The following is a 54,828-nucleotide window of genomic DNA, read 5'->3' on the forward strand; positions in this document are numbered from 1 at the left end:
GAAGCCGTGGCCGATCATGACGAAGAACTGGCCGATGCCTGGCTGGAAGGTCGGGTGATCGATGCCGGGGCGCTGCGCGCGGCGATCCGCCGGGCGACGCTGGCGGGTGCGGGCGTGCCCGTGCTGGCCGGTGCTGCGTTCAAGGACAAGGGCATCGAGACGCTGCTGGATGCCGTGGTCGATTACCTGCCGTCGCCGCTGGATCGCCCTGCCGTCAGCGCCGAAAGCGATGAGGGCGAGGTGGTCTTGCCGCCCGATCCTGATGGCCCGCTGGCGGGGCTGCTGTTCAAGATTACCCACCAGCAGCACGGTGCACTGAGCTTCGTGCGGCTGTACTCGGGCACCTTGAAGGTGGGCGACGCGGTGGCCAGTTCGCAGCATCCGCAGGGACGGCGGGTCAGCCGGCTGGTGCGGGTGCAGGCCGACCAGACCCACGACATTGAACAGGCCGTGGCCGGTGACATCGTCGCGGTGCTGGGCTGGAAGGATGCGGTCAGCGGTGAAACGCTGAGCGGCCGTGCGCTGCCGTTGCGCCTGGAGAACATCCAGGCACAGGCGCCGGTGCTGGCCTGGCGGTTGGAACCGGCGCGTGCGGCCGACCTGATCCGGATGGCGCAGGGACTGGCGAGCCTGGCCCAGGAAGATCCGTCGTTCCGCGTTGAAACCGATCGCGATACGGCGGAGACCCTGGTCTGGGGTATGGGCGAACTGCACCTGGAAGTGATGGTCGAGCGCCTGCGCAGCGAGTGGAACGTCGACGTGGGCGTAGGTGCGCCGCGCGTGGCCTACCAGGAGACGCCGATGCGCGCGATGACGGGTGTCGTCGGGCGGCTGGTCAAGCAGACCGGTGGCCAGGGCCAGTTCGCGCACGTGGTGCTGGACGTGGCGCCGCGTGAGGACGACCAGGTGGTGTTCAACGACCGCATCGTCGGTGGCGTGGTGCCGCGCAGCTTCATCGCGGCGGTGGAGAAGGGCGTGCGTGCCGCACTGTCGGAAGGGCCGCAGGGTCATCCGGTGGTCGGTATCGAGGTCAGTCTTGTCGATGGCCAGACCCATGCCAAGGACTCGTCGGAGATGGCGTTCCATCGCGCAGGCGCCGAGGCGATCAAGGCAGCGCTGGCCGAGGGTGGCACGCAGCTGCTGGAGCCGGTGATGGCGGTGACGGTGCATTCGCCGTCGACATCGGTGGGTGACGTGGTGGGCGACCTCAACCGGCGCCATGGCCGCATCGCCCGCATCGACGACCAGGACGGTCGGGCCGAGGTCAGTGGCTTTGCGCCGCTGGCGCAGCTGGTGGGGTACACCACTGCGCTGCGGTCGCTCAGCCAGGGACGGGCCAGCAGCGAAGCGCACCTGCACGGCTATGAACCGGTACGCGCTGCATGAGGAAGGCGAGGGGAGCCCGTTCGCGGGCTCCCACTTTTTTGTTCGGGTTTCCGCATCCACGCATGGCGTGGATCTAGCGGGTGACCGGGTCGCGAGCTCTGCAGTAGATCCACGCCATGCGTGGATGGATCTGCACCGACACGGCAACATTGGCGCTGCATCGCAACAAAACTGCAGAAAAAGCTGGATTAAAGTGATGCCTCACGATAAATTGCGCCCCCCGTTGCTCGCCGCCGCCCGCACCCCTCTCATGCGTGATGACAAAGACCCCGGAACCCTGGAGCTGACCCTGCCGCGCAAGCGCGGCCGTCCGCCCAAGTTCGGGTACGCGATGAGCGATGCGCAGCGCGCCGCGCGTTATCGCGCGCGCCGGTCAGGGCAGGCCAACCATGCCGACGTGCGTTCCTGCAGCGATATGGTGCTGCTGGACAAGATCCGTGCCGCGGTGAGCGCGCGCGACACCGAGCTGGCCGGGTTCCTGGTGCACGTGCTCTGGCAGCGCTACCCCTTGCAGCTGAAATAGGCCGTCGGTGGGGTGGCCGTTGTCATCGAGCTTGTTGATAATGCGGGATTCAGGTTGTTCCCGCTGGCGTGCCCGGGATGGCAGGCGCGCATGATTGAACGGTTCCCAAGATGACCACCACCAGCGACACCACCACCGAAGCGGCGCCGAGCGGCGCTCCCCTGTTCTATACCCGTCCGGTGCCGCTGCAGGCCGATGTGCACGCCGATCTGCGCATCCTGCCGGGCAGGCTCGAGTTTGCGGCCGGCAACAACGCCATTCCGCTGGTGCTGGGCGAGTTCTCGCTGGCCCTGCACCACTTCCCGATTCTGTTCGCTGGCCCGACCGCCGTGCCGATGGCGGCCGTCGGTGTGTCCGACCAGAACCTGTTCATCAAGGACGGCCTGTGGGAAGACGAGGCCTACATTCCGGCCTACCTGCGTCGCCACCCCTTCATTTTCATCGACACCGGTGCGGACAACGACTTCCTGCTGGGCATCGACGAAGAGAGCTCGCGCGTGGTCAAGGGGGGTGACGAAGGCCAGCCGCTGTTCGTGGACGGCAAGGCCACCGACATGGTGCAGCAGGCGCTGGAGTTCTGCGGCCAGTACACCCGTGAGCACGAACAGACCCAGGCCTTCTCCAAGGCCCTGATCGACAACGGCCTGCTGGTCGAGCGCAACGCCACCGTGCGCACTCCGGATGGCCGCGAGTTCAACCTCAATGGCTTCCTGGTGGTGGACGTTGAGAAGTTCGTGGCGTTGCCGGAAGCGACCGTGGTCGAGTGGCACCGCAGCGGCTGGTTGGCGCTGATCCATCAGCACCTGATGTCGCTGGGGCGATTCAACGACCTGACCCGTCGCCAGGTCGAGCGCCTGGCGGCCTGATCAGCTTGAAGGCACGGCTTCCGCCTTGCGGGAGCCGTGCCACTGCTGCAATCCCTGCAGCAGTCGCCATGCCTCGACCCAGTCGGGCGTGGCCTGCTGCCCCAACTCCCACAGGGCGGCCGCGGTGCCGGCCTGGTCGATTGCCCGGCACATCTGCAACGTGCCCTGCAGGCGGTGCGCATGATGGCGCAATGTCGCGGCATCGGCGTCCTGCAGGGACTGTTCGATCCCGGCCAGCTCATGGGCGATATCCGCAGCGAAATCCGGGTCGGCGCCCGGCGCGTTACAAGGCGCGGCAGCGTGCGCCGAAGGCGGAAGGCCCAGCGCCTGCAGCAAGTCTGCCACCTGCAGCGGCTTGACCAGGACGGCGTCGAATCCGGCCCGGCGACAGCGCGCCACGTGCCGGCGCCCCATGCGGGCGGACAGGGCAATCACTCGCAGGGGCGCCTTTGCCCGCGCGCGCAGCTGCTGTGCCAAGCCGTAGCCGTCCCGGCCGTGGAGCCCGATATCCAGCACCACCGTGCCGCGCGGTCGCAGCGCCTGTTCGGCCAACGCGGTTTCCGCATCGGCAACCGCGCACACATCGGCACCCAGCCGACGCAGTTGCTCTGCCACGACGCGCCGGCTGAGTGCATGGTCCTCGACCAGGAGCAGCTCTGTGCCCGTCAACGGCGCCTGCTGCGGGCGCTCGATGGGGGGCGGATCGCGAGGGACAGCGCGGACCGGCAGTCGCAGGGTGAAGCGACTGCCGCGCCCATGTACGCTGTACGCGGCCAGGTTGCCGCCCATGGCAATGGCCAGCTCGCGCGCAATCGTCAGGCCCAGGCCAGTGCCGCCGTGCTTCTGGCCATCCTCCCCCTGCTGGAACGGGCGGAACAGTAGCGGCAGTTGCGCGGGGGCGATACCGATGCCGCTGTCGATCACATCCAGCAACAGCTCCCTGGCAGACGGGATGGGTGACAGCTGCAGGCGCACTTCGATGCCACCGGCATCAGTGAACTTCAACGCGTTGCCCAGCAGGTTGTCGACAATCTGGCGCAGCCCGTCAGCATCGAGTGCGACCGTCGGCGCGGGGTCGGGCGTGCAATCAAGCTTGAGGGACAATCCCCTGCGCAGCGCCTCCGGCCGGATCGCGTCCAGTGCATGGGCACAGAGCTGGCCGACGTCGCAAGGTACGACGTAGGGCCTGAAGCTGCCGCTGGCCAGACGCGAGAACGCGAGCGAGCGGTCGAGCAGCCTGCGCAGCGCGTGGCCGGCGGCACGCGCGGCCGCGAGCAGGTCGTGCTCTCTCCTGGACAGGCGCGACTGGCTCAGCAGGTCGATCGAAGCCAGTATCGTCTGCGCGGAATTGCGCACTTCGTGGCTGATCATTCCTGCCGCGCGCCCAAGGCGTTGTTCCGTGCGACCGATTCGCCAACGTAGTGCCTGCCAGAACATGGTCAGGCCGATGAGTATTGCGGCCACATACAGCAGCCAGGGCAGGTGCAGGGCGCGCACCCGGTCAAGCGCGTTCTCGACGGGGGCGGGCAGCATCTGCTGCGCCCACAATGCCAGCAGGCCCGCGTGCTCTTCGAGCGTGATGTCGTGCAGTGCCTGGTCGATGCGCGTCAGCAGCTGCTGGTCCTCGCGGCGCACGAGCAGGTGCAGATCGGTGGAGAAGTCGCTCTCGAACGGATGAAGCTGCAGTTTGCCCGCGAAGTGCCGCCGGATCATCGCGTGCAGTGTAGCTTCCAGGCCGATCGCAGCATCGGCGATGCCGTTGTCCACGGCGGCCAGGGCTGCATGCCGATCGGGCAAGTGCAGCAGGCGGACCTGCGGATGGTGGGTTGCCAGCCAGCTGGCATAAGGGCCGCCGCGAATCACGGCCAGCACCTGCGCCTTCACGCTGCCGACGTCACGTGGCGCGTGCTCGCCTTTACGCACGGCCAGGACCGTCTTGCCGCCATCGAAGGCGCCGGATGCCATCAGGCCGGGGCAGGGCCGTGGGCGATGCGCCGGGCCGCCCATCACCAGCACCAGATCGGCCTCGTGCCGGCAGACGGCAGTGACCGCTGCCCTCGTGCTGGTGTAGGCGATGTCACGGAAGCGCAGTCCGGAATGGTCAGCCACGAGCTGCGCATAGCCGTGGGCGAGGGTCGGGAGCGGGATCGAGTCCGCCAGTGGTGCAGGCAGCGGGCGCAATGATGGCGCGGTGGCGACCCGCACTTCGCGACCCGCCGGCCACGCCTGCAGATGTGCATCCTCGGCCGAGGCTGCTGGCAGCAGGATCAGGACCATCAACGAGGTGACAAAGGTATGCAACCGGAGGCGAAGACGGCGCCTCATCGGAGGTTCCGCTGCTCTCGCAGTGCATAGATCTCCACGTCATTGCGCAGCCCGAGCTTGCGCAGGGCGGCCACCTTCTGGGTGCTGACCGTCTTGACGCTGCGGTGGCGGCGCAATGCGATCTCCGACACGGTCAGGCCGGACAGGAGCAGGTCCAGCACTTCGCGTTCATTGCGACTGAGTTCGTCGCGGCAGGCCGGGACCAGGCAATCGGCCGGCAGGCGGCACAATCCCTGCGATACACGCACGATGGCCTCGGACAGCATCTCCAGCGGCTCGGATTTGCTGACAATGCCGCTGATGCCGGCTGCCAGAAGGTGGTCCACGCGGGTTGTTGGCGTCAGCGTGGCGAAGGCCAGCAGGGGCACATGAGGAAAGCGCTCCCGCAGCAAGGGAACCAGCTCATCACTGCTGCGGTCGCCAGGCGCCAGGGTGAGATCGATGATGGCGACATCCACTCCCAGCTTGCGCAGGCAGCCGATGAACGCGTCGCTGTGGGTGTGGCTGGCGACAATGTTGAAGCGGACATCGCGGCCCAGGTGCAAGGCGGTGCCGCGGCGGACGACTTCGTGATCGTCTAGCAGTGCGAGCCGCAGACGGCGCGGTGCAGGGTATCCATTCATGCGCTGGGAGGTGATCGGCGCCCGGGAGGGCGTGGCGACCATTCTGGCGCTGCTGCCGCGCCGGGCACCGAATTTGCTGGATTTTTGCGATTATTCCTAAGAGTCAATGTGCGCGAACCATCAATCCAGGGGTGTTAATTGATGTAATGGATCGCCACGCCCGAATCCAGGCCCTTCAGAAGTTGGCGGGCGATGCCGCCCAGCGCAAAGGGTCGTGGCGTGTCATCGGACCGACTGCGGCACGCGTCTGAGCTTGCGGGTGTCATAACCCATGGCCGCAATCCGTGCGACCGCCTGCTCATAGTCATGCTCGGACACCTGTGGTGTGCGGGCCATGTACCAGACGTAGTCGCGCTTGCTGCGCGCCACGATGGTCTGGCGGTAGCTCTCGTCGAGCCAGGCAATCACGTATTCGGCCTGGATTGGCCAGATGAACTGCATGCCCCAGATCGCGCCATTGCCTTCCTTCTCCACACGACCGATGGGATGCATCGACTTCTGCGGCGCATCGAAGCTGCCCTTGCGGTAGGTGAAGGTGGTCTGGATGCGCCCGTCGGGACGAAGTGCGTAACTCTCCACCGCGTCGAAGGCCTCGCGTTCGGGGCGCGACGGGATATGCGCGATCACATACCAATCGCCCATGAAGCGCGGCACATCCACGGATGGCGGGCGCGGCAGCGGGCGGGTGTCGCTGGAACTGCAGCCGGAACCGAACAGGCCGACCGCGATCAGGGGAAGCAGCGAGAACATGCGCATGTTGCACCTCAGCGGGGTCGGAACAGATAGTGGGCCACCAGCCACTGCTGGCCGTCGTCATAGCCAAACAACTCGGCACAGGCCATCCAGAACATCCGCCAGCGCTGCCACCAGACCTTCGCTGCAGCCTGGCCATAGGTTGCGATCAACACCGGCATCACCTGGTGGCGGGCCGCATCCTGGTTGGCCAGCCAGTGGTCGGCGGTGCGCTGGTAGTGGGTGCCGTCCAGCAGCCAGCGCTGGTCGAGCCGCAGGTCGCGCTGGAAATGCAGCAGGGTGTCAGCTGCCGGCATCAGCCCGCCGGTGAAGAAGTGCCGCCCCATCCAGTTGTCGCCGCCGTCTGTCTCGAACGGATACATCAATGTGCGATGGGCGAAGATGTGCACGAACAGCGCGCCGTCCGGCTTCAGCCACCGAGCGATGCCCGCCAGCAGGCGCTCGTAGTTGCGCACGTGTTCGAACATCTCCACCGACACGCAGCGGTCGAAGCGTGCCGCAGGCAGCTCAAGCTGGTTGACATCGCGGGTGATCACCTCGACGTTGTGCAGCCCCCTGGCTTCACACTGCGCCATGATGTGCTGGCGTTGGCTGTGCGAATTGGAAACGGCGGTGATGCTGGCCTGCGGGTAGCGTTCTGCCATCCACAGGGTCAGTGAGCCCCAGCCGCATCCCAGTTCGAGAATCTGCTGGCCATCGGCCAGGCCTGCGCGCTGGCCGTACAGTTCCAGCATCGCGTCCTCGGCTTGGTCCAGCGTTTCGCGCCCGGTGGGGTAGTAGCAGCTGCTGTACTTCAGTCGCTTGCCCAGGCAGGCCTGGAAAAAGGCAGCTGGCACTTCATAGTGCTGTCGGTTGGCTGCGTCGGTGTGCAATGCGAGTGGGCTGTCGGCCAGCTCGGCGATGCGCCGGCTGAAGCGCGCCGACTGGCCTTCGATGCCACCCTCGCTTTCCTCATGCAGGCGTTGCGCGCACAAGCGGCGGATGCCCGCACGTAGCGCCGCATCGGGGACCAGCCCGCGTTCGGCCCAGGCGATCAGCCCGGTTTCCGCATCTTCGGCTGGGTTCAGTGACGGGATCGCGCTCATGCGGAATGCTCCTTGGAAGAACGGGGAAACCAGGGAAAGAACATCGGTGTACTGCGCTGGTAGGCGCGATAGTCGTCGCCGCGGCTGCGCAGCGCCTGTTTCTCGGTGAATGGGATGCCGCTGAGGTAGCGCAGGAACACGTACATCAGCAATGGGCCGGCCCACGCCAGCCACCACAGTGGCGAACCGACGGCGAGCAGCACATAAGTGAACCAGTGCAGCCACTCGAAGAAGTAGTTGGGGTGGCGGGAATAGCGCCAGAGCCCTTCGCGGCAGGTGCGGCCCTTGTTTGCCCGGTCGGCGCGGAACCGGGCCAGCTGCCGGTCGGCCAGTGCTTCGCCGCCGACGCTCAGCAGCCACACCAGCGCGGCGGCCACGGCCCACCACGTCATGCGGCTGCTCGGGTTGGCAGCCACTGCGACAAAGGGCAGGGCAAACAGCAGCACCAGCAATGCCTGCGCCATGAAGAAGCCAAAGATCTTGCCCTGGTGGCCCTGCCAGTGTTCGCGCAGATAGCGGTAGCGCCCGTCTTCCGGTTCGCTACGGACCCGGTGCCAGAGGTGCAGGGCCAAACGGCTGCCCCAGAGGCCGCCGAGCACGCCCAGCGCGATCCGCGGCACCGTCGCGCCGTCGCCAAGCAGCGCCAGCAACAGGGCCGATGCACCGACGCCCTTGGCCCAGAGCACATCGACCACGCCGATGTTCTGGTGGCGGCGCTGCCAGGCCCAGCCCCAACTCATCATCAGCAAGGTGTACAGCAGGACCCACAGGAGATGATTCATGAAGGAACTCCAGCCAGGGGCGGCGAGCTGGCTCGTGAGCCGCGACGGGCGCAGTGGCACAGCAGTGAAAGCGCGATGCACCAGCCCGCACCCAGTACCAGCAGGCCCTGCCATGCCGGCACAGCGAACCGCACTGCATCAAAGCCACGTGCCGCGGACAGATAGGCCAGCGGTGCCAGCAGCAGCCCGAACAGCGCCGGCAGGGCACGGTGGCGCAGCAGGAAGCGCATCGAGGTGGTCAGCGTCATCGCGAACGCGGCCCACAGCGCCATGATCCACGGCGGAGGCGCCCAGGCGAGCGGGGCGGCGGCGTAACGAACGGTGCCGGTCGCAGCGGCGCTGGCATCGACCAGCCAGGCGCAGGCCAGCGCCAGCACCATCAACCGAAGGTCCAGCCGTGGTTGCGGCGACGTCAGCAGCTGGCTGCCGATGTAGAGAGAGGCTGCCAGCAACGCCGGCCACTGCCAACCGCGCCCAGCGCCGGCCACGGCGCACAGCCAGACCAGCTGGTTGCCAAGCAGATTGGCCCAGAACCGGCGCATCTCAACTGCCCTGGCCCGATGAGGCGCCCGGGCGATGCCCCGGGCGCGCCATCAGCAGATGGGAGACCCCGATCGAGCGCTCCAGGAAGCCGCCCTCGCAATAGGCCAGGTAGAAATCCCACAGGCGGCAGAAGCGCGTATCGAAGCCCTGCGCCTGCACGTCGGGCAACCGGACGAGGAAGCGCTGGCGCCAGGCGCGCAGGGTCAGCGCGTAGGAGTGGCCGAAGTCCTGCTGGGCGATCAGCTGCAGGTCGCTGGACCGCGTTTTGGCGGCCATGATCGCGTTGATCGACGGAATGAAGCTGCCGGGGAACACGTAGCGCTTGATGTAGTCGACGCTGCGCCGGGCCTGCTCGTAGCGATGGTCCTCGATGGTGATGGCCTGCAGCAGGGCAACGCCATCAGGCTTCAACAGGCGCTGCAACGTCGCCATGTAGGTGTCCAGGTATTCGGCGCCGATGGCCTCGATCATCTCGATCGACACCAGCTTGTCGAACTGGCCCTGCAGGTCGCGGTAGTCCTGCATCAGCAGCGTGACCTGGCCTTGCAGGCCTGCGGCGCGCACGCGCTCTGCCGCCAGCGCATGCTGTTCTGCGGAGATGGTGGTGGTGGTGACGTGGCAGCCGTAGTGCTGCGCGGCGTGCAGCGCAAAACCACCCCAGCCGGTGCCGATCTCCACCACGCGGTCGCCCGGTTTGAGCTTCAGCTGCTGGCAGATGCGGTCCAGCTTGCGCCGGGAGGCGGATTCCAGCGACTCGTCTTCTTTGTCGAACAGGGCTGAGGAATACATCAGGTCCGGCGACAGGAACAGGGCAAAGAAGTCGTTGCCCAGGTCATAGTGCGCGGCTATGTTGCGGCGGCTGCCCTCGCGGCTGTTGCGGCGCAGGCGGTTCCAGCCCCGCAACAGCCAGCCGCCCAGGCGGGCCGGGCCACGCTCCATGCCGTCGAGCAGGTCGCGATTGCGTACCAGCAGCCGAATCAGCGCCACCAGGTCATCGCAGTGCCATTCGCCCTGTATGTAGCTTTCACCTGCACCCACACTGCCTTGCGCTGCAACCTTGCGGTAGAACGCCGGGTCATCGATGGTGACGGTGACATGCAGTTCGCCATTCGCATCGCCCAGCCAGACTTCGCCGAGTGCATCACGCACGCACAGGCGGCCGTCGCGCATGGGGGCAAGCTGGGCCAGCAGGCGGCGGCGCAGGAATGCATCCAGGGCGCCGGGACGTGGCAAGGCGACCAGGGGAGTCATCGAATTCATCGTGGTTTCTCGGCAAGAGCAGGGTGGTCGTGCACGGGGTTGCGCTTCAGCCACAGCCGCAGCGCGTGCCAGTGGATGGCGGCCACCACCTGCGTGGTCATCAGGGGGTAGCAGGCCAGTACCCGGGCCAGCCCAGGGCCGTCCAGCACCCTTCGCTGCATGGACTGGGTGGCGTCGAACTGCCGAACGCCGTCGCGCCAGACCTGCATGTGCACGCGAAGATCATCACCAGGTGCGTTGAACCGCCAGTCGTAGCGGCAGTCCATCGGCATGAAGGGTGAGACGTGAAAGGATTTGTCGAATGTCCAGCGCAGTGATGCCCCGTCGCCGGTGGCCGCAGCTACCGGCAGCACATAGGCGTGCCGCTCCTTCCACGGGGTATTGGTGATCTCGGCGACGATGCAGTCCAAGGTGTTGCCATCGGCCCGGTAGCAGTAGTAGAAGCTGACCGGATTGAATACGTGCCCGGCGAAGCGAAGATGGGTGAGCAGGCGCACCGGGCCGGTGGGCCGATAACCCAGGGTAGCCGCGGCATGGTCGCGCACCGCATCGGCCAGTGGTTGCGCAGGGTTGCCGAAGTAGTCACTGCGGCGGAACTCGGCCAGGTTGCGGCGATTGACCGACCACAGCCAGCGCCCGGCGAACACGGTCTCCAGCTCGTCCAGATCGAGCAGCAGCTGCGCGACCGGATAGCGGAACGCGTGGGGCTGCGGATGATGCCGTCGGTGCATCACCTGCCCGAAGTAGAGTGCGCTGGCACTCACGCTGCCACCTCGCCGGGTGCGATGGTGTCGCGGTGCGGGGTGCACTCGCGCATCGCGTCCACCACGCGGCGGGCGCTGCGGATGCCGTCTTCGTGGAAACCCCAGCCCCAGTACGCGCCCGCGAACCAGGTGCGGCGGCGGCCCTGCAGCTCAGCCCAGCGCTGTTGCGCGCGTACCGCTGCGTGGTCGTGGACCGGATGGGCATAGTGCAGCCTGCGCAGCACCTTGGCCGGATCGATCGCCTCGCTGCGGTTGAGGGTCGCGACCAGCGGGGTGTCACCGGGCAGGCCCTGCAGAAGGTTCATGCAATAGCTTACCGTACAGGGCGCGCCTGGCTCCTTGGGAACGTGTGCATTCCATGCGGCCCATGCCTTGCGGTTGCGCGGCAGCAGCGATGCGTCGGTATGCAGTACTGCTTCGTTGGCCTGGTAGCGGATGGCGCCGAGCACGTCGCGTTCGACCGGATCGGCGTCACGCAGCAGGGCCAGCGCCTGGTCGCTGTGGCACGCCAGGATGACCTCGTCAAAGCCCTCCACGCCGGCCGCGCTGTGCACGCGCGCGCCCCACGGCATGCGCTCGACCGAATGGACCGGACATTCCAGCCGCTCGCGTACCCGCCAGCGGGCACGCAGGGCATCGACATAGCGTGCCGAGCCACCGCTGACTACCCGCCAAGGTGCGCGCCCGGTCATCTGCAGCATCTGGTGGTTGGCCATGAACTGGGCCAGGTAGCGGGCCGGGAACTGCATGACCGTGTCGGTCGGTGACGACCACAGCGCTGAAGCCATCGGCAGCAGGTGCTCGTCGATGAACGCCGCACCGTAGCGCTGGCTGTGCAGGTACTGGCCCAGTGTCGGGCCTTCGCCTTCGGCAAGCAGCAGCGGTGCATCCCGGTAGAACCGGCGCAGGTCGGCCAGCATTCCCCAGAAGCGTGGCGAAACCAGGTTGCGACGCTGGCAGAACAGGCCATCCAGCGACGTGGCGTTGTACTCGACGCCACTGCGCTCGCTGTGCATTGAGAAGCTCATGGTGGTCGGCTGCGAGGCCACGCCCAGTTCTTCAAATAGTGCCGTCAGCAGCGGGTAGTGCAGGGGGTTGAAGACGATGAAACCGGTATCCACCGCCATGCGCGTGCCGTCCACCTGCACTTCATGGGTGTGGGTATGCCCGCCCAGGTAATCGTTGGCCTCGAACAGCGTCACTTCGTGTTCGCCGTCCAGCCACCAGGCGCTGGCCAGGCCAGCGATGCCGGAGCCGATGATCGCGATGCGCATGTCAGTACCTCGCCTTGGCCAGTACCCACTCGGGGATGGGCTTGAGCCCCCTCACCAGGCCGAAGGCCGCCATTGCGCGCAGCCCGTACCAGGTCAGGTCGATCTCCCACCAGCGGAACCCCTGGCGGACGGTGCCAGGAAAGAAATGGTGGTTGTTGTGCCAGCCTTCGCCGAAGGTAAGCAGCGCCAGCCAGAGGTTGTTGCGGCTGTCGTCACGGGTCTCGAAGCGCCGCCGGCCAAAACGATGGGCCAGTGAGTTGATGGTGACGGTGGCGTGGAACAACACCACGGTGGAAATGAAGAAGCCCCACACCAGCAACTGCGGGCCAGAGGTGTGCAGTCCGGGCGCCCAGCGCTCCAGGCCGGCGCCGAGTGCGTACAGCGCAGCAGCCAGCAGTACCGGTACCGCCGTATCAAAGCGGTCCAGCCAGCGCAGCTCGGGGAAGCGCGCCAAGTCAGGCACGCGCGATAGATCCGTGGCGAATGCCTCACGGGTCAGGAACCAGCCCATGTGGCTGCGCCAGAAGCCGCCTTCGCGCGGCGAGTGCGGGTCCAGCGGTTGGTCGGCGTGCCGATGGTGATGGCGATGGTGGGCGGCCCACCACAGCGGCCCACGTTGCACGCTGGACGCGCCGATCACCGCGAACACGAACTGCACCGTTCGCGATGCCTGGAACGTCCGGTGCGAGAAGTAGCGGTGGTAAAAGGCGGTGATCGCAAACATGCGCACTGCGTAGAGGGCTGCGGCGACGATCACTGCGGTCCACGAGATACCTACCCAGATCACCGCGATGCAGGCCAGGTGCATCAACGCGAACGGTACGGCGCGCAGCCAGTCGATGCGTCCGGGCTCGCCAGCGGCGTGGTCTGCAGCGCTGCCGGTGTCGACCCAGCGCTTCAGGGTGCGCAGCAGGCGCCAAGGTCGGCGGGGGAGGGGCGCTACAGAGGCCATGGCGGATCTCGGCGGGTGTCGTGTCTTCCTCTACGCAGCAGTGCGCGCAATGGATGCGGCCGGCTGTGGAGAATTTCGGCTTCACTTGGGCATCACGCTGCAGCGCCCCACCAGGGGTTGCGTCCAGGCCTGTTGCCATTCGCTGGCGGACCGCTCGGCAACCGGCGAGCTGAAGCGCACCGTGACCTGTGGGTAGGTGCCGCGGGCATCGCGCAGGTTGCTGGTGCCGCGGAACTCCAGCAGGCGGCGGTCGGCGCTGGCATAGACCAGCGACAGGCGCGGTGCGATGCCGCCGTACCAGGTGTCCAGACTGGCCTCGATGGCCTGGGCGTCGATGCCCTGCCACCGAACGGGTTCGGTGCGCCGCACCTGCACCGGGAAGAAGCGCTGCCGCCCCGGCACCAGGAAGGGCAGGCTGATGCGTTCACCTCGCATCAGCGCTGGCCAATGCTGACGCACCGCGGCGTCGAAGCCCGTGTCGATCACCGCATCCGGCGCCAGCTCAAGCCGACGCTGACGCAGCTCGCTGGCGGCATCTTCTTTCCAGGCGATGGACACCGATTCGCCACTGGCGTCGACTTCAGCGGTTTGCCCGCTACGGCTGTCCTGCAGCGAATAACCCCGGGCCTGCGGGCGCGCGCTGGCCGGCAGATGCTTGCGGGCGAAGGGGCGGCCATCAGGGCACTGATAGAGCACCCAGCGTTCGGCACCCTCCGATGGGCCGCGCCGCCAGTGCACTTCACGATAGAGCAGGTCGCCCTGCGCCGAGGTGGCCACGCCCTCGTTGCGCAGCCAGGGCGCCGCCAGCGCGGCATGGGGCAGGCATAGCAGCAGCCAGGCAGTGCGCATGGTATTCGTCCGGTAGGGAGGCTCAGGTCATACGGTGGCCGTGGCTGCTTGGATGCGCAGTGCCTGCTGCATCCAATGGCCACCCCTGCGCGTAGAGAGGACAGACCTTCACCTGCCCGCCGCTCACGCAGATGTACCCTGACGCCGCCAGCACCCTCCTCAACTTCGATACCGCACGCACCGTGTCCAGTTCCCAGCAGCCGAGCAGCGAGCCGACGAACTGGGCCGATGACATGGACAGTGTGGCGCGGCTGCGCGACCGCGACTGCTTCATGCGGATCTATGACTACTTCATGCCGAGGCTGTGCGTGTATCTGCGTGGCCTGGGGGCACCCGACGCCGTGGCCGAGGAAATGGCGCAGGAGTGCCTGCTGCGCCTGTGGTTGCGGGCGGCCGAGTATGATGCGGCCCAGGGCGCGCTGAGTACCTGGCTGTACCGGATCGCGCGAAACCTGCAGATCGACCGCATCCGTCGCGAGCGCAGCTGGATGCAGGTGCAGGCAGCGGTGGAAGACGCCGCGGCCGTGGACGTGATCGAGCGCAGCAGTGCCGAGCAGTTCGCCGACCAGGCGCGCCTTCGCCAGCGCGTCAACGAGCTGCCCGCCGTGCAGGCGAGGCTGGTGCGGATGTCCTATTTCGAGGCGAAGAGCCACAGTGAGATTGCCCAGGCGCTGGGCATGCCGCTGGGGACGGTAAAGTCACACCTGCGACGTGCGTTCCTGCAACTGCAGGCCAAAGTGGGAGGTGCGCTGTGAATCCGCACCACCACCTGCACGAATCCACGCTGATGAGCTATGCCGCCGGCGCGCTGCCGGCGCCGTTGAGCATCGTGGCCGGTGCCCACCTCGAGCAGTGCCCCCACTGCCGCCAGCGCCTGCGCGATGCCGAGGCAATCGGCTCGGTGTTGCTGGAGCAGACCCAACCGCCCGCTGCCGACGGGCGTCGCGAGCAGTTGCGCGAGGCCATGCAGATGCAGCTGGCCTCGGAGGCGCCGAGCGCCATCGCCGGAACCAGGCGCCCTGTGCCGAGGGAGCGGCCAGAGGCCGACCCCGACCACCTTCCTGCATCACTGCACCCGTACTTCGGCGCATCGCTCAGCGAGCTGCGTTGGCGCTGGATGGCGCCCGGCGTGCATTGCATCCGTGCCGAGCAGATGCCCTCGCTGATCATGCTGAAGATTGCCCCGGGCAAGTGCCTGCCCATGCACAGCCATGGCCGCAGCGAACTGACCCAGATCCTGCGGGGTTCGTACAATGACGCGCTGGGGTTGTTCGCACCGGGTGACGTGGCAGATCTGGACGAAGACGTGGAGCATCAACCGGTGACCGCGCCGGGTGTCCCCTGCATCTGCGTGTCAGCGCTGGATGCGCCGCTGGTGTTCAGTGGCTGGCTGGCGCGGAAGATCCAGCGTTTCGTGAAACTCTAGCGGGGATGACGATGGCCGGGACGGGCGCATTACGGATTCTGTTGACCGGTGCCGCAGGCCTGGTCGGGCAAGGTGTGGCGCTGGCCTGCCAACGCTCACCACAGGTGTCCGGCCTGACAGCGCTGGTCCGCCATCCGGGAAGTCTGAGCGGCGCCGGCAGCGAACTGATCGTTCCGGACTTCCTGCGTATCCAGGACCGGTCGGATGAACTGGCCGGGTTCGATGCCTGCTTCTACTGTGCCGGGGCGCCACCGGTTGGAACGGCAGAGGCCGAGTACCGACGCGTGACCCTGGACACCACTCTGGCGGTGGCCCTTGCCTGGGCGGCTGCGAATCCCGAAGGGTGCTTTCTGTATGTATCCGGTGCCGGCGCGGACCCTCGGAGCCGGCTGATGCCGTTGAGGATCAAGGGCGAGACCGAAGTCGCATTGCAGAGCCTGCCGGTGCGCACCGTGATGCTGCGCCCGGGCGGTGTCAGGCCGGTCCCGGGCACCGGCACCCGTCATGCCCTGTTGAAGCCCCTTTACTGGGGCGGTGCGCCATTGATGAAACTGGCCGGTGCGGTTGCACCTTCGTTGGTGACGAGCAACTTGGCACTGGGCCAAGCGATGATTGCCTTGGCCGTCAGGGAGCATCCACCGGCGACGGTGGAGTGCGCGGACATCAACCGGATCGCGGCCGGCGGGCGCGATCCGGCGTCCTGACCTCAGTGTGGCGCTGCCTCCAGCGCGGTGCGCACGGCCGCCGCCAGATCGCTTCGGGTGAACGGCTTTGGCAGCAGCGCAACGGCCCGCCCTTGGCTGCCCACCTGGTCGTGGTCACGGGGATAGCCCGACGTGAACAGCACGGCGACCTCCGGCCAGCGTTCACGGACTTCCCGCACCAGCTCCCATCCCGACATGCCGGGCATCACCACGTCCGAGAACAGCAGGTCCACCCTGGTATCCGGGCGTTCCAGCAGCCGCAGTGCGGAAGGGCCGTCGTGGGCTTCCAATACCCGGTAGCCCAGCAGCCGCAGTGCATCCACCGTGTGGGCGCGGACATCGTCGTTGTCCTCGGTCACCAGGATGGTTTCCTCGCGCGGCGAATAGCCTGCCAGGCCGGTCTGCGGAGTGCGCGCCTCGCTGGGCAACGGCAGCAGTGAACGCGGGAACATCATGGTGATGCTGGTGCCGCCGCCTTCCACCGAATCGATCAGCACGTGGCCGCCTGACTGCTTGACGAACCCGTGCACCATCGACAGGCCCAGGCCGGTGCCACGGCCAACCTGCTTGGTGGTGAAGAAGGGTTCGAAGACCCGGGCGAGCGTCGCCGCATCCATGCCGTGGCCGTTGTCGCGCACCCGCAGCATCACGTACTCGCCCGGCGTTGCATCCGGGAACAGCGCGGCATAGTCGTGGTCCAGATGGCTGTTGTCGACTTCAATCACCAGCCGCCCGCCATGCGGCATCGCATCGCGGGCGTTGACCGCCAGGTTCAGTACGGAGGCCTCCAGTTGGCTGATGTCGATCTCCACGCACCAGATGTCCTCCGCGCTGCGGATCTCCAGCTGCACCAGTTCACCCAGTGCACGCTGCAGCATGTCGTGCATGTCCAGCAGGCGGACATTGAGGTCAGCGGCCTGGCTGCGCAGCGGCTGGCGGCGGGCAAACGCCAGCAGGCGCTGGGTCAGGCTGGCGGCACGGCCCACCCCCTTCAGCGCATTGTCCAGCGCACGGCCCACCAGCGCACCGGCCTCGCCAGCCCTTTCACTGAGCAGCATGGCGTGCTCGACATTGCCGGAAATGACGGTCAGGATGTTGTTGAAATCATGCGCGATGCCGCCGGTGAGCTGACCGACCGCCTCGATCTTCTGTGACTGGCGCAGCGCGTGCTCGGCCTGCAGGCGTGCGGTGGTTTCGACGGCCTCGGAGACAACGGCGGTGACCGCCCCTTCGGCGTCGAGCAGCGGACGGAACGAGAAGTCGAAGCTGCGGCGGCCGGTCGGAAGCTCCAGCTCCAGCGCATGCAGTGAACTGCGGCCCTGCGCTGCGTCTCCGACGGCGCGGTCGATCGCTGCGCCCATGCCCTCGGTGGTGGCGAACCAGACCGATTCGGCGAAGTGCTGGCCAACAATGTCCTTCTTGTCTGCAAGTACAGCGGCCAAGGAAGCGTCATTGGCATCGACCACGCATCCGCGCAGATCCAGCAGCACCTGATGCTGGAAGCTGGACTCGAAGATCGCCTGCAGGCGGCGCTTGCTGGCGCGCAGCTCGGCCGTGCGCGCCTGCACCTGCTGCTCGAGCAGCTGGTTGTCCTCACGCAGGGCCAGCTCGGCCTGCTTCAGCAGCGAGATGTCGCTGCCCAGGCAGATGTAGCCGGCCACGCTGCCATCGGCGGCATGCTCCGGCACGCAGTCCATCTGTACGAAACGCGACTCGCCACTGCGATGGACGAGCTCGACCTGGAAGCTCGTGCGTTCGCCCTGCAGTACCCGTTCAAGGCTGGGCAAGGCGTGTTCGAAAGCGGAGATGCCGCTGACATCGCGCGCGGTCCGGCCCAGCAGCTCGGCCAGGCTGAATCCATGCCAGTCCAGGAACGCCTTGTTGGCGAACCGGTAGCGATGCGCGTTGTCGAGCTGGGCGATCAGCGCGGGTACGGCATCGGTGACCTGCTGCAGCTGCGCCTGGCTCTCGTTCAGCGCCGCCTGGGCATGCATCAGCTGGGCGCGTTCATGGGCTTCCTGGCGAGCGCGGCGGATCGCATCCGGCAGGCGTTGCAGGCGCTGCTTGACGACGTAATCGCGCGCGCCACGGGTCAGCGCCTGTACGGCCAGCTCTTCGGTCAGCGTGCCGGAGACGAAGATGAAAGGGGTCTGTGGAATCCGCTCGCGCGCCAGCGCGAGGGCCGCATCGCCATCGAATCCGGGCAGCACATGGTCGGCCAGGATCACGTCGAACGCACGGTTGTCGATGGCCTCGATGAACGCATTGCGCGTCCACAGGCGCTCGACCTCGAACTCCAGGCCGGCACGCCGCAGCTGTGCGGTGATCAGCTCCGCATCAAGCGCGCTGTCCTCCAGCATGAGGATGCGCAGGCGCTCGCTGCGGCGCGATCCATCACGCATTGTGCTGCCCCGAGCCGCTGGGCCGGTGCGGTGGTGGCTGGTTGGTGATGCCCCAGAACATGCCCAGTCCTTGGATGGCGTCAAAGAACTCCTTGAAGTCGACCGGCTTGACCACGAATGCGTTGACGCCCAGTTCGTAACTGCGCACCAGATCCTGCTCCTCGCGCGAAGAGGTCAGCATCACAACCGGGGTGCTGCTCAGGTACGGGTCGCCACGGACCTGCTCCAGTACCTCCAAGCCATTGACTTTGGGCAGCTTCAGGTCCAGCAGCACGACCACCGGGCCGCCGTGCATGGCACCGGCGAACTTGCCTTCGCAGCGCAGGTAATCCAGCGCTTCGGCGCCGTCGCGTACATGGATGACATCGTTCAACAGCTGGCAGCGCTCAAGCGCGGCCATCGTCAGCTCTGCATCCTTGGGGCTGTCCTCTACCAGGAGGATCGGCCGCAGGTCCCTCATGGGTGTTCTCCTGTGGAGCGGGGTAGGGTGAAGTGAATGGTCGCGCCCTTGCCGGGCTCGCCCTCGGCCCAGGTACGGCCGCCATGGCGGCCGATGATGCGGCGGACATTGGCCAGGCCGATGCCGGTGCCTTCGAACTCTTCGACGTGGTGCAGGCGCTGGAACACGCCGAACAGCTTGTCCACGTAGCGCATGTCGAAGCCGCAGCCGTTGTCGCGCACGAAGAAGTGGTCTTCCTCGTCGTTTCGCTCGTGACCAACCTCGATCACTGCATGTTCGCGCTCGCGGGTGAACTTGATCGCGTTGGCCAGCAGGTTCTGCCAGACCAGGCGCAGCATCGTCGGATCGGCTTCAACCTCCGGCAGCGGTGCGAGCGTCCACTGCACGTCGCGGCCGGTGTAGTCCAGGGCCAGGCTCCGGCGCACATCCTCGGCCAGCGCGGTCATGTCCAGCCGCACACGCCCCAGCGTGGAGCGTCCCATCTGCGAGAAGCTGAGCAGGTCATCCACCAGCGTGCCGGCGGACTTGGCCGATTCCACGATCGTGTCCAGGAAGCGGCGCTCGGTATCGTTCAGGCGTTCGCCCGCCGAGCTGCCCAGCAGCTCGGAATAGCCGACAATGTGACGGAAGGGAGCGCGCAAGTCGTGGCTGACCGAATAGGAGAAGGCTTCCAGTTCCTTGTTGCTGCGGAGCAGCTGCTCGTTCAGTTCGGCCATTTCCTCGGCCTTGCGCAACACGATATCGACGATGGCCGTGCGCATTTCGTGTGCCGCTTCGCAGTCAGCGTCGCTCCACGGCAGGCTGCGCTGCTGCACGGTCTCCTTCCAGGCCTCGAACGAGTTGCGCGGGGACAGCGCAACGCCCGGTGCGGCTTCCTTGCGGGGATCGCCACCCCAGCGCACGGTACGCACCACTTCCGGCCGGAACCACATCAAATAACTGTCATGCAACTGCGAAATGGACACCGCCAGCAGGCCGCTGGCCACATCGGCCAGGTGCGCGGCAGGCGACCAGTCGGCTGCCAGGTGATCGGTGCAGTAGGTTTCCTGACCGGCCTGCTGCGCGGCCAACCAGTTCGCCAGGGCCAGCACGTCGCTGGCGGAAGGGCACTGGCCAACACGCAGGCAATCGCCTTTGTGAACGATCGCCGCGCCGGCCGCGCCGGTCAGCGACAGCAGGCTGGCCTCGTCCTGGCGCAGGGCCGCCATGAAGTCCTCGTCGCCGGCCATGCGACCCAGCAGCTTGACCAGTATCGAGCGCCGCGCGACGCGCTCTTCGATCGCACGCGCCCGCTCCTTCAACGCGATCTGCAGCGACAGGATCTGGCCCATGAGCTCGCAGGCGGTACGCACGTGGTAGGGCAGGCGCCGTGGCTGCACGGTGTGGCAAGACACCAGCCCCCACAAGCGGCCTTCATGCACCAGCGATACCGACATCGATGCGCCGGTCCCCATGTTGCGCATGTACTGCAGGTGGACCGGCGAGACGCTGCGCAGCACGGCCAGGCTCAGGTCGGTGGCTGGTGCGTCGCGATGGTCGTCGGCCCGCATCAACGGCGCGGGGGTGTAGTTGTTGTCCGCGATCAGGCGCACCCGGTTGCGGCGGTAGAGTTCGCGGGCCTGCGCAGGAATGTCCGATTCGGGGAAGCGCAGGTCAAGGTAGGACGGCAACAGGCCGTTGCCATCCTCGGCCACCACGATGCCATTCCAGCCGGCATCGAACTGATAGACCAGGGTGCGGTCAAAGCCGGTCAGCCGGCGCATGTGCGCGGCAGCCAGCTGGCAGAGGTCTTCCACGGTGCCGGCCGACTCGATCCCGGCCATCAGCTCGCGGATGGCCGGATACAGTTCTTCCAGCGAGCCGGGCTGGCCGGGAACCGGCGCTTCCAGCTCGACCAGCAGATCGGTGGCGGAGCGGTGCACCAGCAGTTGATGGCGGCCATGGCCATCCAGATGCACGGCACCGACATGCGCGCTGCTGCCGACCGTCGCCTGCTGGAACAACGCCTGGAACGGCGCCAGCGCACCGCCAAGCACCTTGCTGACATGCTGCGCCAACGGCTCGCCGAACTGCTGCAGCAGCCCCGGATGGCTGATGGCGCGCTCGAGCACCTGCAGGGACTGCGGCTCAACGACCAGAAGCACACCGTACGGCTGGATCGCGCCGGGGGTATGGATCGGTTCGCGCGCGCAGCTGGACGAGGCGGTGTCGTGCGCGGATTCAGCAGAAGGCATCAAGGGCAGGGCTCATGGTTCGTGGATGGCTGGATAGCCCAGTGATTCATCCGTATCCATCAATGGTGAAGCAAAATCGTGCATCCGCCTACCAGTGTGTGCGTGTGAAGCGTGTTTCTGTCCAAGCTGAATTCTTCATGTAACGACCAGGTCGAACACTTGCAGTTTTCGCGAAGAGTACATCTGCGCTGCACATCAGCTCGACAGGTCATTGCCTAGGGTGGGTCCACTTCCCTGAGCGACCGCCCCGTGAATCTGCAGACCGTGCCCTTGCCCCCGTATCGCATGCTGCCTGACAGCTGCCAGTTCGAACTGCTGGATGTGGATGCGCTGCAGGACCCTGCCAGTGGCCGGTTGCTGCATCTGTACTCGCTGGTGGCCCGTTGCCTGTCCTGCGAGACGATCTTCAAGGCAGAGGAAGGGCAGGGCCTGGTCAGCCATACTGCGGCGCGGGTGGTGCGATGCCCCACTGGCTGCGCACAGCAGGCCTTCAAGCCGGCCCTGCTGCGGAGCTGGCACCGGCAGGCCGCGGCCCAGGCGTGACCGGCAGAGGTCACAGCAGCCCGGGATTGGCTCGCCATACCGCGAAGTTGAGCGCTGAAGCGAACGAGATCCAGGCCAGATAGGGAAGCAGTAGCGCCGCCGCAATCGGACGGACGCGCGCAAACGCGACGGTTGTTGCGCATACCAGCGCAATCAATACAAGAATGTCGGCGAAGGCCAAGGCGCCCAGCTTCCAGCCGAAGAACAGCCAGCTCCACAGCGCATTGACGGCAAGCTGCACCAGGTAGAGCATCAGCGCCGGTCGTGCTCCACGCCAGCCGCGTTCGCGCCAGACCAGCCAGGCGGCAATGGCCATCATGGCGTAGAGCAAGGTCCACACCGGACCGAAGACACTGGCCGGTGGTGCCCACGGGGGAAGGGCGAGGGTGGTGTAGAAGCTTGCCGCGGATGCCGACGCCCACGCCCCCAGAGTGGCCGCGATGAAGGTGATCGCCATCCATCCCAGAAGCCCGAAAACCTGTGAACTCCGCTTCATACCGTGCAGCTCCATGATGCGCTTGATTGCGTCTACGCACTGAGGCCGCAAATGGATGCAGGCCGCCAGCCTTCAGTCCGATGAACCTGCGGCGCCCGTCCCCTGGCTCGCTGGCAGCAGGGAAGGCCGCTGATCAAACCACTCGCGTGCCTTGGCCAGGTGCCACTGGCGCTGGTCACCGTCCAGCTCGATGCCCGCACCCAGCAGCCCCCAGCGCAGATACAGGTCCCCGCGCTTGCGCTGGTCGAGCAGATCCAGCCGCGCGCGTACCGACAGGCGATCGTTCTCGGCCTGCAGTCCATCGATGACCAGATGGCCTGGGCGCCAGCGCAGCGTTGCCTGTGCCTGTACCTGTCCGGAATCCAGCAGCGACAAGGTCCAGCGCGGGTAGTCGGTGCGCTCTGCGAACAGTGCAAGCAACGGACGGGCGTCGCTGAGATCCAGATCCGTGGTGGCGTCGACCTGGAAGGGCGACTGCGCATCGATGCGGCCACGCTTGAAGGCCACGCGGCCCTTCCATGCACTTGGGCGCTCTGTACCGGCCACCTGCACATTGCGCAGCTCCACGGTGGTGCCGGAGAGATCGAAATGACGTTCATCGAAGTCACCGCGGCGCAGGGTCGCGTTCACGCCGATATCGCCGCCCATTTCCAGTCCCGCCACCTTGGCACTGGCGTTGCGCGCAAACAGCCGGGCCGTGCCATGACCGACGCGTCCATCGGTGTCGAGCGTGGCATCGCCGCTCAGGCTGCCGGTGCCTTGAAGCAGCCGCACCTGCGGCGAGCCGAGGTAGCGGTTGTAGGCCGTCAGATCAGGGATGGTGGCTTCACTGAAGCGCAGCTGCGCGCGTACCCCTTTGCGCAACTCCTGCAGGCGGCCATCGCCGGCCAGGTCCAGGGCCAGGTCACGGCCGTCGAACAGGCGCACGCCCTTGGCATCGGTTGGCTGCGCAGTGAATCGTGGCAGTCGGACAGCCAGCTGTGCCTGGCTGGGGCTGCCGGCCTTCAATACGCCATGGGCACTGGCCGTGCCCGCCAAGCGGACGCCGGCGACCTCGGCCACGGCCGCGGCCGCCGGGATGTCCACGGTGCTGCCTTCGATCAGTTCGCCGTTGCGCAGGCGCAGATCGGCTTTCAGCGTGCCGCCTCCGTCCAGCTGCAGCCACGGCTTGCGGACGAACAGGGCAGGGATCCAGTTGAGCGAAGTGAACGTCCATTCGCCGCGCACGGTACCAGAGCTGCGCTCCAGCAGCTGGGCAGGCTGCTGGAAGGGGATGTCCCGGCCACGGACGTGCAGTTCGGCATCCACTTCGCTGCCTGAGCCGGGTTTGGGCGGCAGGCGGGCCTGCAGGCGCAGGTCGTTGGCCACATTGAGCTGCAGGGCCAGCACGCCGCGGTCGGGGGCGCCGTCACCCAGGTAGAGCGGCACCTGCCAGATTGCGCGGTCCCCGGGCTGCAGCTGGCCGTCGATCAGGTGCAGCGCCAGTTGCAGGCGTCCGGGTATGGGCGCGCTGGAGATCTTCGGCGTTGTGGCATCCGTGTCCATGCGCACGCCCTGGCTGCGGGCGTCGACCTCGAGCTGGGCATGCAGCAGCTTCAGCTTGGCCAGACCAGGCGCCTGGTCCCGATAGTGGCGCGGATAGCTGAAGCGTGCGCTGAGATTCATGTCACCCAGCAACTGCACACCGTCATAGCTGGTGTCCGCGTCGGCGAACGCAACTTCGGACTCGAAGAGCTCCGAAGGCCCGCCGCGTAGCTGCTTGAGGAAGCCCACCGTGCCGTGGCCCTTGCCGATGATCAGCAGCTTGCCAAAGCGTGCGCTGCGGATGCTGTCGCTGTGGATGGCGTCGAAACGCAGGGTCCAGCCGCGGTCACTGCGCGGCGGTGGCGGGATGGCTTCTTCGACGCGGCTGATCTCGGCGGAAACCCCCGTCGCCTGCAAGCGCGGAACCCGCACCTCGCGCTGGAACAGGGGCAGCACCGCCAACCGGGCGCTGGCGCGCTCGGCATGCAGCGCGTAGACCGTGTGGTTCACGTGGCCGCGCATGTGCACGTTCCAGGCGATGACATGGCCGGGCAGCAGCGTGATGGCCGGGCCGGTGGTCATCACGAACTTGTGCGGCTTGCGGTTGGTGACCTGATCGAACAACGGGGTATTGAGGAAGATGTTGCCGGCCAGCAGGTACAGCAGGTAGACGCCCAGCAGGACGTAGGCAGGAACGCGCCACCGTCGAAGCCGGTGCGGGATGTGCACGGAAACAGGAGGCATCTACTGCTCTGAGGGCCGGAATTCCCACAACTATTGCGGAACCGATGGCGGTGGCGCGTGAAGCGGCTACGGGGCGGAGGCTTGATTCTGGTAGTGTCCGGCCTGGTCACCAGCTCGGATACGTGGAGTCGCATGGAAATTCGACCGGCCAGGGAAAGTGAGTTCAACGCCATGTGGGGCATGTTCAAGGCAGCGGTTGCGACGTGGGATGCGCTGCCTTTTGGCGGTTCTTTCAAGGTCGAAACGTTTCGCGCGCATTGGCTCCTGCCGCAGACACCTTATGTGGCCGTTCTGCGGAGCCGTGTGGTGGGCATGTACAAGATGGGCCCGAACTACCCCGATCTGGGGGCGCATGTGGCCAGCGCCACGTATGTGGTGGATGCACCGGCACAAGGGCAAGGTGTGGGCCGGGCGCTGGTGGAGCACAGCCTGGAGCGGGCGAGGGCGGAAGGGTTCCTGGCCATGCAGTTCAATTACGTGGTCAGTACCAATGGCCCGGCCGTGGCGTTGTATCGGAAGCTGGGGTTTGCGGTAGTGGGGACGCTGCCACAGGCGTTCCGGCACCGGGAATTGGGGCTGGTGGACGTCTTTGTGATGCACCGGTTCCTGTAGCGGGAACAGGGCGGCGTCACAAAAAAGTGCGGTTGGCGTGGCCAACGTGGCGCGCTGAGATTCAAGGCTCCCGCTGACGCCGGCATCACGCCAGCTGCATCAATAATTCGGCCCTTCGCGACACTCGCTGGCAGCGCCAGCGACTTCCGATGTAGGTCGCTCCCTTCATCGAAAGCTCATCACTCGGCCAACGTCAATCGAAGGAACGCAAAGATGAACAACGGCGCGCGCATGCCTCGTGGATGTGTCCTGGGCATCCTGATGGCTTCCACGCTGCTCGACTCCGGCACTGCACTGGGTTCCAGTACCGGCACTTCGCAGCGCCCCCCGCCTGCAAGCGCGAGCAGGGCTACCGAAGACATCAACCGTCGTGTGCTCTCCCAGCTCGATTTCAGTGATCGTGCAGACTTCGATTCGGCCAATCGCGGATTGATCGCGCCGTTTGACGGGATCATCCGTGGCGACAAGGGGCAAGTCATATGGGACATGCACTCCTACGCATTCCTGCAGGATGAAACATCACCGGCTACCGTGAACCCCAGCCTGTGGCGGCAGGAGCGCCTGAACCGCATAGCAGGACTCTTCAAGGTGACCGACCACGTGTACCAGGTGCGCGGACTGGACCTGTCGAACATGACCATTATTGAGACAGCCAAAGGCCTGGTCATCATCGACCCCCTTGTCTCGACGGAGACGGCCAAGGCGGCGCTGGATCTCTATCGGGCCCATGTAGGGAAACTGCCCGTCAAGGCAGTGATCTACTCGCACTCCCATGTTGATCACTACGGGGGCGTGAAGGGAGTCGTCGACGAGCGTGACGTCCAGCGGGGAAGCGTGCGGATCTATGCGCCGGCAGGTTTCATGGAACATGCAGTTTCCGAGAACGTCTATGCCGGCAATGCCATGACCCGTCGCGCGCAGTACATGTACGGCGCGCTGCTGCCCAAGGGGGCTCAAGGCCAGGTGGGTGCAGGCTTGGGCAAAACGACCTCGCGCGGTACTGTAAGCCTGATCGCGCCAACCGATATCATCGGCTCCACCGGGCAGGCGGTGGAAAGCGTGACGATTGATGGCCTGCAGCTCGAGTTCCAGCTGACGCCAGGCACGGAGGCGCCAGCGGAGATGAATATCTATGTGCCGCAGTATCGCGCCCTCGGCATCGCGGAAAACGCAACGAGAACCCAGCACAACGTGCTGACCATTCGTGGCGCCCAGGTTCGGGATCCGAAAGTCTGGTCGGAGTATCTGGACCAGACCATCAGCCGCTATGCCGCCCGTTCGGATGTGGTGTTCGCGCAGCACCATTGGCCCACATGGGGCGGGGCGGAGATCACCACGTTCCTGTCCGACCAGCGGGACATGTACCGGTATATTCACGACCAGACATTGCGGCTGGCCAACCGCGGCATGACGCCACTGGAAATTGCCGACACCCTGAAAGAACTGCCCGAGCCGCTGGGAAAGCGCTGGTACAGCCGCGGGTACTACGGCACGCTTTCACACAATGTGAGAGCGGTCTACCAGCGCTATCTCGGCTACTACGACGGGAACCCTGCCAATCTGAATCCGCTGCCACCGTCGGACGTCGCGCGGCGCTACGTTGATTTCATGGGCGGCGAATCGGCATTACTTGAGAAGGCACGGCGTTCTTTTGACCAGGGTGATTATCGCTGGGTCGCTGAAGTAGCCAAGCACATCGTGTTCGCCAATCCGGATTCGCGCGAAGGACGCGCACTCCTGGCCGACGCATTGGAGCAGATGGGATACCAGAGCGAGGCGGGCACATGGCGCAACGCCATGTTGATGGGAGCACTTGAACTGCGCGATGGCGTACCGAAGGGCGGTGCTACCACCGCGTCACCTGACGTATTGAAGGCCATGACAGTCGGCATGCTGTTCGACTACCTCGCCATACGCCTGGACGGGCCTGCGGCTGCAAGGGCAGGGAACGCCAGCATTGCCTGGATCATTCCCGAATCCAAGGAACGCTACTTGGTGACGCTGCGGTCGGGCGCGCTCTCCTATCGGCCCCTCGCTGACCAGGACCAGGCAGATGCGACCGTGGAGCTTCCCCGGAGCACACTCAACCAGCTTGTCATGGGCGCACAGCCGGCGCGCGAGCTGCTGGCCGGGCCGGCCGTGAAGCTGCGTGGCAAGCGATCCGCAGTCGAGAGCCTGTTCGCGAACGTGGAAACGTTCGATGTCATGTTCAACATCGTGACCCCATGAACTCCTACCTCCGTCCTCTGGCCACATTTGCCGTTGCGCTTGCGGCATTCGGGATGAATGCCGATGCGCGCGCCGATGGAGCGCGCGATTGGGAGAACGTGCCAGTAGATACCAACCTGCTGTTCGTCTACTACACGTATGCGCGCAACGAAATCGCGTTCGACCCCTCGCTTCCGGTCGATGGCGCCCGGATTGAATCCCAGCTGGGAATCATTCGCTATGCGCGCACCTTCGCTCTGGGCGACCGCATCGCGGGCATCCAGGTCTTGGCACCCTATGGCAAGGTAACCGGCGGTATCGGTGGCACACCGCTACGCACATCCGCCTCCGGTATGGGCGATGCCACCGGGATCTTCCTGGTCAACGTGTTCGGGGCGCCTGCGCTCACGCCGCAGGAATTCCGGGACTGGGAAGCGGGCGCCTACCTGACCGCGTCCGTGGGCGTGACCGCGCCCACGGGCAGCTATGCCCGGGATTCCATCCTGAATCTGGGGAAAAACCGCTGGTCCTACAAGCCTCAGTTGGCCTATGGGTTGCCTCTGGCTGAAGGGACACTGCTGGCCATCAACGGCAACGTTCAATTCTATGGTGATGCGGAAAGGCCAGGAGAGGCTGCGTTGGAGCAGAAGCCGCTCTACGGATTGGATCTGCATCTGAGCAAAGATGTGGGTGAGCGGGTCTGGCTGTCGATGGATGCCAATTACGCGTACGGCGGCAGGAGCGGCTCCGGCGGCGTATGGAAAGACAACGGCCAGCGGACCTTGAAGATGGGCGTGAGCGGCAATTACGCGTTTTCACCTCGAGTCGGGTTGAGCGTATCGGCCAATCGCACCGTTCTGAGGCGGGATGTCACACCAGCAGCGACGACTGTGTCGGTCAACTGCAGCTTTGTGTTCTGAGGCGGCGCCGCGCTCATCCGTGACAGACGGGAGCGCGGGGCGTCGGCATTAACGTGACGCATCACGGCCATCGGGTGGCGATGGTCGCGGGGCGCCCGAAATCCTTGGTCCTGAACGCAAAGGGCCACGCGCATGCGCGACTGGAACCCCCGAAGTCTCGGTATCAAGCCGCCGCAAGCAGCTATTCCGGACGGGCGCAGCCCTCGCACGGCCACGGCAGGCATGCTGAACGGGGTCTCGGGTGCTCGGCGGCCAGCCCAGCAGAGGCGCAGGAGCGGTAGAGTGAGGGGAACTTCGATCAAGAGCCGTAATCGCCAGGATCGGGACGGTTACATGCCGCCGCAGGGCGGTGTCTGAGGTAAGAGAAGCTCACAACGGCTTCCCGTCTGAACATAATATACATTATGCGAAATGTCTTATCGGCCTTGGCACGATTCGTCGGCTCCGAGTGGCAATGGCTGGGCCCTGGCTCGGCTCTTGCCTGCGCCCTCAGTCCCCGGTCAAGGATGAGATCGCGGCATGATTGAGTTTGACCCCGCGCCACCGTATCGACTTGACCGGCCCTTGGGCCGGTTTTTCTTTCCTCGGTGATCGTCTGATCACGCCCGAAGGCCGCGAGCTGCTTCCCGAAGATCTGGCCTAGCTGTCGCTCGCCGCCTGTCAGGCACAAGAGCGGCTTACTCCCTTACGCTCTCGATGAGCATATGGCGAATGGTCCGATTCTCCAGCTTAGAAACAATGGGGCTACTGTCATCTACGTTTTCGTGAATGTGCATGCCCTCGTTGTAGATAATTCCCAGGAGGTAGATCGTGTCGTCAACGTCGACACCGTTCTCGACGGCAAAATCCAGCTTCTTCTTTGTCATGAACTTGTCGATGAAATCCGATTTCTGAGCCTGACCTTGGATCGCGTCATGGGCAATCTTCTCAATTCTGACACGAACAAAGCAGCAGACCGCAAATGGATCATAGTTGTCCGATTCGTTGACGTACTTGTTCCACTCCGCTTCTGTGTAAGCATGAAATGCGCTCGAATCTCCCCAGGACTCCTTCAGGCCGAGAGCCTGGAACTGTGCCGTTACGTCAACCGGCGACGGATCATAGTGCAGATAGTGGCGACTAATGTCTTCTTTAATGGATGGATCTTCACGCTTTGCGATAAGGGCGCGAAAGTCCTTGTTGATGGTCGGCTTGGACTTCTTTAGGAAATAGATCTTCTGACTAGCGAACGTGAAGTTCTTAAAGTAGTAAGGATTCAGGTGCGTAAGAATCAATGGATACATGTTCCTTTGTTTCTCGCGAACCTTCTTGATAAGCCTGGTGATGTAGTACTGGACCGCTACGAGATTGGCGTCGTCCAGGTAGTCAAACACCTCGTCAATGACGAGGATGATGTCGCGCGACGAGATGGATCGCTCAATCTTCCTCAGCTCCGCCGCAAAGCACAGAGAGTCACGCTGGCCATTAGATATATGCAGGGCTGGCGGGAAAGAGACGACGAGACTCCCATTGCGCTCAGCAGGCCTGACCCTCTTCCATGTGGAACCGAACGCCTTGATGATGTCGTCAAAGCTCTCCTTTTCGTTGACATACGAGAGATACCTGCACGCTTCCTTGAACGCCTTCTTGTTACCCAGGTAGGTCAGCGCCACTTGCAGGCCCGAGAGCAGAGCGTCGATACGGGCTTGGGCGGGGCCGGCGGCCATCGCCAAGAGATCAGCCAACGCCTTGACGGCGTCAATCGCTTCAAGGCGGAGCGCGAGGGCATCACTAGCCCATGCTCGTATTTCGTCGACGGTTCCGGCCTGAGCCTGAAGCAATGCAGTCACCTCTTCAATGTCCTTTTGAATGCGAACGCCCGTCATCTTGTCCATCACGCCATACAGATCAATCAAGCCGTCGGCTAGCGCTGGGTTCCCGAGTGTCTTGCTGAGGTTCTGGAAGGCCTTGCCGGATGGCCCAAAGCGAGTGCGCATCTCCATTACGTCGTAGGCGTGTTTTGCCTTGGCGGGAATCGTCTGGACCAGCACCAAGTCGCTGATATCCAGTGACGCTGTTGCGGTCGTGAACCTGCCTAAGTTGTGCTTGGTGACCTTCGCCCGAAGGCGGCTGGCGATCACATGGACATCAAAGGATGCCGCAATTCCGTTGCAGCCCCCATCTGCAACGAGGGTGGAAATTTCGCCATTCTTCCTAATTGTGAGGGTCAGTTTTGGGGCGAGCGATTCATCTCCAAGGTGGATCTGATCTTTTGGAAGCTCTAACCTCTTGGTCTTGAGCGCGGCGAACGCCGCGGCAAGCGAGCTTTTGCCGAATCCATTTGGAGCGACAAGGAGTGACGGCTTGTTAGGAATAATGTCGAGTTGAAACGTGGAGTCCTTGATGCCCCTAATGTTCTCTATGGCTATAGATTTAATCATCGCCCCCTCTCTGTGAATGACGTAACCCTTCGGTCGAACTATCGCGTGTCAGGCCTTCATTGCAACAAAAGATAGCCAGGACGCGCCGCCATAAATTCCTCAAGGGCGCGATAGGCGCTCATCCCCAAAACGCCGATCGCCTCGAGACCCCAGAGTGGCCTGTCTGCTACGGTTCGGCAGAGCCCCTTACCTGCCCCGATAGATATTGCTAACCCCCTGCCCGGCCAGGACTTCCCTGCCCAGCTAAGAGCCTATTGCCTTAAAGGTGCGTAAAGAAGAGATGCTGCGGAGCAATGGCTAGGTTCCGTGCCATTCGCCATCAACGAGCGAAGTGAGTCACGTAGTCTTGCCTCTTATCGTTCCACTCAAAGCCGATACTGGTGGCCGCAGACGATTCATCAGCAAATACGCTGAAGATGCATATAAGGTCTTCGATCAAGAATTCGTAGGCCCACTTGTGCCGCATGTAGTCGGAGAAGACGAGCATGCCCTTGAATTCAGTGCCCTCTGACCATGTCTGCATCCAATAGTAGTGAATAAGCTGATTGCAAACGTCGAGAACGCCTAGGTCAACAGCCTCAGGGTTCGCAATATCAAATTGATCTTCCGGGAATCCTGCGCCTAAAAATGTGAATGGCTCGATGCCGATCTTTTTGCAGCGAATTGCAGGTAGTCGAACGCTTCGAGCACAATCGTTGACCTTAGAGCGCTCAAGCAAGGAGCGGACCTGGAAGGCTACTAGCATTAGACGGCGTTCATACAGGACCAGCTGCTTCTCGGACCATCTTCGATAATTTCGATGCCGCTTAAGCCACAGCACTTCTGCGCGCAGCTCTTGCCGCCAACAAGTTGACTCGATCATCCGTTTGAGGCCTGAGGTAGTTCCAGCTAGATTGTCACCCATTGCAGAGTTCATCAACGGGAAATGCCATCAGTCAGTGGGGTCGTCGGCCAAGTGCGATCTCAAGCCTTGATTCTGGCCTATTCCCCGTACCAGCGCAGTCGGCTTGAAACAAGGAAATGATGTCTTCGACACTCCCAATAAAATCCCTTATCGCGACTGAACTGATTTGGCAGGCAGAACGGATTTTTGCGCAATCTCCAGCCTACTCACGTTGTCCACTGGCACAAGAACTGCAGCCTTCTGGACCGGCTCCCAAAGCACATAGCTATCCCCCAAGCGCCCCACCAAGCTCAGATTGCGCTGGACCTTCTCATCAATAGTCACATTGACCGTGTACTTGCTGCTGCCGGAAGTAATCGCCTTGGCGCGTTCGAAGCCAAGCCAGTTTGACGAGATCGGGACATAGACAATCATTACGAGCGCATAGGCCAGCCACGGCGAGTCCTTCACGGCGGCCGGCAACACTGGGGACAGGCGTACTGCCATTGCACATATACCCGTCAGCCCCACACCTATCAAAACGGGCCAGCCATTGGACCACCAAATCAAAGCGCCCATTCCGACAATACAAAGAGCCAGGGTCAGCCACATCAGCAGGTTGGCTTGGGACGGACTCGCCGTCACTTTCCCTTCGACCCACCCTCCAAGCAGCAGCGCAATCAGTATGAAGAACAACACCATGCCGATCCCCGCAAGCCCTGCCAGCGCAAGCTCACTCACCGCAACAAACTGAAAGGGATCCAGGCCGAAGTGCCCCCAATACGCCTTCAAATAGAAGGCCCCTTGAATCAATCCGAACGTGACGAGCGCCGAACCCCATCCAGCAACATCGGCCATCGTTAGCGTCTTCTGCGTACGTTCCATGTATCCCCTTCCATCGATGCAGCCCCGCCACATAGTGGCATGCAGCGCCCAGTCCTGCAGAATCCACCCCCCATTAACGTGACGCGTCACGCCAAATCACCCCGCCCATTGGCGCCCCACCCCTCCCCCACTATAGTTCCACCCCTCACAAGGACGAGGCGGCGCACATGCCCTACATCGGAATCGGACTCCACGTACTGGCGGCCATCTACTTCGCGGTGCACGCCATTCGCTCAGGCCAGAGCCTCTACTGGCTCATCCTGCTCTTTTCGTTCCCGCTACTCGGCAGCGTCGTCTACTTCCTGGCGATCTACTTCCCTGAAGTCCGTCACTCACGCGGCGCCCGACAGGTCGTCCGTTCCGCCAAGCAGCTCATGGACCCGGGCCAGGACCTGCGCAACGCCCGTGCCGAACTGGCGCGCACGCCCACCGTGCAGAATCGGGTTCGCCTGGGCATGACGCTGCTGGATGCCGGCCAGGCCGAGGAAGCCAGGAGCCTGCTTGAACAGGCAGCCAGCTCGCCGCTGGGCGACGATGCCTACATCCTGACCGGCCTTGCCCGTGCCCGCCTCGAGTCCGGGCACGCTGCGCTTGCGGTGGAGACGCTGGACGGCCTCTTCGCACGCCACCCGGACGTGCGCCGCAAACCGGAACAGACCTTGCTGTACGCGCAGGCATTGGCAACCGCGCAAGCCCCCGGAGCCCGCGCCGCATTCGAGCGCGCGGTGGAGTGCGGAAACGATGCGGCCGCTCGCTGCCTCTACGCCGAATGGCTGATGGCGCAGCCGCAACCCGACGATCGCGAGCAGGCCCGCAGCCTGTTCGCCAGCATCATCGACGATGCCCAGCATTGGTCGCGCCACGCACGGAGCCACAATGCCACATGGCTGGAGCGGACTAAGGCCGCGTTGAAGGGCTACTGACGCCTGACGGCCTTTGGCAAACCTGTCGCATCCGCCTCGCTCACAGCCTCGCCGGGCGGATGCCGACAGTCGGCAGACTTGCACCACCGACATCGCCGATAGCATTGCAGCGCAAGGCTCCAGCTTCATTGCGCCATATGCAACGATTCTGAAAATGTTGAAAGTGGTGACGTCATCGGCCTTACTGCATTGGCATCGCACGCAACCGGGCGTATTCCTTTTCGCGCCGCCAATACATCGGTGGTCGGGGCTCGAAATCCCGGTAACGCGACTGTAGTTTGCGCTTGCCAGCCGGCACCACGCTTTGTGGTGCCGGCTGGCAATCCGTCGGCCGGCTATGGCGGGCGGTGCGTGGGGGCCTCGTGCCCACCGGGCCTAGTCGCGTACCGGATTTCGAGCCACGCATCGTCCGCCACCTTTATCGGTGGCGGCTTCTGCATGCACGCAAGGAGCCCCGCCATGACCCAGACCCACTCCCCTGCCCCGCACCCGATCCACGATGCGCCCGCCAACGGCCCCGCGTTGGACCCGAACACCCTCATCGCCCTGCTGCACAGCATCGGCTCAGGCGTCGCCTCCGATGGCCAGCCGTGGCCTGAACGCCATCAGATGCCCGGTCGACGCATCGCCTTGGCGGATACCGACTGCTCGCTGGCGGGCCTTCGGGTGGTGCTGGAGATCCTGCTGGCCGCGCAGCGCGCCCGCGAGAACGGCGAGCTGGAGCAATACGTTGGCCCGCGCGTGATGGAGGGGCTGATCATGGCCGGAATCGGCCTTACCGCACACGCCAGTACCCGACTGCATCCGGAGGGCTGAGTGGCGTGGTGCCGCTGGGCGGCCAACGCGCTCTGTCTTGTGGTGGTGGTTGCGGCACAGGCGCAGTGGCCGGCGCCGCCGGTGCCCTCGCCTGTCGCGTTCCAAAGCATCAACGATGATCGATTCTCACAACTGCGCCGCCAGGCGATGCAGTTCGTGGAGGCTCGGCCACCGCAGGGCTTCCAGTTCGTTGAGCGGCATCGGGATGCCGAGTTCCAGGTTCATTGCCGAGGCATACCCGTGCTGTGGCTGGAGAGGCGCTCGCAACATCTGCTGTTGCAGGTCCCACTGGACGCGAAGCAGCGGGCACCCGCCGTTGTGCAGCTTGGTGCGTTGCTTCAATGGCAGTTGGAGCCGTTGGATTACCTGGAGCAGGTACTGGCTGGCGTGCCGGAGCCTGTTCTGTTGGATCGGGTGCTGCAGAGTCTTGCTGGTGATGTGCCTGATGGGGCGCGATGTGGCCTGCCGTAGTCGAGCATGGCTTCACTCTACAGGGCTGCGGGCAGCGAGGGTTCGGGCTGCGGTCCTGCCGCTCGTCACCTGCGCGACAGGCATTGGCCCAGTGATCATGCGAGTCACCTCCCGGCATCGATCCAGCCCGCATCGCGCACACGCGCAAGATCTTCTGGCGTATCGATATCCAGGCCCAGTTCCGGTGCCTGCAGGACATGCACCGTATCGACGGGAAGTTGCCGCAGGCGCGCTCCAAAGCCGCGGTCACCGGTTGCACCCGCAGAGTTGAACCATGCACGCGGCACAACTGCAGGAATGCCAAGCGCGTCTCCATGACGGGTGCCGGCGCACCCCGACGCCGAGGCGCGGGCACCCGAAAGCAGCGCCTGCAGATGGGAGCGCTCGATTGCGGGCTGGTCGCATGCCACGACCATCACCGCAGTCACCGTGGGCAGCAGGTGTGCGCCGGCAACCTGCAGGCTGCTCGCCAGGCCGCGTTCCCAGTGGGGGTTGGTTACCGGAGTGGCGTCCAGCCCGGCAATACTGGATGTCACGGCCTGTGCGTTCGCGCCCACCACGACCAGGACCTGCGCTGGCGCGAGCTCCCGCGCCAACCGCACCACGCGATGTACCAGGGTCTCGCCCTGCCGGGTCAGAAGCTGCTTGGGCTGGCCAAGTCGGGTGCTCCCGCCGGCAGCCAGCACGACGACCGTATGCGCGTCAGTCACCTGCCGTGCGCGCTTCGCCATTGCTGCAGCTGCGCGGCGATGCTGAGCGAAATCGCCTCGGGCCCTCGGCCGCCGATGTCCAGGCCGACCGGTGATCGAAGTCTCGGGGACAGGCAGTGGCGCTGATCCGGTGTCAGCAGCTTGAACAGGTCCTCGCGCCTTCGCCGCGGACCCAGCAGTCCAATGAACGCGACGTTGGTATCAGCCAGGGCCACCAGCGCCTCCCGGTCCAGTTCGAAATCGTGATGCATCACCAGTACCGCGTCGCACGGGTCGCCATGAAGGGCCTCGGCCGGGCTGGTCTGAAGATGCACATCCGCGCACTGCCCGACTGAGGCCCAGCGCGCTCGCCGTTCGGCCACGCTGACCCGCCACCCCAGGCCCCGCAGCAACGGAACCAGGGAGGGCGTTTCGGGACCGCCCCCCAACACCAGGGCCCGCGGAAGCCGGGGCAACGGCAAATGCCATGCGCCCTCGCCAAAGGACTGCGCCCCGTCCATCGGATGCAGCTGCCATGCCTGCTCGCGATGGCCTGCACGGAAAATGACCTGCCCCGACGTGCGCAAGTCGCGCTGGAGTGACACGCCCTCGCGCAACCAAGCCTCGATCACGGCATCGATGCCGGTCATGGCACGCAACGGCAGAAGCGCAATCCGAAGCCGGCCGCGGCACCCGAGCGCGGACCCACTCAACAGGTCGTCGTCACTGCGGGTATCGATCTCGATCCAGTCGACCTGCCCTGCCGCGCTCACCTGCTCCGCGCGTCGCGCGAGCTCCGGCTCCAGGCATCCGCCGCTCAGCCAGCCGACCTGGCTGCCGTTGCAGAACAGCACCATGTCGCCGGCACCGGCGTAGGTGGAGCCATCGGTTTCCAGCACCAGCGCGAGCACGGCGTGCTCCCCCGCGCGCACGCACGTCAAGGCCGTCTCGAGTACGCCGCGCGGGCTGCCTTCGGCGAGGAAGCCCGGCGCTGCGGACAGGTCCTCGGCAAGATCGCCGGGCTCCCCTCCGCCTGCCGCTGAAGCTTCCAGCGCGGGTGAGGCTGCGGGTCGGTCCATGCGCAAGGGTCAGCCCACGTCGGGCAAGCCGGGCAGCAGCTTGTCCAAGGTGATGGGATAGTTGCGCACGCGCACGCCGGTTGCGTTGTAGACCGCATTGGCGATCGCGGCGCCGACCCCGCAGATGCCCAGTTCACCCACACCCTTGGCCTTCATCGGCGAGATCACCGGATCCAGCGTGTCGAGGAAGACCACTTCCTGGTACGGGATGTCGGCATGCACGGGAACCTCGTAGCCGGCCAGGTCGTGGTTGATGAACAAGCCCAGCCGTTTGTCGACCACCAGCTCCTCCATCAGGGTCGCGCCCGCACCCATCACCATCCCGCCGATGACCTGGCTGCGTGCAGACAGCGGATTGAGGATCCGGCCGCCATCGCATACGGCAAGCATGCGGCGGATGCGCGTCTCTCCCGTGTAGGCATGCACGGCGACCTCGCAGAAATGCCCTGCATAGGTGCCGACGTCGTAGCCCTGCTTGAAGTCGCCGAAGGCAATGCCGTCCTCCGCCGACAGTGTCCCCGCCTCCGCCAGCTTGATCGTCCGCCCACCCGCCTGGATGCGGCCATTGGCGAAGTCTGCGGTGTCGCCGTCGAAGCCCAGTTTCTCGCCCACCTTGCGGCGCAGGCTGACGCACGCCGCGTACACGCCCGCGGTCGAGCTTGCCGCGCCCCACTGGCCGCCGGAACCGGCGGAGGCGGGATGACGGGAGTCACCGAGGGTCACCTGGACCCGGTCCAGCGGCACGCCCATGGTCTCGGCTGCCGTCTGCGCGATGATCGTGTAGGAGCCGGTGCCGATGTCGGTCATGTCGGTCTCGACAATCACCCCGCCCTGGCCGTCAAGCCGGACCCGCGCCGCCGACTTCATCGTCGGTGCGCCGCGATAGCCCGCAGACACGCCCATGCCGACCAGCCAGTCCCCTTCCCTGACCTGCGCCGGCCTGGGGTTGCGCTTGTTCCAGTTGAAGCGCTCCGCGCCTTCGCGCAGGCAGCGCACCAGGTTGCGGTCGGAGAACTTCTTGGACGGATCGCCGGGTACCACCTCGGGCTCGTTGAGGATGCGGAACGCGATCGGGTCGAGGCCCAGCTTCTCGGCCATTTCGTCCATCGCCACTTCCAGCGCCATGTGGCCCGGTGCTTCGCCCGGTGCGCGCATCGCATTGCCTTCGGGCATGTCGAGTGTGGCGATGTAGTTGGCCACCAGGCGGTTGGCGCCTGCATAGAGCTTGGGCGTCTGCAGGGTGCCGTTCTCGCCGTCCTCGCCGTTGATGTTGCCCGACCAGTTCTCATGGGCGATGGCGGAGATCCGGCCATCCTTTCCGCAGCCGATCCGCACGCGCTGGAGGGTGGCGTGCCGGTGCGTGGTGTTGTTGGGCATCAGCGGGCGTTGCAGCGCGATCTTCACCGGCCGCCCGACCTGCTTGGCCGCCAGCGCGGCCAGCACCGCGTCGGCACGGATGAACAGCTTGCCGCCAAAGCCGCCGCCGATATAGGGCGAGTCCACGCGCACCTTGGCAGGATCGATGCCGAGGATCGCCGCCATGCCCTGCCTGGCCCAGTCGATCATCTGGTTCGCCGTCCACAGCGTGAGCGTGTCGCCCTCCCAGGCGGCGATGGTGGCGTGCGGCTCCATCATCGAATGACTTTCGTCGGAGGTGTGATAAGTCTCGTCGAGCTTGACCGCGGCGCTCGCGTAGGCGGTGTCGAAATCGCCCAGCGCCTGCCGGTCGGGCTTGCCGTCACGCCCCTTTGCCAGCGGCGCGGACGGTGCCAGTGCGGGAAAATCGAAGCGGCCCTTGCCGCGCTCGTAGCGGGTACGGATCAACGCCGCGGCGGCGCGGGCCTGCTCGAAGGTCTCTGCCACCACGCAGGCGATGGCCTGGTGGTAGTGGGCCACTTCGGGTCCGCCGAACAACGGTGCATTGTTCCAGCTCGATGCGCCGACCGGCTTGGTTTCCGGTGCGGTGATGACCGCCAGTACGCCGGGCGCGGCACGTGCGCGGGACGCATCCATCGAAATGATGCGCCCTTTGCCGATGCCCGCGCCGACGATGTAGCCGTAGGCCTGGTTCGGCGCCACGTCATGGCGCTCGTAGGCATAGGGAGCGGTGCCGGTGGTCTTGCGTGGGCCGTCGATGCGCGGCGTCGACTTGCCGACGACCTTGGCCTTGTCGAACAGGTTGTCGCCGGCGGGGGCGTTGAATTCAAGGGGCATCAGCGCTCTCCTTCCACCAGCACCGCTGCGAGGGTGCGCTCCGCGAGCGCGATCTTGAACGCGTTCTCCGGCGTCGGACGGGCACCGGCGAACACCTGCCGGGTCGCGGCCTTTACGCCGTCGCGCAGCAGGGGTTCGGCTGCCTCGACGCGCCACGGCTTCGGCGCGACCCCACCGAAGGCGAACCGCGCCGAGCCGTCACGCTGCACGACCGCGGCGACCGACACCAGTGCGAACGCATAGGACGCGCGGTCCCGCACCTTGTGGTACACGTGCCGACCGCCCAGGGGTTCCGGCAGCGTGACGTGGGTGATCAGCTCACCGCGCTGCAGCACGTTGTCCTGCTGCGGCTTGTCGCCGGGGGAACGATGGAAATCGGCAATTGGGATGCTTCGCGTACTGCCGTCACCCCTGACGGTCTGGATCGAGGCGTCCAGCACCCGCAGGGCCACCGCCATGTCGCCCGGATAGGTCGCGATGCAGCTGTCCGAGGTGCCGATCACGCCCATCTGCCGGGAGAACCCCTCGAGTGCGCCGCAGCCGGAACCGGGCAGGCGCTTGTTGCAGGGCAGATTGGGGTCGTAGAAATACGGGCAGCGCGTGCGCTGCAGCAGGTTGCCGCCGGTGGTGGCTTTGTTGCGCAACTGCCCGGAGGCGCCTGCCACGATCGCGCGGGTCAGCACCGCGTAGTCGCGGCGCACACGCTCATGCGAGGCCAGCGCGGTATTGGTGACCAGCGTGCCGATGCGCAGGCCACCCTCGTCGGTGGGTTCGATCCTGTCCAGGCCGATGTCCTGCACATCGACCAGGTGCGCTGGCGTCTCGACCTCCAGCTTCATCAGGTCGAGCAGGTTGGTCCCTCCGGCCAGGAACTTCGCGCCCTCGGTACCGGCGACGGCCCTGGCGGCCTCGGCCGGGGATTTCGCGCGTTCGTAACTGAAGGCCCTCATGAGCGCCTCCCTGCAGAGGTCACGCCAGCGACCTCTGCCATCGCCTCGGCAATGTTGGAATAGGCGCCGCAGCGGCAGAGGTTGCCGCTCATGCGTTCGCGCATTTCCATGTTGGTGGCCCGGGGCCGTGCGCTGACGTCCGCCTGTACATGGCTGGGGACACCCCGCTTGATCTCGTCCAGGACCGCCACCGCCGAACAGATCTGCCCCGGCGTGCAATACCCGCACTGGTAGCCATCATGCTTGATGAAAGCGGCCTGCATCGGATGCAGGTCATCGGGAGTTCCGAGGCCTTCGATGGTGGTGATGGCATCGCCCTGGTGCTGCACCGCCAGGCTGAGGCAGGCATTGATGCGCTCACCGTTGACCAGCACGGTACAGGCACCGCATTGACCGTGGTCGCAGCCCTTCTTGGTGCCGGTCAGCTTCAGATGTTCGCGCAGGGCATCGAGCAGCGTGGTCCGGGTGTCCAGTTCAAGTTCCCGCCGCTTGCCGTTGACGGTCAAGGCCACCGTGCTGATGACCGGCGGCCTGGGCGGCGGGGGCGTCGCCAGTTCGGCGGCGAGCGATGATGCCCCCGGTGCGGCGGACATCGCCACGGTCGTGACGCCGCCGGCGATCACCTGCCGGCGCGTCAACTTCATTCCTTCATCACAACTTGGCACAGTGACCTCCTGGCGTTCGGGAAAATCCCGTGGCTGGATGGACGCGCTCACACTACCGAGGGGCCACTATGCCCATCTGCGGGGTACAGATCTGTGAAGTCGGCGAAATGTACGAACATGATGCAGCAAGCCCGAAGAAATCGGCTGCATCCAGCCACAGCGCGGCACTCTTGAGCCATGCGTATGCCTCACTGGATGACTCACAGTCCTGTTTGTCCCTCAGCATGAGGAACATGATGGCCCGACGCTACAAAGGCGTTGGCTGGGAGGGCTCGGGTTCGTGGATGGAGCCCTCCAACAAGGCAACGTAGGTATCAAGCCTGGTGCGAAGGCCGATCAGCATCCAGCCCAGCAGGTACAGCAGCACCATGGCGAAGATCAGTAGTGCACCCAGCGGGCCAACATTGAAAGCGCCCGCCCAGTCGCCCCATTTCCATCCGCGGAACTGCAGGTAGAGGGCAATCAACAGCGGGAATGGTCCCAGCCGCTGCAGGCCGCCATACATCATGCCCATGCGCTCAATCATGTTTGTGCGCAAGGTGCTGACGAACTTGAGTCGCCGCTCGCGCTGGACGCGCGGGAATCCGCGAAGCTCGGTCACCACCGCTTGCCAGTGAGCGAAGTCTTCATCCATCTCCCGGGCGTGCGAGAGCCGCGGCTGGATGAACTGGCGAATGCCCCTGCGGGCGGCCAGTACGCCACCGACAATGAACCCTCCGATTTCGATTGCCAGGCAGGCAACAACCACCTGGAGCACTACGCCAAGAGGCAGCCATCGATCCGGAAGCTGACCCATGAGAATGCCGATGATCGCCGCACCCACGCCGATGCGAAACGCCCACGTCTCCACCCTGCCCGCCTTGGGGTAGATGCTGTGCTCAACCAGTCCCTGCACCCGCTGGTAGAGCCAGTGGAATGTCAGTTCCTGCGAATCGGTCTTTGCCGACGGATCGAATCCGCCCCCTGCCTGCATGTCCATTGCATCCCCTGCCCGGCCGGCGCAGACGCCGGCCACCCCATCGTACCTGAGCGCGCTTGGGATGGCGCCCAAGCGGGAATCACATACCCAGCTCCGACAACCCCGGATGATCATCCGGGCGACGCCCCAGCGGCCAATGGAACTTGCGGTCACTCTCCTTGATCTGCAAATCGTTGATGCTCGAGAAGCGGCGCTGTATCAAGCCATCCGCGTCGAACTCCCAGTTTTCGTTGCCATAGGAACGGAACCAGTTGCCGGAGTCGTCGTGCCATTCGTAGGCGTAACGGACAGCAATACGGTTTTCGGTAAAGGCCCAGAGCTCCTTGATCAGGCGGTACTGGAGCTCCTTGTTCCATTTGCGTGCCAGGAACTGCCGGGCTTCTTCCCGGCCGTTGGTGAACTCGGCGCGGTTACGCCACTGGGTGTCGAGCGAATAGGCAAGCGACACCTTGTCGGCATCGCGGGAGTTCCAGCCATCCTCGGCAAGACGCACTTTCTGGGTGGCCGATTCAAGGGTGAACGGAGGAAGCGGCGGACGGGGTTGTTCTGCGGACACGGGGAGACCTCCAATCGAGATGGATACACGGATTGCTTCAAGCGATCTGGCGTACCCAGGCGCTAACGCTTGGCCTGTTCCAGCAACAGCTTCGCGACATCCTTCGCAGTGTCTGCGGCGTCGTAATCACCCATCACGCGCGACAGGGTGATGGCGCCTTCCATCAGAACCAGCAGCTGACGGGCCAGGTCCGCCGGCTGCTCCACCGCCAGTTGCTCGGTAAGTTCCAGCGTGTAATCGAGCACTTTCTGCTTGTGATTCCGCGCGATCTCCCGGATCGGATCGGCAGGGTCGCCGACCTCGCCCGCGGTATTGATGAACGCACAGCCACGATAGCCCTCGGACTGGAACCAACCCTTGAGCACGGTGAACATGCCGAGGATGCGTGCTTCCGGGGTATCAGCCTTGTCGCACTCCTGCCGGAACCAGGCCAGCCAGCGCACATCGCGCGCACTCAGCGCGGCAGCGGCCACGTCGTCCTTGTTCTCGAAGTGGCGGTAAATGCTCTTCCGCGCCACGCCGGAGGTCTTCACCAGCAGGTCCATGCCGGTGGCGTGGATCCCGTTCTGGTAGATCAGCGCCTCGGCCGTGGCCAGGATCTTCTGGTGGGTATCGGTGCCGGCCTTGTTCATGGCCACAAGGTAGAACGATCGTTCTCCCTCGTCAACAGGCGGTGGCGCGGGGCCCGTACGCGCACATCCGTGCAAGACGATCTATCAAGAAATTCGGACTTGTCATATTCCTGGCACCTGATCGCGGGCGCAAAGTACGTCTCACCACCCACCCATGAGAGTTCCCGCATGAACACTTTCGCCCGTACCCTGGCCGTTGCCGCCCTCGCCCTCTCGGTCCAGGCCGGCCTGTCCGCACAGGCCGCCGAACCGGCCAAGCCGGTCGCAGTCACCAGCATCGCGCGCACCGCCAGCTACATCACCACCGCCGATGGCGTGCAGCTGTACTACAAGGACTGGGGCCCGAAGGACGGCCCGGTCGTGACCTTCAGCCACGGCTGGCCGCTGAACTCGGACAGCTGGGAATCGCAGATGATCTTCCTGGCCAACCACGGCTACCGCGTCATTGCCCATGACCGTCGCGGCCACGGGCGCTCCAGCCAGCCGTGGGACGGCAACGACATGGATCACTACGCCGATGACCTGGCCACGGTGATCAATACGCTGGACCTGCACGATGTGACGCTGGTGGGCTTCTCCACCGGTGGCGGCGAAGTGGCGCGCTACATCGGCCGGCATGGCATCGGGCGAGTGAAGAAGGCGGTGCTGATCAGCTCGGTACCGCCGTTCATGCTGAAGACCGCCGACAACCCGAACGGCCTGCCGATCGAAGTGTTCGACGGCATCCGCAAGGCACAGATGGATAACCGCGCGCAGCTCTACAAGGACATCCCGTCGGGCCCGTTCTACGGCTTCAACCGTCCGGGCGCGAAGGTCTCTCAGGGGCTGATCGATGCGTGGTGGGCGCAGGGCATGCAGGGCGGCCACAAGAACACCTACGATTCGATCGCTGCGTTCTCCGCCACCGATTTCCGCGCGGACCTGAAGAAGTTTGATGTGCCCACCCTGGTCATCCACGGCGACGACGACCAGATCGTGCCGATCGATATCTCAGGCCGCCAATCGGCAAAGCTCATCAAGGGCGCCAGGCTGATTGTCTACCCTGGTGCGCCGCACGGCCTGACCGACACCCACAAGGACAAGGTCAACCAGGATCTGCTGGCGTTCCTGCAGGAAAAGTGAGTGACCGGGGCTCTGTTGTGATGGCAGAGCCCTTCCTTCCCAGAAGCAGGGCTGGCACCGGAGAAGCGCCGGGTGCCGCGTCAGTGCACGATTGCGGGCGTAGGATTTCAGGCCAACGATGGAGCGTGTTCCGCACTTTGATGAAGGGTTAACCTCCAACAAAGCACACTGCGCTCTCACGGCTCTTCTCCGGCGCAGAATCCTTTGCTCCCGTGTCCAGCCCCAGACGACACGGCCATGCATCCTCCCAATGCCTTCCGGATCCACGCGATCCAGCCCCTTCTTGCGCGCAATGGGGCCATCGTACGCCTCGATCAATTGCGATCCACCTGCAAGAGCTGCGGCTTGCGCTCATCAATGACTCAGGACGAGGGCATCAAGACGAGTCCACTGGGCACGACGCTCACGTGCCCCGCGTGCGGTGCCACGGGGCTGATGGACGAGGTGGAGATATGGCACCACTGGCTCGAACAGTGCCGGCGGGAACGGATGCTGGCGCTCTTCGATCCCGCACCTGACGAACCTCTGGAGCCTGATGGCCCCGAATGAGAGCGACGCAGGGACTGTCCGGCCGGCGCCTCAGCGCCGCGCCTCAACCGTCGCCGGGGTGACGCCCTGCCAGGCTACCCATCGTGAAGGCGTAGCCCGCCTCCTCCAGCAACGCTCTCATGCGCAGCTCCACACGCCGGGGAGAAAGCAGGCTGTTGGGCGCGTACAGGGCATAGACGTAGCCTGCGCCGTCGATGATCTCGCGGCGCACGGCGCACTCATTGGATTCGGCAGCCTCGGACCAGACGGACATCAACCTGGCGGGACTGATGGATTGGCCGTTGCGAAGACGGAAGAACAGCCAGCGCACTCCCAGGGAACGCATCGGATTCAACCTAGCCATTGCGAACCCCCGATGCGCCGGAAAAGGTCCCTCAGGACCTCTGGATCCAAGCGTGGATGCTCGTCTTTCGAAGAGCGCGGAAGGTCGATGCGTGCGGCGCCGTTCACCAGCGCGGGCAGATCGGACTGAAGGTCGATCCACCACCCCGCGGGCAGCCGGAGCCCCGTGCCCGTTCTATCGTAGATGCAGATCGGAAAAGTCATGGCGTTGCTCCTGGATGACCCGAGCATACGCCTGCGCGATGTCAGGTGTGGATGCGACGCCTAGGAAGATGCCGCATCGGCGCGCTTTGCGCATTCGAATACGTGTGCTTCGTCCTGCTGGACCCTGCGGAACGACTCCAGCCAGCCGAACGCTGCGCCACGATTGTGAATCGTTTCGCCAAGCCTTCCGGTCAGGCATCGTACGCACTCCATCCCGCCAGGACTGGGCGCATCGCAGCAACGGCATTGCGCCATCGTCGTCGTTCTCTCCGGGCGGCACTGGTACATGATCTTGGTCATCAGGCTGATCGCCTGGCTTTGCGAGGACATGCGCGCTCCCTGTCTGCTGCGCGGAAGCAGCCGCGCGGCGCGCGGCTCCTCCTGTTCCTCAGCGGCGGGTATCGCCGCCGAGACCGCCCTTCTTTTCATCCGCTGGCTTCGGGCTCTCGCGATCCTTGTTGTCCTGCTGCTGTTGCTGTCCTTGCTTGCCGGGCTCCTCCCTGCCGGGTTCGCCCCCCTCGCCCTGCCCCTGCTGTGCAGGCTGTTCTGCTTCAGCGGACGCGTTGGAGCGGTCATTCCTGTTCTGTTCGGGGACGCTGTTCATTTCGATTCTCCGCCGCAGCAAGTCTGCTGCCGATTGACTGTGGGCGTGTCGCCGTTACGGGAACGTACGGGGACGCGTCCCATATGAACAAGGGTCATGAACAGGCCCGCAGCAACAAGCGTGTACAGTGGAGTTTCGAAAAGGGGTAACGCCATGATCCATGGAAGAAGCAAGCACGTTGTCGACGTCGAGCGCGAGCTGGCCCACTGGAAAATCGCGTTCAACCTGGGCGCCCTGCCCGCGATGAGCTTCCGATATGAAGTGGCGCCCGTTATCCGGCTTGCCTGCGATATCTATGTGAGAGATCCGCATGGCACCCGGTCGGCATGGATGGACGATCTGCAGGGCAGGCTTGCGAAGCGATCGAGCCTGCGCGGCCATCCTGGCGCAGCGGAGATTGCCGATCGGTGCTGGTCCCTGCTTGGCTGCGCCTAGGCGCGGCTGGCTGCGTGATTCCGCTCGCGCATCAACTCATCATTCAGTACGTGGACAATGGACATCACCGCGTCGGCAAGTCCACGGGAATCGCTGATGGATCCGTAGAAGTAGATCCTGGCGCCTTCAATGCGAACATCCGCCAGCTGGAGCTGGGACGCCAGGGCCCTGCACTTGATGAGGAACATCTCTGTCCAGCGAGCGCCCGGCGCCAGATCCAGCAGCGCGGTGATGGCTTCGTCGGTGGATGCGTCTACACGCTCATGCAACAACGGGACATCGAAGCCGACGATTCTTGGGAGCATGGAAGCGTTCACCTGACCATCCTCTCGCTGATGGGCGCTGCGAGTACTCCCACAGTACAACAGAATGCATGCAGCCCCAGATGAGATGGCGTCAGCTGGCCAGCCCCAGCTCGCGCGCAAGGAACGGCGCAGTCCTGCTTCGCTTGGCGCGGGCCACCTGTTGCGGCGTGCCCTTCGCCACGATGGTGCCACCCGCGCCGCCTGCCCCTGGCCCGACATCAATCACCCAGTCCGCCTGTGCGACAGAACGCATGTCGTGCTCGATCATCACCACGGTGTTGCCAGCCTCCACCAGCCGTTGCAGCTGCGCCAGCAACCTGTCCGCGTCCGATGCATGAAGGCCGGTGGTGGGCTCATCCAGCACATACAGCGTGCGCCCGCGCTGGCTGCGCTGCAGCTCTGTGGCCAACTTGATGCGTTGCGCCTCGCCACCTGAAAGTTCGGTGGCTGGCTGGCCCAGCCGCAGGTAGCCCAGGCCGATCTCCTGCAGCAGCTGCAGCGGGCGGGCGATGGCCTCTTCTCCGGCGAAGAACGCATGGGCCTGGTCCACCGTCATCTGCAGGACCTCGGCAATGTTGCGGCCGTTCCACTGCACCCTCAGCGTGGCTTCGTTGTAGCGGGCGCCGTGGCAGGTGGGGCATGGTGCATAGACGCTGGGCATGAACAGCAGTTCGACGCTGACGAAGCCCTCGCCTTCGCAGGTTTCGCATCGGCCCTTGGCCACGTTGAACGAAAAGCGGCCCGCGTTGAATCGGCGGCGGCGCGCGTCGGGTGTCGCGGCGAACAGCTTCCGCACGTGGTCGAACAAGCCCGTGTAGGTAGCCAGGTTGGAGCGTGGCGTGCGGCCGATGGGCTTCTGGTCTACCTGCACCACGCGCTGGATGGCATCCACATCGCCAGCAAGCTGGCCCCGAGTGGCTTCGATCACGGTGGGTCCATCCGTGGGCGCGCTGTCGGCGCTGTCGTCTACCGTCTCGTGCCCCAGGTGCAGCAGCATCAGCTCAGGCAGCGCCTGCGCCATCAGGCTGGACTTGCCCGATCCGGAAATGCCGGTCACTGCGGTCAGCAGCCCCAGCGGTACCTGCGCGTCCACACCGTGCAGGTTGTGGCGATGGATGCCTTTCAGCGCCAGCCAGCAGTTGGCACTGCGCTGCCGGCTGGCTGGCGCAGGCACCTGGTCGAACAGGTACTGCGCCGTGCGCGAATCCTGAACGTTGCGCAGGCCATCCGGCTGGCCACTGTAGAGAACGCGTCCGCCATGCTCTCCTGCCTGCGGGCCCACATCCACCAGCCACTGCGCGCGGCGCATCAGCTCCAGATCATGTTCAACGACAAACACCGAGTTACCGCCGTCGCGCAGCCGTTCCAGCGCGTCGTACAGCGCCTGGCTGTCGGCCGGATGCAGGCCGGCCGAGGGTTCGTCGAGTACGTACAGCACGCCGAACAGCAACGAGCTGAGCTGGGTGGCCAAGCGCAGGCGCTGCAGCTCGCCGGCCGACAGCGTGGGCGTGGCGCGATCCAGCGAGAGATGGCCCAGGCCGAGCGCGCGCAGTTGCCCCACCCGCGCCATGACCCCACCCGCCAGGCGTTGTGCCGCCAAGCGCTTTTCCTCAGACAAGGCTGAGGTCAGGCGCACGTCGGGGGCGCCTTCGTGGGTCGCGCGGCCACTTGCTGCCCGCTTGGCGCGATCGCGGGGCGTTGCACGCCTGCTGGAACGCGCGCCGTGGCTGTGTGCACTGAAGTCGCCCCGCGCGATGGGCTCGAGCAACACCGCCAGCTGGTCCAGCGGCAGCCGCAGGAACTCGCCGATGTCCACGCCTGCGAAGGTGACCGAGAGCGCTTCCGGTTTCAGGCGCTTTCCGTTGCAGGCGGGGCACAGCCTGCCTTCCATGTAGCGCGACACACGCTTGCGCATCAGCGCGCTCTGGGTGTTGGCAAAAGTGTGCAGCACGTAGTGGCGTGCGCCGGTGTACGTGCCCATGTAGCTGGGCTCCAGCTTGCACTTGAGCGCGGCGCGGGTCTCGGCGGGCGTGAAGCCGGCATAGACCGGCACGGTCGGGGTTTCCTCAGTGAACAGGATCCAGTCGCGGTCCTTCTTCGGCAGCTTCTTCCACGGCACATCGATGTCGTAGCCCAGCGTGACCAGAATGTCGCGCAGGTTCTGGCCATGCCATGCCGGTGGCCAGGAGGCGATGGCGCGCTCGCGGATGCTCAGCGATGGGTCCGGCACCATCAGCGCTTCGGTCACCTCGTAGACGTGCCCCAGGCCGTGGCAGGTGCTGCAGGCACCCTGTGGGGTGTTGGGCGAGAAGTCTTCGGCGTACAGCATGGGCTGGTGGGCCGGGTAGGCCCCTGCCCGCGAGTACATCATGCGCACCAGGCTGGACAACGTCGTCACGCTGCCCACCGATGAGCGCGCATTGCTGGCACCGCGTTGCTGCTGCAGGGCGACCGCCGGTGGCAGCCCGTCAATGGCATCCACGTCGGGCACGCCGGCCTGATCGATCAGGCGTCGCGCGTAGGGCGCGACGGATTCGAAGTAGCGCCGCTGCGCCTCGGCGAAGACCGTGCCGAAGGCCAGCGAGGACTTGCCGGACCCCGACACGCCGGAGAACACCACCAGTGCATTGCGTGGAATGGAGACATCGACATTCTTCAGGTTGTGCTCGCGCGCACCGCGGACCTCGATGCAGCCGCTGGCTGCGGCAGCACATGACGACTCGCCAAAGGGAGTGTTGGACATCTCAGCATTCCTGCAATCGGTGGGCGGATCGCGCATGGTGCGCCCGCGGAGCCATTGTCGCCGCTGCGGAGTGAATGGCGCGAGGGCGCCGGAGGCGGGATGTTGTCTTCACCTCCCCTTCGTACGGCGTTGCCCAGCCAGGGGCTAGCGTGGGGTGCCCACACATCGGAGGCCCTCATGCACCCCGACGTACTTGGCTGGGCCGCCACGGCGGTGCTGATGGCAACCCTGATCCGGCAGATGGTGAAGCAGTGGCAGTCGTCCCACCCGGAAGCCGTATCCAGGTGGCTGTTCGCGGGCCAGATGACCGCTTCTGCGCTGTTCACGGTGTACAGCGCGATGCTGGGGAGCGTGGTCTTCGTGGTGACCAATGCGATGCTGCTGTTGACGGCGGCGGTGGGCCAGGTGATGGCGTGGCGCCGCCGCGGCCGACGCCGGGCTCCTCCACCCTGCTGATTGTTAACGCGTGTTGCCCGAAGGTTTACATCACGTTGCCCCACTCTTGATGGGGCCGCTCACAGCGCACTCCTATGCTGGGCCCGCCACCTGAGGGGTGGTGATCAACCTGGAGATGCACCATGCAACGCGACCAGAAAGACCTTCCCCATCCGGACCAGGAGGCACAGCGCCCCGATCCTGTCAGTCCGCTGCAGGCGAGGCTGCACAACCGCCGCAATCATGACGAGGCGCTGCAGGAAACCTTCCCCGCCAGTGACCCGATCTCCCCCTTCGTCGCTGCGCCAACGCCGGAAGAGCAGGACAAGCGCCTCGGGGAGCGGGTCAAACTGCCAGACCGACACACGGATGAGGAGGCCGCGGGAGGTGACCAGTGATCCGGCGCGGTTTCGCCCGTGTCGCGGCCGCGACGGCGCGATTGTCCGGCAGCCTGGGGGCATTCGTCGCAGCGCTGGGGGTGATCATCGCCTGGGCTGCCAGCGGGCCGGCCTTCCACTTCAATGACACGTGGCAGCTGGTGGTGAATACGGGAACGACCATCGTGACCTTCCTGATGGTGTTCCTGATACAGCATACGCAGAACGCCGATACCGCTGCGCTGCACATCAAGCTGGACGAACTGATCCGCGTGAGCAAGGACGCCAACCAGGAGTTGTTGAACCTGGAGTCGATGGAGCCGGCCCATCTTGAAGAGATACGCCAGCGTTACGAGGCACTGGCCAAGACCGCTGCAGACATCAAGTCCAAGAAGGAGCGCTGCATGCCCAGCGATGCGGACGCGGCCGCCGAAGCCTGAGGTCGCGGCTCCGGCGGCTACCTGCGCCTATCACGGTTCTGGTGTGAGGCCCTGCCTGGCAGGGCCTTCCAGCAGCACTCCGGTGGCCGAAAAGCGGCTGCCGTGGCAAGGGCAGTCCCATGTGCGCTCATGGCCGTTCCATTGAACAACGCACTTCAGGTGAGGGCAGAGCGCCGACATGGTGTGCAGGCGCCCGCCCTCGTCGCGGTAGACCGCAGTGCGCTTTCCATCCACGTCCAGCAGTGCGCCGCAACCACGGGCCAGCTCACTGGGCGAGCGCGAGGGCGCCGTGGCAAGCCGATCTCCCACCATGTGCCGCGCCACCGTGGCGTTGGTGCGGGCCCAACCAGAGGCCGAGCGCACCGGGGTGAAACGCATGGGGCTGAGCAGCTGCTCGATCTCGCTGGCCGTGCCGATGATTCCCTCGGTGATCGCGCGCGCGGCCACGCCTGCCCAGGTCAAACCGTCCGGCCCATAGCCGGTAGCGACCCACACATTATCGTGCGCGCTGCTGCCGATATAGGGGAGCTGGTCGGCGGGCCGGAATTGCTGCGCCGACCAGCACAGCGGCCCGCCCTGCACGTTGAAGTTGCGGCGCGCGTCGGCGAGCAGATGTCGGGCCGGATCCACCGCTGGCGTTTCCCCGGTGCGATGTGTTTCGCCAACCAGCACAAGCCAGTCGCGGCCATCAGCGCCGTGTACCCCGCGCAGTGAGCGCTGCCGGTCGGCGATCCAGTGAATGCCGGCCGCAGGTGGGTTGGCAACCTGTACCGCCATCCCGTACTCGCGGTACACCTCCATCTCGGCCTGCACCAGGTTGAAGCCTGCGGGCGAATGCGTAGCCAGCACGAACTGCCTGGCCTGTATACGGGCGCCATCGGCTGTCGCAACGCCGGCGGATGCCTCGATGCTGCTGATCCGGGTCCAGTCGTGGATGCGCACGCGACCGGCCAGATGAGCCGCCAGTTGCCTGCAGAACGCCGCCGGATCCAACTGCGCCTGGTCGGGAACACGGAAAGCGTGGCCCAATGCAAACGGCAGCCCGGACTGCCGGTGTTCGCACTGCAGGCCGACGCGCTGATAGGCCTGCAGCTCACGCTCGAACTGCGCGGTGACCTCGCGGGTGCGCTCCTGCACACCGTACTGCATGACCACGCGTTCGAAGCCACAGCGCAGATCATAGCGATGAACCAGGGTTTCGATGGACCGCAGCGCCTGCTGCCGCCACTGTACGACACGGGTGGCCGTGTCACCGCCCCAACGGGAGACCAGATCGGCCAGCCGGGAGACGGGCGCGTAAAGATTGCCGGTGGACATCACCGTGTTGCGCCCACCGATGGGCCCCGCATCGACCACCAGCACATCCAGCCCGGCATCGGCCAGGCGGGCCGCTGTCAACAGGCCGGTCATGCCGGCGCCAACCACCAGCACGTCCGCCCGCGTGGTTCCGGCAAGTGGGCGAAAGCTGTTCGAATCGCTATCACGGGACCATAGGCTGGCGCGCAGTAACGGGTCGGTCATGAAATGCACCCTTGCAGAGTCAGCTGGAAGCCTTCCCTGATACGCCGCCGGGGGTGAAACAGCCGTGGTGCGGCCGTGCAGAAAATCCTCACACACGTAGCCGTAGCGATGCCGAGCAGGGGGTGGGTGAACATCGCGTAGACGGCACGCCTGCGTCCGCTGTGCGGCCCACAACACCCTCCTTGCGGTGCGGTTGCCAGCTTGCCCGGAAGGCGGAACCCGCAGTGAGCACGCACCTGGAGCTCGACCTGATCATCGCGCAACTGGAGGAAATGCTGCCGGAATGGGCGGCGCTCTACCCCGAGCAGCAGTTCATGCGCATGCTCGCCGAAGCGCTGGACTACATTGCTGCCAGTGCGGACCCGGAGGCCCGGCTGTACTGCGTGATGCGCACCGGGCACCTCCATCTGTGCAGCGGAGAGATTCCGTGGCCGGCGGGCTATGGAGGCCCCTGGCCGTTTGCTACGGGTCTGACTGCGCCCATCGCGCGAGATTCTGTTTCACTTGCCCGATGCCGGCCCACGGATCCTTGCGGCGTCGTTTGAGCTTTGCCGGCACATCCTTGATCGTGAACCCGTCGGCGCGCTTGAGTTTTGACAGATCACTCCATGCAATCGGCAGCGCCACCGGTGCCCCCGGCCTGGCCCGCAGCGAGTAGGACGCGACCGCCGTTGCACCGCGCCCATTGCGCAGGTAGTCGACGAAGATCCGCTTGTTGCGCAGGCTTTTGGTGGCCGTTGCCACGAACCGCTGGGGCTCGGATTGCGCCAGCGCTTCGGCGAAGCCTCTGGCGAAGCGCTTGGTCAGGTCCCAATCACATCCCGGATCGAGCGGCACGACCACGTGCAGGCCCTTGCCGCCGGATACCCGCAGGAACGACTCCAGTTCCAGCTGCGCCAGCAGTTTGCGGATGTCGGTGGCCGCTTTCCTGACCTCGGCAAAGGGAACGTCAGGTCCTGGATCCAGATCGAACACCACCCGGTCGGCCTTGTCGGACGTTTCGGCGTGGCTGCCCCACGGGTGGAATTCCAATGCGTTGAACTGCACCAGTTCCAGCAGGCTGGCCGGGTCACGCACCACCAGGTAATGCGCGTTTACCCCGCTTTCTTCCTTGAGCTTTACTGCGTCGACCAGCTCCAGCCCGGCCGTATGGTGTTTCTGGAAGAAGCAGGGCTTTGTGGCGCCACTGGGGCATCGGATGATCGAGAGCGGGCGGTCAATCACCTCGGGAAGCAGGTGCTCCATCACTGCCGTGTAGTAATCCCACACGTCCTGCTTGGTGTAACCGTCGCCGGGGAACAGGATCTTGCCCGGCGAGGACAGCGATGGCGGCGCGCGATCCGCCACCGGTGCCAGCCTGGTCTTGCGCGCAGGCCGCGGGGGTGCCGGTGTGCGCGCCGCCGCCAGGGCCGTTCCAGCGCGATCGGAATCGGCGAGGTCGGCGATATCCTTGTCCGCGCGCACTGCCTTCAGCGACGCCTGGCGCAACAGCTTCTGCCCGCCGATCCCGCGGTAGAAGACCTCCACCACGAATCGCGGCTCGAACCAGGTCGCAGCGCGCAGGTCGGTGTCCTGGGTGGGCACGTACGCGGTTGGCTTGCGGCCGCCGCCGCCCTTGATGCGCTTGCTGATGTCGCCGATCAGCTCGTCCGAGAACCCGGACCCCACCCGGCCGGCGTAAAGCCAGCCGTGCTCCGCATCTGGACGGGCCAGCAGCAGCGCGCCGAAGCCGGCACGGCTGCCTTTGGGTGCGGTGTAGCCCACCACCGCAAACTCGTCGCTGGCCAGCTGTTTGGTCTTGCGCCAGTCATCACTGCGGCCGCTGTGGTAGCTGCCGTCGGCGCGCTTGGAAATGATGCCTTCGAAATGCTGCTCACCGGCCAGGCGATAGGCCTCGTCGCCATCGCCCTGCACATGGGAACTGAACGCCAACGGGCTGCCCTGCCCTTCCAGCAAGGACTGCAGCAAGGCCTTGCGCTCCAGGAGCGGCGCATCGGCGACGTCCACGCCATCAAGATGCAGCAGATCAAACAGGGCATACGTCAGCACGCCCTGGCGCTCGCCGGAGAGCGTGGCCTGCAGCAGGTTGAAGTCCTCCTTGGTGCCGGCGCCGGCGATGAGCTCACCGTCCAGTGCGGCTGAAGTCAGGCCCAGCGCCGCCACCGCGTCACGTATCTCGGGGATCTTGCCGGTCCATTCCAGTGCATTCCGGGACCACAGCTGCACCTTGCCCTTGGCGACCGTGGCGAGGATGCGGTACCCGTCCCACTTGATCTCGTGGACCCACTGCTCGCCCTGGGGCGGCGCGTCTCCCAGCTTGGCCAACTGCGGTTCGAATGGACCGGACGGCGCTGCGGCCTTTCTTGCCTTGCTGAGCGCCAGCGCCTTCTTCGCCCAGTTCGTTCGTCGGATGCGCTTGACGGGTACCACGGTGAGCCGCTTCTTCGCGCTCTTGCCGGCCCCGGCCCGCTTCAGATCCTCCGCTGGCGCTTCAGCGACATCCGCCAGCAGATCGTCTGCCTCGATGTCGCTGGCGAATTCGTCGTCATCCTTGAACAGCAGCCACTGCGGTTGGCGCGCCGGCTTCCCGGAGCGGACCAGATGCCATCCGCCCTTCAGTTTGGCGCCGAACAGTTCGAAGCGCAGATGGCCCTTGGCGAGCTGGGCTTCCGGGTCGCCCTGCGTCGCCCACACGCCATGGTCGAACTGGGCCACATGGCCACCGCCGTACTGGCCTTTGGGGATTTCGCCTTCGAAGGCCGCATAGTCGACAGGATGATCTTCCACCTCCACCGCCATGCGCTTGACCTTCGGGTCGTAACTGGGCCCCTTGGGCACGGCCCAACTCTTCAGCGCGTCCCCTACCTGAAGGCGGAAGTCATAGTGCCTCCGGCTGGCATGGTGCAGCTGCACCACGAAAATGGCGCGTTGCCCTTTCGGTAGCGCCTTGCCCGGCTCGGGCTCCTTGGTCTTGTCAAAACTGCGCTTGCGGCGGTACTCGACCAGGGACATGGGCAACTCCGCGCTATTTTCCCAGATGCTTGCGGACAGCAACGACGGTGGGTCCGACCGCCGCCACAGCAGCACGAAGTTCCTTGGCGGACACGCCCAGCGTGGTGGTCCAGTACTGCAGCTCGTAATCTTCGTTGACGTTGATGCGATCCCGGTCCGGGCGGCCGGTCTTCTGCTTGTCATCGCTCATGGGAGTCTCCGCGCGTGGTCGGGCGTGAAGTGACCGTACCGCCCGGTGCATGGGCACGAGGCGATGCCATTGTGAAGCCATGGCGAAGGCCTGGCGGCACCGGCGCCAACCCGCAGTGGCGGATCCCGC

57 protein-coding genes (1 of these 57 only partly in view) are annotated in these 54,828 nt (G+C 65.1%); 21 read left to right on the forward strand and 36 right to left on the reverse strand.

Annotated features, from left to right (window positions below):
• The 3 genes from fusA to G370_RS0105365 all read left to right on the forward strand — a co-directional run.
• Positions 1-1,386 carry the 3' portion of an elongation factor G gene (gene fusA / locus G370_RS0105355; protein WP_019659660.1) on the forward strand. It extends 648 nt beyond the left edge of the window, so only the last 1,386 of its 2,034 coding nucleotides appear in the window; its start codon lies beyond the left edge, outside the window; the stop codon is at positions 1,384-1,386.
• Between the two features lie 250 nt (positions 1,387-1,636).
• A complete protein-coding gene (locus tag G370_RS0105360) occupies positions 1,637-1,909 on the forward strand; it encodes a hypothetical protein (RefSeq protein WP_019659661.1) in 273 nt (90 codons plus the stop codon).
• Positions 1,910-2,019: 110 nt separating this feature from the next.
• A complete protein-coding gene (locus G370_RS0105365; protein ID WP_019659662.1) occupies positions 2,020-2,775 on the forward strand; it encodes a SapC family protein in 756 nt (251 codons plus the stop codon).
• On the opposite strand, the gene G370_RS0105370 is transcribed toward G370_RS0105365, so the two are convergent.
• The 11 genes from G370_RS0105370 to G370_RS0105420 all read right to left on the reverse strand — a co-directional run bounded on the left by G370_RS0105370 (position 2,776) and on the right by G370_RS0105420 (position 13,985).
• Entirely contained in the window at positions 2,776-5,100 is a 2,325-nt protein-coding gene (locus tag G370_RS0105370) for an ATP-binding protein (protein ID WP_026346976.1), read from the reverse strand.
• The gene (locus tag G370_RS0105375; protein WP_233652850.1) at positions 5,097-5,765 is read right to left on the reverse strand and encodes a LuxR C-terminal-related transcriptional regulator; all 669 of its coding nucleotides are present in this window, start codon (positions 5,763-5,765) and stop codon (positions 5,097-5,099) included. Before G370_RS0105375 ends, G370_RS0105370 begins: the two co-directional genes overlap by 4 nt.
• Positions 5,766-5,945: 180 nt before the next feature.
• Positions 5,946-6,479: a lipocalin family protein gene (locus G370_RS0105380; RefSeq protein ID WP_019659664.1), complete on the reverse strand. Its 534-nt coding sequence runs from the start codon at positions 6,477-6,479 to the stop codon at positions 5,946-5,948.
• Between the two features lie 8 nt (positions 6,480-6,487).
• Complete coding sequence (locus G370_RS0105385) at positions 6,488-7,561, reverse strand: SAM-dependent methyltransferase (protein ID WP_019659665.1); 1,074 nt, start codon at positions 7,559-7,561, stop codon at positions 6,488-6,490.
• Complete coding sequence (locus G370_RS0105390; RefSeq protein WP_019659666.1) at positions 7,558-8,343, reverse strand: DUF1295 domain-containing protein; 786 nt, start codon at positions 8,341-8,343, stop codon at positions 7,558-7,560. The genes G370_RS0105385 and G370_RS0105390 overlap by 4 nt, the downstream gene beginning before the upstream one ends.
• Positions 8,340-8,885: a DUF2878 domain-containing protein gene (locus tag G370_RS0105395; RefSeq protein ID WP_019659667.1), complete on the reverse strand. Its 546-nt coding sequence runs from the start codon at positions 8,883-8,885 to the stop codon at positions 8,340-8,342. Before G370_RS0105395 ends, G370_RS0105390 begins: the two co-directional genes overlap by 4 nt.
• Before the next feature lies 1 nt (position 8,886).
• Positions 8,887-10,146 carry an SAM-dependent methyltransferase gene (locus G370_RS0105400; RefSeq protein WP_019659668.1) on the reverse strand — a complete coding sequence of 420 codons (1,260 nt, stop codon included), beginning with the start codon at positions 10,144-10,146 and terminating at the stop codon, positions 8,887-8,889.
• Positions 10,143-10,910: a DUF1365 domain-containing protein gene (locus G370_RS0105405; protein ID WP_019659669.1), complete on the reverse strand. Its 768-nt coding sequence runs from the start codon at positions 10,908-10,910 to the stop codon at positions 10,143-10,145. Before G370_RS0105405 ends, G370_RS0105400 begins: the two co-directional genes overlap by 4 nt.
• Positions 10,907-12,184, reverse strand: coding sequence for an NAD(P)/FAD-dependent oxidoreductase (locus G370_RS0105410; protein ID WP_019659670.1), 1,278 nt, complete (start codon positions 12,182-12,184; stop codon positions 10,907-10,909). Before G370_RS0105410 ends, G370_RS0105405 begins: the two co-directional genes overlap by 4 nt.
• Before the next feature lies 1 nt (position 12,185).
• A complete protein-coding gene (locus G370_RS0105415) occupies positions 12,186-13,136 on the reverse strand; it encodes an acyl-CoA desaturase (protein ID WP_010485789.1) in 951 nt (316 codons plus the stop codon).
• Positions 13,137-13,217: 81 nt separating this feature from the next.
• Positions 13,218-13,985 carry a hypothetical protein gene (locus tag G370_RS0105420; protein ID WP_019659671.1) on the reverse strand — a complete coding sequence of 256 codons (768 nt, stop codon included), beginning with the start codon at positions 13,983-13,985 and terminating at the stop codon, positions 13,218-13,220.
• A 131-nt stretch (positions 13,986-14,116) separates the two neighbouring features.
• On the opposite strand from G370_RS0105420, the gene G370_RS0105425 reads away from it, so the two are divergent.
• From G370_RS0105425 to G370_RS0105435, 3 genes are read left to right on the forward strand one after another with little or no spacing between them, the layout of a single operon-like run.
• The gene (locus G370_RS0105425; protein ID WP_019659672.1) at positions 14,117-14,740 is read left to right on the forward strand and encodes a sigma-70 family RNA polymerase sigma factor; all 624 of its coding nucleotides are present in this window, start codon (positions 14,117-14,119) and stop codon (positions 14,738-14,740) included.
• Positions 14,737-15,411 (forward strand): ChrR family anti-sigma-E factor, encoded by a 675-nt coding sequence (locus G370_RS0105430; protein ID WP_019659673.1) that lies wholly within the window; start codon positions 14,737-14,739, stop codon positions 15,409-15,411. Before G370_RS0105425 ends, G370_RS0105430 begins: the two co-directional genes overlap by 4 nt.
• An 11-nt stretch (positions 15,412-15,422) precedes the next feature.
• Positions 15,423-16,115, forward strand: a complete 693-nt coding sequence (locus G370_RS0105435; RefSeq protein WP_032955262.1) for a Rossmann-fold NAD(P)-binding domain-containing protein — start codon at positions 15,423-15,425, stop codon at positions 16,113-16,115.
• 2 nt (positions 16,116-16,117) lie between these two features.
• Here G370_RS0105435 and G370_RS0105440 read toward each other — a convergent pair whose 3' ends face one another.
• The 3 genes from G370_RS0105440 to G370_RS0105450 are packed head-to-tail and all read right to left on the reverse strand — an operon-like array spanning position 16,118 to position 21,211.
• Positions 16,118-18,517: a hybrid sensor histidine kinase/response regulator gene (locus tag G370_RS0105440; RefSeq protein ID WP_019659675.1), complete on the reverse strand. Its 2,400-nt coding sequence runs from the start codon at positions 18,515-18,517 to the stop codon at positions 16,118-16,120.
• Entirely contained in the window at positions 18,510-18,977 is a 468-nt protein-coding gene (locus G370_RS0105445) for a response regulator (protein ID WP_019659676.1), read from the reverse strand. The genes G370_RS0105440 and G370_RS0105445 overlap by 8 nt, the downstream gene beginning before the upstream one ends.
• Complete coding sequence (locus G370_RS0105450) at positions 18,974-21,211, reverse strand: ATP-binding protein (RefSeq protein WP_019659677.1); 2,238 nt, start codon at positions 21,209-21,211, stop codon at positions 18,974-18,976. Before G370_RS0105450 ends, G370_RS0105445 begins: the two co-directional genes overlap by 4 nt.
• A 249-nt stretch (positions 21,212-21,460) precedes the next feature.
• On the opposite strand from G370_RS0105450, the gene G370_RS0105455 reads away from it, so the two are divergent.
• The gene (locus G370_RS0105455) at positions 21,461-21,754 is read left to right on the forward strand and encodes a hypothetical protein (protein WP_026346979.1); all 294 of its coding nucleotides are present in this window, start codon (positions 21,461-21,463) and stop codon (positions 21,752-21,754) included.
• A gap of 10 nt (positions 21,755-21,764) precedes the next feature.
• Here the strand turns inward: G370_RS0105455 and G370_RS0105460 are convergent, their stop codons facing one another.
• Both G370_RS0105460 and G370_RS0105465 read right to left on the reverse strand, forming a co-directional pair.
• On the reverse strand, positions 21,765-22,250 hold the full coding sequence (locus tag G370_RS0105460; RefSeq protein ID WP_026346980.1) for a TspO/MBR family protein: 486 nt from the start codon (positions 22,248-22,250) through the stop codon (positions 21,765-21,767).
• A 72-nt stretch (positions 22,251-22,322) separates the two neighbouring features.
• The gene (locus tag G370_RS0105465; RefSeq protein ID WP_019659680.1) at positions 22,323-24,518 is read right to left on the reverse strand and encodes a hypothetical protein; all 2,196 of its coding nucleotides are present in this window, start codon (positions 24,516-24,518) and stop codon (positions 22,323-22,325) included.
• 132 nt (positions 24,519-24,650) lie between these two features.
• On the opposite strand from G370_RS0105465, the gene G370_RS0105470 reads away from it, so the two are divergent.
• From G370_RS0105470 to G370_RS1000000121210, 4 genes are all read left to right on the forward strand, one after another.
• The gene (locus G370_RS0105470; protein ID WP_026346981.1) at positions 24,651-25,130 is read left to right on the forward strand and encodes a GNAT family N-acetyltransferase; all 480 of its coding nucleotides are present in this window, start codon (positions 24,651-24,653) and stop codon (positions 25,128-25,130) included.
• 213 nt (positions 25,131-25,343) lie between these two features.
• Positions 25,344-27,359 (forward strand): alkyl/aryl-sulfatase, encoded by a 2,016-nt coding sequence (locus G370_RS0105475; RefSeq protein WP_019659682.1) that lies wholly within the window; start codon positions 25,344-25,346, stop codon positions 27,357-27,359.
• Positions 27,356-28,258 (forward strand): transporter, encoded by a 903-nt coding sequence (locus tag G370_RS0105480; RefSeq protein ID WP_019659683.1) that lies wholly within the window; start codon positions 27,356-27,358, stop codon positions 28,256-28,258. The genes G370_RS0105475 and G370_RS0105480 overlap by 4 nt, the downstream gene beginning before the upstream one ends.
• A gap of 553 nt (positions 28,259-28,811) precedes the next feature.
• Complete coding sequence (locus G370_RS1000000121210; protein ID WP_241874059.1) at positions 28,812-28,901, forward strand: DUF3653 domain-containing protein; 90 nt, start codon at positions 28,812-28,814, stop codon at positions 28,899-28,901.
• A gap of 34 nt (positions 28,902-28,935) precedes the next feature.
• Here G370_RS1000000121210 and G370_RS0105485 read toward each other — a convergent pair whose 3' ends face one another.
• The 3 genes from G370_RS0105485 to G370_RS0105495 all read right to left on the reverse strand — a co-directional run bounded on the left by G370_RS0105485 (position 28,936) and on the right by G370_RS0105495 (position 32,446).
• A complete protein-coding gene (locus tag G370_RS0105485) occupies positions 28,936-30,678 on the reverse strand; it encodes a hypothetical protein (RefSeq protein ID WP_019659684.1) in 1,743 nt (580 codons plus the stop codon).
• A 319-nt stretch (positions 30,679-30,997) separates the two neighbouring features.
• Positions 30,998-31,594, reverse strand: a complete 597-nt coding sequence (locus G370_RS1000000121815; RefSeq protein WP_220095891.1) for a hypothetical protein — start codon at positions 31,592-31,594, stop codon at positions 30,998-31,000.
• Positions 31,595-31,729: 135 nt separating this feature from the next.
• Positions 31,730-32,446, reverse strand: a complete 717-nt coding sequence (locus G370_RS0105495; RefSeq protein ID WP_019659686.1) for a hypothetical protein — start codon at positions 32,444-32,446, stop codon at positions 31,730-31,732.
• 167 nt (positions 32,447-32,613) lie between these two features.
• Between G370_RS0105495 and G370_RS0105500 the strand changes: the two genes are divergently transcribed.
• From G370_RS0105500 to G370_RS0105510, 3 genes are all read left to right on the forward strand, one after another.
• Positions 32,614-33,369: a tetratricopeptide repeat protein gene (locus G370_RS0105500; RefSeq protein ID WP_019659687.1), complete on the forward strand. Its 756-nt coding sequence runs from the start codon at positions 32,614-32,616 to the stop codon at positions 33,367-33,369.
• 459 nt (positions 33,370-33,828) lie between these two features.
• Complete coding sequence (locus tag G370_RS0105505; protein ID WP_019659688.1) at positions 33,829-34,185, forward strand: hypothetical protein; 357 nt, start codon at positions 33,829-33,831, stop codon at positions 34,183-34,185.
• Positions 34,186-34,656 carry a hypothetical protein gene (locus G370_RS0105510; RefSeq protein ID WP_019659689.1) on the forward strand — a complete coding sequence of 157 codons (471 nt, stop codon included), beginning with the start codon at positions 34,186-34,188 and terminating at the stop codon, positions 34,654-34,656.
• A 104-nt stretch (positions 34,657-34,760) separates the two neighbouring features.
• On the opposite strand, the gene G370_RS0105515 is transcribed toward G370_RS0105510, so the two are convergent.
• The 8 genes from G370_RS0105515 to G370_RS0105550 all read right to left on the reverse strand — a co-directional run bounded on the left by G370_RS0105515 (position 34,761) and on the right by G370_RS0105550 (position 42,420).
• The gene (locus tag G370_RS0105515) at positions 34,761-35,387 is read right to left on the reverse strand and encodes a nucleotidyltransferase family protein (protein WP_019659690.1); all 627 of its coding nucleotides are present in this window, start codon (positions 35,385-35,387) and stop codon (positions 34,761-34,763) included.
• A complete protein-coding gene (locus tag G370_RS0105520; protein WP_019659691.1) occupies positions 35,363-36,424 on the reverse strand; it encodes an XdhC family protein in 1,062 nt (353 codons plus the stop codon). Before G370_RS0105520 ends, G370_RS0105515 begins: the two co-directional genes overlap by 25 nt.
• A gap of 9 nt (positions 36,425-36,433) precedes the next feature.
• Positions 36,434-38,638, reverse strand: coding sequence for an aldehyde oxidoreductase molybdenum-binding subunit PaoC (gene paoC / locus G370_RS0105525; RefSeq protein ID WP_019659692.1), 2,205 nt, complete (start codon positions 38,636-38,638; stop codon positions 36,434-36,436).
• A complete protein-coding gene (locus tag G370_RS0105530; protein WP_019659693.1) occupies positions 38,638-39,588 on the reverse strand; it encodes an FAD binding domain-containing protein in 951 nt (316 codons plus the stop codon). The genes paoC and G370_RS0105530 overlap by 1 nt, the downstream gene beginning before the upstream one ends.
• The gene (paoA, locus tag G370_RS0105535; protein ID WP_019659694.1) at positions 39,585-40,232 is read right to left on the reverse strand and encodes an aldehyde dehydrogenase iron-sulfur subunit PaoA; all 648 of its coding nucleotides are present in this window, start codon (positions 40,230-40,232) and stop codon (positions 39,585-39,587) included. The genes G370_RS0105530 and paoA overlap by 4 nt, the downstream gene beginning before the upstream one ends.
• A 268-nt stretch (positions 40,233-40,500) precedes the next feature.
• On the reverse strand, positions 40,501-41,232 hold the full coding sequence (locus G370_RS0105540; protein WP_026346983.1) for a hypothetical protein: 732 nt from the start codon (positions 41,230-41,232) through the stop codon (positions 40,501-40,503).
• 79 nt (positions 41,233-41,311) lie between these two features.
• Complete coding sequence (locus G370_RS0105545; RefSeq protein WP_019659696.1) at positions 41,312-41,788, reverse strand: nuclear transport factor 2 family protein; 477 nt, start codon at positions 41,786-41,788, stop codon at positions 41,312-41,314.
• 62 nt (positions 41,789-41,850) lie between these two features.
• The gene (locus G370_RS0105550) at positions 41,851-42,420 is read right to left on the reverse strand and encodes a TetR/AcrR family transcriptional regulator (RefSeq protein ID WP_019659697.1); all 570 of its coding nucleotides are present in this window, start codon (positions 42,418-42,420) and stop codon (positions 41,851-41,853) included.
• A 168-nt stretch (positions 42,421-42,588) separates the two neighbouring features.
• Between G370_RS0105550 and G370_RS0105555 the strand changes: the two genes are divergently transcribed.
• Together G370_RS0105555 and G370_RS0105560 are read left to right on the forward strand one after the other, a co-directional pair.
• Positions 42,589-43,542, forward strand: coding sequence for an alpha/beta fold hydrolase (locus G370_RS0105555; protein ID WP_019659698.1), 954 nt, complete (start codon positions 42,589-42,591; stop codon positions 43,540-43,542).
• A gap of 237 nt (positions 43,543-43,779) precedes the next feature.
• Positions 43,780-44,091, forward strand: coding sequence for a hypothetical protein (locus G370_RS0105560; RefSeq protein WP_026346984.1), 312 nt, complete (start codon positions 43,780-43,782; stop codon positions 44,089-44,091).
• Between the two features lie 43 nt (positions 44,092-44,134).
• Here G370_RS0105560 and G370_RS0105565 read toward each other — a convergent pair whose 3' ends face one another.
• From G370_RS0105565 to G370_RS1000000121225, 4 genes are read right to left on the reverse strand one after another with little or no spacing between them, the layout of a single operon-like run.
• The gene (locus G370_RS0105565; protein ID WP_005416560.1) at positions 44,135-44,416 is read right to left on the reverse strand and encodes a hypothetical protein; all 282 of its coding nucleotides are present in this window, start codon (positions 44,414-44,416) and stop codon (positions 44,135-44,137) included.
• A gap of 5 nt (positions 44,417-44,421) precedes the next feature.
• On the reverse strand, positions 44,422-44,637 hold the full coding sequence (locus G370_RS0105570) for a hypothetical protein (RefSeq protein WP_019659700.1): 216 nt from the start codon (positions 44,635-44,637) through the stop codon (positions 44,422-44,424).
• 60 nt (positions 44,638-44,697) lie between these two features.
• Positions 44,698-44,967, reverse strand: a complete 270-nt coding sequence (locus G370_RS1000000121220; RefSeq protein WP_080112500.1) for a hypothetical protein — start codon at positions 44,965-44,967, stop codon at positions 44,698-44,700.
• 58 nt (positions 44,968-45,025) lie between these two features.
• Entirely contained in the window at positions 45,026-45,241 is a 216-nt protein-coding gene (locus G370_RS1000000121225) for a hypothetical protein (protein WP_080112501.1), read from the reverse strand.
• A 153-nt stretch (positions 45,242-45,394) separates the two neighbouring features.
• Between G370_RS1000000121225 and G370_RS0105580 the strand changes: the two genes are divergently transcribed.
• Complete coding sequence (locus G370_RS0105580; RefSeq protein ID WP_019659702.1) at positions 45,395-45,676, forward strand: hypothetical protein; 282 nt, start codon at positions 45,395-45,397, stop codon at positions 45,674-45,676.
• Here G370_RS0105580 and G370_RS0105585 read toward each other — a convergent pair.
• Both G370_RS0105585 and G370_RS0105590 read right to left on the reverse strand, forming a co-directional pair.
• Positions 45,673-45,993, reverse strand: coding sequence for a hypothetical protein (locus tag G370_RS0105585; protein WP_019336574.1), 321 nt, complete (start codon positions 45,991-45,993; stop codon positions 45,673-45,675). The genes G370_RS0105580 and G370_RS0105585 overlap by 4 nt on opposite strands.
• A 79-nt stretch (positions 45,994-46,072) precedes the next feature.
• On the reverse strand, positions 46,073-48,724 hold the full coding sequence (locus tag G370_RS0105590; RefSeq protein ID WP_019659703.1) for an excinuclease ABC subunit UvrA: 2,652 nt from the start codon (positions 48,722-48,724) through the stop codon (positions 46,073-46,075).
• 177 nt (positions 48,725-48,901) lie between these two features.
• Between G370_RS0105590 and G370_RS0105595 the strand changes: the two genes are divergently transcribed.
• From G370_RS0105595 to G370_RS0105605, 3 genes are all read left to right on the forward strand, one after another.
• Positions 48,902-49,180: a hypothetical protein gene (locus tag G370_RS0105595; protein WP_019659704.1), complete on the forward strand. Its 279-nt coding sequence runs from the start codon at positions 48,902-48,904 to the stop codon at positions 49,178-49,180.
• A 122-nt stretch (positions 49,181-49,302) separates the two neighbouring features.
• A complete protein-coding gene (locus G370_RS0105600) occupies positions 49,303-49,557 on the forward strand; it encodes a hypothetical protein (protein ID WP_019659705.1) in 255 nt (84 codons plus the stop codon).
• Positions 49,554-49,976 carry a low affinity iron permease family protein gene (locus tag G370_RS0105605; RefSeq protein ID WP_019659706.1) on the forward strand — a complete coding sequence of 141 codons (423 nt, stop codon included), beginning with the start codon at positions 49,554-49,556 and terminating at the stop codon, positions 49,974-49,976. Before G370_RS0105600 ends, G370_RS0105605 begins: the two co-directional genes overlap by 4 nt.
• Positions 49,977-50,006: 30 nt before the next feature.
• Here the strand turns inward: G370_RS0105605 and G370_RS0105610 are convergent, their stop codons facing one another.
• Positions 50,007-51,497, reverse strand: a complete 1,491-nt coding sequence (locus G370_RS0105610) for an FAD-dependent oxidoreductase (RefSeq protein ID WP_026346985.1) — start codon at positions 51,495-51,497, stop codon at positions 50,007-50,009.
• A gap of 224 nt (positions 51,498-51,721) precedes the next feature.
• Here G370_RS0105610 and G370_RS1000000121230 point away from each other — a divergent pair, with 224 nt between their 5' ends.
• Positions 51,722-52,042, forward strand: coding sequence for a hypothetical protein (locus G370_RS1000000121230; RefSeq protein ID WP_233652830.1), 321 nt, complete (start codon positions 51,722-51,724; stop codon positions 52,040-52,042).
• On the opposite strand, the gene ligD is transcribed toward G370_RS1000000121230, so the two are convergent.
• Both ligD and G370_RS1000000121235 read right to left on the reverse strand, forming a co-directional pair.
• Positions 51,960-54,509, reverse strand: a complete 2,550-nt coding sequence (gene ligD, locus G370_RS0105620) for a DNA ligase D (protein ID WP_019659709.1) — start codon at positions 54,507-54,509, stop codon at positions 51,960-51,962. The genes G370_RS1000000121230 and ligD overlap by 83 nt on opposite strands.
• Before the next feature lie 13 nt (positions 54,510-54,522).
• The gene (locus G370_RS1000000121235) at positions 54,523-54,699 is read right to left on the reverse strand and encodes a DUF3606 domain-containing protein (RefSeq protein WP_019659710.1); all 177 of its coding nucleotides are present in this window, start codon (positions 54,697-54,699) and stop codon (positions 54,523-54,525) included.
• Between the last annotated feature and the right edge of the window lie 129 nt (positions 54,700-54,828).

It is taken from the genome of Stenotrophomonas hibiscicola ATCC 19867 (assembly GCF_000382065.1).
GTDB classification, from domain to species: Bacteria; Pseudomonadota; Gammaproteobacteria; order Xanthomonadales; family Xanthomonadaceae; genus Stenotrophomonas; species Stenotrophomonas hibiscicola.

Coding starts and splice junctions, on each gene's coding strand:
- paoA (WP_019659694.1), bottom strand. CDS start 40,232: ATGAAGTTGACGCGCCGGCAGGTGATCGCCGGCGGCGTCACGACCGTG.
- G370_RS0105435 (WP_032955262.1), top strand. CDS start 15,423: ATGGCCGGGACGGGCGCATTACGGATTCTGTTGACCGGTGCCGCAGGC.
- G370_RS0105555 (WP_019659698.1), top strand. CDS start 42,589: ATGAACACTTTCGCCCGTACCCTGGCCGTTGCCGCCCTCGCCCTCTCG.
- G370_RS0105450 (WP_019659677.1), bottom strand. CDS start 21,211: ATGCCTTCTGCTGAATCCGCGCACGACACCGCCTCGTCCAGCTGCGCG.
- G370_RS0105540 (WP_026346983.1), bottom strand. CDS start 41,232: ATGGACATGCAGGCAGGGGGCGGATTCGATCCGTCGGCAAAGACCGAT.
- G370_RS0105500 (WP_019659687.1), top strand. CDS start 32,614: ATGCCCTACATCGGAATCGGACTCCACGTACTGGCGGCCATCTACTTC.
- G370_RS0105360 (WP_019659661.1), top strand. CDS start 1,637: ATGCGTGATGACAAAGACCCCGGAACCCTGGAGCTGACCCTGCCGCGC.
- G370_RS0105590 (WP_019659703.1), bottom strand. CDS start 48,724: ATGTCCAACACTCCCTTTGGCGAGTCGTCATGTGCTGCCGCAGCCAGC.
- G370_RS0105485 (WP_019659684.1), bottom strand. CDS start 30,678: ATGATTAAATCTATAGCCATAGAGAACATTAGGGGCATCAAGGACTCC.
- G370_RS0105470 (WP_026346981.1), top strand. CDS start 24,651: ATGGAAATTCGACCGGCCAGGGAAAGTGAGTTCAACGCCATGTGGGGC.
- G370_RS0105440 (WP_019659675.1), bottom strand. CDS start 18,517: ATGCGTGATGGATCGCGCCGCAGCGAGCGCCTGCGCATCCTCATGCTG.
- G370_RS0105420 (WP_019659671.1), bottom strand. CDS start 13,985: ATGCGCACTGCCTGGCTGCTGCTATGCCTGCCCCATGCCGCGCTGGCG.
- G370_RS0105385 (WP_019659665.1), bottom strand. CDS start 7,561: ATGAGCGCGATCCCGTCACTGAACCCAGCCGAAGATGCGGAAACCGGG.
- G370_RS0105390 (WP_019659666.1), bottom strand. CDS start 8,343: ATGAATCATCTCCTGTGGGTCCTGCTGTACACCTTGCTGATGATGAGT.
- G370_RS0105370 (WP_026346976.1), bottom strand. CDS start 5,100: ATGAGGCGCCGTCTTCGCCTCCGGTTGCATACCTTTGTCACCTCGTTG.
- G370_RS0105495 (WP_019659686.1), bottom strand. CDS start 32,446: ATGGAACGTACGCAGAAGACGCTAACGATGGCCGATGTTGCTGGATGG.
- G370_RS0105480 (WP_019659683.1), top strand. CDS start 27,356: ATGAACTCCTACCTCCGTCCTCTGGCCACATTTGCCGTTGCGCTTGCG.
- G370_RS0105415 (WP_010485789.1), bottom strand. CDS start 13,136: ATGGCCTCTGTAGCGCCCCTCCCCCGCCGACCTTGGCGCCTGCTGCGC.
- G370_RS1000000121225 (WP_080112501.1), bottom strand. CDS start 45,241: ATGAACAGCGTCCCCGAACAGAACAGGAATGACCGCTCCAACGCGTCC.
- G370_RS0105595 (WP_019659704.1), top strand. CDS start 48,902: ATGCACCCCGACGTACTTGGCTGGGCCGCCACGGCGGTGCTGATGGCA.
- ligD (WP_019659709.1), bottom strand. CDS start 54,509: ATGTCCCTGGTCGAGTACCGCCGCAAGCGCAGTTTTGACAAGACCAAG.
- G370_RS0105410 (WP_019659670.1), bottom strand. CDS start 12,184: ATGCGCATCGCGATCATCGGCTCCGGCATCGCTGGCCTGGCCAGCGCC.
- paoC (WP_019659692.1), bottom strand. CDS start 38,638: ATGCCCCTTGAATTCAACGCCCCCGCCGGCGACAACCTGTTCGACAAG.
- G370_RS0105530 (WP_019659693.1), bottom strand. CDS start 39,588: ATGAGGGCCTTCAGTTACGAACGCGCGAAATCCCCGGCCGAGGCCGCC.
- G370_RS0105460 (WP_026346980.1), bottom strand. CDS start 22,250: ATGAAGCGGAGTTCACAGGTTTTCGGGCTTCTGGGATGGATGGCGATC.
- G370_RS0105515 (WP_019659690.1), bottom strand. CDS start 35,387: ATGGCGAAGCGCGCACGGCAGGTGACTGACGCGCATACGGTCGTCGTG.
- G370_RS0105365 (WP_019659662.1), top strand. CDS start 2,020: ATGACCACCACCAGCGACACCACCACCGAAGCGGCGCCGAGCGGCGCT.
- G370_RS0105550 (WP_019659697.1), bottom strand. CDS start 42,420: ATGAACAAGGCCGGCACCGATACCCACCAGAAGATCCTGGCCACGGCC.
- G370_RS0105580 (WP_019659702.1), top strand. CDS start 45,395: ATGATCCATGGAAGAAGCAAGCACGTTGTCGACGTCGAGCGCGAGCTG.
- G370_RS0105375 (WP_233652850.1), bottom strand. CDS start 5,765: ATGGTCGCCACGCCCTCCCGGGCGCCGATCACCTCCCAGCGCATGAAT.
- G370_RS0105610 (WP_026346985.1), bottom strand. CDS start 51,497: ATGACCGACCCGTTACTGCGCGCCAGCCTATGGTCCCGTGATAGCGAT.
- G370_RS0105445 (WP_019659676.1), bottom strand. CDS start 18,977: ATGAGGGACCTGCGGCCGATCCTCCTGGTAGAGGACAGCCCCAAGGAT.
- G370_RS1000000121235 (WP_019659710.1), bottom strand. CDS start 54,699: ATGAGCGATGACAAGCAGAAGACCGGCCGCCCGGACCGGGATCGCATC.
- G370_RS0105520 (WP_019659691.1), bottom strand. CDS start 36,424: ATGGACCGACCCGCAGCCTCACCCGCGCTGGAAGCTTCAGCGGCAGGC.
- G370_RS0105570 (WP_019659700.1), bottom strand. CDS start 44,637: ATGACTTTTCCGATCTGCATCTACGATAGAACGGGCACGGGGCTCCGG.
- G370_RS0105505 (WP_019659688.1), top strand. CDS start 33,829: ATGACCCAGACCCACTCCCCTGCCCCGCACCCGATCCACGATGCGCCC.
- G370_RS0105380 (WP_019659664.1), bottom strand. CDS start 6,479: ATGCGCATGTTCTCGCTGCTTCCCCTGATCGCGGTCGGCCTGTTCGGT.
- G370_RS0105475 (WP_019659682.1), top strand. CDS start 25,344: ATGAACAACGGCGCGCGCATGCCTCGTGGATGTGTCCTGGGCATCCTG.
- G370_RS0105425 (WP_019659672.1), top strand. CDS start 14,117: ATGTACCCTGACGCCGCCAGCACCCTCCTCAACTTCGATACCGCACGC.
- G370_RS0105565 (WP_005416560.1), bottom strand. CDS start 44,416: ATGCGTTCCCTGGGAGTGCGCTGGCTGTTCTTCCGTCTTCGCAACGGC.
- G370_RS0105600 (WP_019659705.1), top strand. CDS start 49,303: ATGCAACGCGACCAGAAAGACCTTCCCCATCCGGACCAGGAGGCACAG.
- G370_RS0105395 (WP_019659667.1), bottom strand. CDS start 8,885: ATGCGCCGGTTCTGGGCCAATCTGCTTGGCAACCAGCTGGTCTGGCTG.
- G370_RS1000000121815 (WP_220095891.1), bottom strand. CDS start 31,594: ATGAACTCTGCAATGGGTGACAATCTAGCTGGAACTACCTCAGGCCTC.
- G370_RS0105465 (WP_019659680.1), bottom strand. CDS start 24,518: ATGCCTCCTGTTTCCGTGCACATCCCGCACCGGCTTCGACGGTGGCGC.
- G370_RS1000000121220 (WP_080112500.1), bottom strand. CDS start 44,967: ATGTCCTCGCAAAGCCAGGCGATCAGCCTGATGACCAAGATCATGTAC.
- G370_RS0105560 (WP_026346984.1), top strand. CDS start 43,780: ATGCATCCTCCCAATGCCTTCCGGATCCACGCGATCCAGCCCCTTCTT.
- G370_RS0105400 (WP_019659668.1), bottom strand. CDS start 10,146: ATGAATTCGATGACTCCCCTGGTCGCCTTGCCACGTCCCGGCGCCCTG.